This window comes from Rhodopirellula islandica (genome assembly GCF_001027925.1).
GTDB classification, from domain to species: Bacteria; Planctomycetota; Planctomycetia; order Pirellulales; family Pirellulaceae; genus Rhodopirellula; species Rhodopirellula islandica.
Window position 1 is genome coordinate 1 of sequence record NZ_LECT01000023.1, and the last position, 57671, is coordinate 57671.

The window sequence follows — 57671 nt, forward strand, 5'->3', positions numbered from 1 at the left end:
GGGGCGGAAGCCCCGAGAGACCGATGCCGGAAAACAAACGGTCGCCCCGGATGGGGCCGTCGTGGGAGTTGGGGGCGTCCCTCGCTCACGCGCCGGGTTGTGATTGGTGGTTGCTGCAGAAACCCGTCAAAACCCAGCACCAAAAAACTGCACGACCTCGAAGTTGGGAGGGGGCGGAAAGCGAACGTTCAGCGAGATTTCCGGGGGAGGGCCATACTCGCCGCTCCCCATGCTCGGCCCTGACCCTCGCGTACGCCTGAACGGCGTCGCTCGACCTAGTATATCGCTCTCCCCTAACTTCGTTTCGGGAGAGGTGCGACAGGTGGAAGTCCGTCGAACGGGGAGTTTCCCACAATCGCTATCGCTTGTTTTGCGGAAGCGGTTTCGCCATGACAACAAAGACAATCACGATCAATGCCGCGGCCAGGCAAGAGAGCCCCGTCACCAATCCAGGTGATAGTCCGAGTTGCAGCGATTGGATTCCGAACGCGGCCAACCCCGCGATTCCGACCGCCGTGAGCGCCTCGCCCGCGATGACTCCCGACGAAAACAAGACTCCGCGATGCAGCACTGTGTCGTGCTCTTGGACCGGCTTGTCTTTGGAGTAGAAGTGGGCGATCAAGCCGCCGATCAAAATCGGCGTCGCCAATCCGAAGGGCAAATACATGCCGACCGCGATGGGCATCAAGTGAGCTCGGAATTTTGCTCCACTGCGTTTCAAGGCTTCATCAATCAAAAGGATTGCGACTCCCAATCCGGCACCGATTCCGATCAGCTTCCACGGCAGTTCTCCTTCGCCAGCAAAGCCTTTGGCGAGACTTGCGAACAAGCCAGCTTGAGGTGCCGAGAGTTCCTTGCTTCCGATTCCGCCCCCGTGTTCGTGAAGCAAGGTCAACACGGGTGCCATGACGAATGCCGCCACGGTCACCCCGGCGATCTGCATCATCTGTTGTCGAAAAGGAGAGGCACCCACCAGTGAACCTGTTTTGAGGTCATTGCACACATCGCCGCTGGTGCAGGCGACACAACATACGATCGCCGCAATGCCAAGTGTCGCGACCATGCCATCCATGCCCGTGTAATTGGCTAAGTACAACAGTCCACCCGCGACGAGCACCGCCGTGATGGTCATTCCCGAAACAGGGCTGTTGGAATTGCCAACCAAACCAACGATGAAATTGGCAACCGCCGTGAAGAAGAACCCCATGACGAGCATCACAATCGTGGACAGCACCGTGATCGCCACGTTGTTGGTGAACCAATAATTCATCATTGCCAGCAACCCGACACATAGCATCCCCAGCGTCAAAATCGCCCAGGATGGAATGTCGCGTTCCGTGTCCGCTTGCGTCAGATCTCGTTCAGCAGTCATGCCGTTCCACAGGTGTGCAATGGCCGCCACCAATCCGTGCCGCACTGCGATCAGCGCACTGAAACCACCGACGACCATGGCCCCCACGCCCACATAACGCACCTGACCACTCCAGATGCCGTACGCTTGATCGACTGCTCCGTCGACGCCGTCGCCAATCAACCCACCGCCCAACAGCGGAATGCCGATCAGCCAAGCCATCGCGCCACCGATGAAAATCAAAATGGCGACGTTCAGTCGAACGATGAATCCAACGGCGATCAGCATGGGGGAAAGGTCGCCGCCGAAATAGAAGATTCTGGACCCCGCGATGCCTGCCGTTTCCAGACTGCCGTGAATGAGTCCCAGAAAACCTCCGAAGACCTTTACCAATCCACCCAGCACGCCACCGATGAGCAGCCTTTTTCCAGCCTCGTCTTCTTCGCCAGCTTCTCCAGCCCGGAGCACCGCGGCACAGGCCACCCCCTCGGGATACTTCAATTCCTCGTTGTCGACCACGAATACTTTCCGCATCGGAATCATAAACAGGATTCCCAACAGACCACCGGTGAAGGCCACCAGCGTCACGGTCCAGTAGTCAAATTCCGTCCAGTACCCAATCAGAATCATGGCCGGCATCGTAAAAATGATCCCAGCCGCCAATGACTCGCCAGCCGAAGCACAGGTTTGGACCTGGTTCGCTTCCAGGGTCGTCGAGTTCTTGAAGAACAATCGAAACAAGAGCATCGCCATGACTGCGGCGGGGATCGATGCCGAAACTGTCATCCCCGCTTTCAGACCCACATAAACATTGGCGGCGCCCATCACAACGGACAGGATCAAGCCCAACACCACGACGCGAACAGTGATCTCGGCCGTTGATTTCGATGGCGAGTCGGCGAACTTCTCAGAAAGATTGTCGGGCATACGTCAGCTCGAAGGCAGATGGATGGGAATGAAGCGGCAAGGCAGGACAGCGCGGTGGGAGGAGTTCCCGAATCGACGCCGAGGGTTTCCCACAAGCGATCCAAAGAACGGTCACGCGAGTATGACCGATGTCCTTCAAGGACAGCATCAATGGGGGCCAACGGAAAGGGGTTGGGTCGCCAGCACTTCACGAAGGTGAAGGAAACATCCAAGAGGAGGTTTCTGGGCAGGTTGTCGAAGAGAGATGGCTCGTGCCCGATCTGACGTTTTTAGTCAATAACCGGGCGACCATTCCGACAACGCGGATCGGCAAGCCGGCTTTTGAAACCGGATGCCGTTCATTGCAATTTGCATTTCATCCTGTCTTCAACACCGGACGTTGTTCACGTCCGCGAAAGAACAGGGTTCTGAGCCGAAAGCTCAGTTGTCGAGGACTTGAACGTTCTCTGCACAGGGGCCTTTTTCGCCGCGTGCTTCGTTGAACGTAACTTGTTGTCCTTCGCGGAGATCATCAAAGTTTCCGCCTTCAACACTCGACGAGTGAAAAAACAGGTCCTTCGAGCTTCCAACGTCAATAAATCCGAAGCCTTTGTCGGTGAGCCGTTTAATCGTACCTTCAGCCATTGTTCATTCAATTCAAAAGAGTTCTTGGCAGCCGATGCCGGAGACGAAGTTGTCTTAGCTTGTCCACTGCCGCCCGCAATGTATCAGAAGTTGCCTTGCTGTCGTGCATAAACTGGGCATGGTTTCGTCAATTCATTGGAATTTCTCACAAAGCGTTGCCGAGAAGGCACTCTAGCGAGGATGAATGAACTGCTCGTTTTGCAGTGAGACCAACGTCTGGGGCCTAATCTGGCTGCTCGCAGTCACGAAGCGGACGCATCGACAGACGTGCAAGAAAAAACGTTGACTTCTGGCGAAAGAACACATGGCATCGAACCTGACGGCCTGGTTCTGGTGCCATCCAGCCAATGCCGGAGATTCAAACGGGGCTGCGAGCGTCCTGCCGTTCATTTCGGTGGACTGAATCGCAGGAAGACGACTTCATGGCTGGCTCGCACGATTCCCAGCAGAGTGCCGCGTTGATCGTGATCCCAGGCAATTCCCTGCCCAGCGATCGGCGCTGAAACGGTGGAGACATGCTGGAGCTCATCGCTGTCGGCAGGCACTTCGAGGACATACAGTTCCGCGAGGTCATGTCCTGTCACATACAACTGACCGTTTGGACCAAACGCACCACCAGAATTGCTGTTGGGTAAAAACCGCTGAATCACCGATTCAGGGAACGTCCACTCGCCGGTCTCATTCCAATCGTCATCGTAACGAACGAGTTTTGTGTTCCGAACCTCCGCTTCACCATAGAACGCAAACCCGATCCACCACGCTCCTTGATGGCGATCAATCCAGTTGATGGCTCCCTCTGCTTCGGAGAATGGTTTCGATTCCAAGTGCTCTAAGTTGCTGGCCTGAAAAATTTCAATGGTGTTCTTGAGCGGCTTCGCGGGCCAATTGGAGTTCGCACAATGCAAACGCCCCTCAATGACGACTCCACTGTTGAGATGTTGGATGCCCGAGTTGGGAGGTGCTTTCCAAACCGCGAGTCGCTTGGCGGTTTGCTTGTCATATTGGGCGATCGTTCGATTCGAGATCGCGAAAAAAGAGGATGCATCCACCGCAACGGCTTGGTGTGCCTCCGGTGCCCCAACACGCCGCAGGGTTTGAACCGCGTCGTCCGACGCAGCGAGGTCGACAAACGTGATGCTGGATGGGTTGCCGACCGGCGTGTAGTGCCCGGTGAATTCAAGCAAACCTGATTCACGGTCGACGTGAAACGCGGTGACATTGTCTGCCCGTTGATTGCAAACGTACAGAAAGCGTCCACTCGGATCGAAGTTGAAGCTGCGTGGATAATTCCCGCGAGTCCATTCGTTGCCCACCTGACGCAGAGTGCCGTCAGCTTCAATCGCAAAGATGCCCACGCTGTCGTGCAATCGATTGCCGGCGTAAACGAACCTGCCGTCCTGGGAAACCAAGATCTCCGAACAGAAGTTGCTGCCGGCAAAGCCATCCGGGAGAGACGAAACGGTTTGACGCGAATTCAACTGCCCCGTCTCCGAATCGTACTCAAACAACACGACGGTCGAGCCTTCCTCTTGGATCGAATACAGCCAACGTCCATTGGGATGGAAATTAAAGTGTCGCGGCCCATCTCCCGGAGGCAGTGAGACGCTGGCCGGTTCACAGGGCGTCAGTTTTCCAGAGGAAGTGTCGAACTTCCAACTGAAAATCTTGTCCTGCCCCAAGTTCACATGCAACACAAAACGCCCCGAAGGATCGGACTGGATCATGTGCGCGTGAGAACCGTCGTGGCCACTGATTGCAAAGCTGCCCGGCGGCGCGTGAGTCGCCTTCGTCGGGCCAATTTCCCCAGTGTCCTGTTGAATATCCGTGGCGTTGCCCAGACGTCCGTCCGGCAGAATCGGAAGCACGGCAATTGAACCGCTGAAGTAGTTGGCAACCAACAGAAACTTCCCCGAAGGATGAATGCTGACATACGTGGGGCCGTCCCCTTCGGACGAGACGGTGTTCAGCAACCTCAGTTGCCCGTCGACCGGATCGATTGCGAAGGCACTGACCGAGCCTTGTTGCGACTCGCCAAATCGATCCGTCTCGTTGCTTGAGTACAGACGGTCTCGAGCATCATTGATCACCAAGCAATCGGGGCTCGATCCAAGATCGAACGTGCCGGCCGCTTCCAACGCACCGCTTGCTCGATCGACCTCAAAGAGATGGATCCCACGTCCATTGCCCTCTGGCAAATCAACTTGGGTCGGCGGAACATCGCCCAACGGAGAACTGAAGGTGCCCACGTATGCCATCAACGGGCGAGTCTCACGCGGTTCGGCCGGCGGGCTTTGTGCCTGCAGCGTTCCGCTGAGGAAAACGGCCACCCCCAAACACGCAGGGACCAGTCGGAACTTCAGTTGGCGGAATCGTTCCGCTGCTTCGATCAGGTGAATCATGGAGTTTCAGCAGAGTGAGGCGGCTATTTCAGGAAGCGTGTCAGGTTGGGCACCGCAGTTTGCAGTTCGGTGATGACAAGATCAGCCATGACGGCGCCACCCTGTTCGTTGAAATGGGTCAGGTCGCCTGCTTTGAAGTTGAACTCCATGCTGGCAACAGGACCGATTCGGTCATGCAGTTCTATGCTCCGCCGATGCAGATCAATGAACGGCACCTTCAGTTCCGCGGCAACTTGTTGGGTCGCGTCCGCCCACGGGGTCAGGGTCGTACGAATCTTGCCGTCCTGGTCGAACCGGCGTCTCGTCACTGAACTGACCAGGATGGGTTGAGCCCCCGCCGATTTCACTTCGGCAGCGTAACGCTTCAGATTCTCGCTGTAGGTCGTCTCGGGATCGGTTTCTCGCTCCGGACCTTTGCCGGGCTGATCGTTGTGCCCGAACTGAATCAGCACGTAGTCGGGCTTGGCCTCCAAAACAGCCGGCATTCGCTTGCCATTGCGCCAGCTCTTCGAACTGGCCCCGCCTTTCGCGAAGTTCAGAACCTGGACGTTGTCCGTGAACCGTTTACGAAAAGGCACACCCCACCCCGAGTAATCTTCGACGGTCGAGTCGCCAATCAAGGCGATCGTGACCGATTCGCTGGAGGACACTTGTTCGTCTTGCGCACAGGCAACATTGGCGAGTAGCAACGCGAGAACGGCGAAGCAGCCTGGCATCGCAAATCGGCTTGGCATTTTGGATTGCAATCCGCTAGGGACAGTTGAGATGACGGGGTTCCCTTTCAGTCAGTGGCGTGTGGGAATGAAAATCGAGATGGGCGCAAGCAGGCGGCGAGCCGGTCTGCTCGCGCCCTCTTCATCGATTCCGTGCCGGGATTCACTCTCGCTCGATCAGCTTCTGCATCTTGGCTGTGATTGGCATGACTTCAAAGTCTTTGAAGAACATTTCACAGTCCGTGCCGCCGTGCATTTGCAATCCGAGCTTGCCAGTCTTTTCACACTCTTCATCGATGATGTCCGACGTGCAAAATCCGTTGAGCGTTTGGACCAGTCGGTCTCCGTAGGCTGCCGTGCAGGTGGTGTTCCACTGGCCGTCCTTGTTGCGAACCTTCTCGATGAATTCATCGTTGTTGACGATCCATCCACGCCCGGGGATGTTCTTTCCATCGATGATGCCAGCGGTATGCCAGAGTGCCGAGTCCTTGCCGTTGTTCGCGATTTCGTTTTGGAATCCACGCAACACCCACGGGGCGCTGGTTTCCTCAGCACGGAAGTACAACGCACTGTTGCCGCCTTGCATCCGATACGTGACGCGAGCGATGAAGTTGTCGTAATTGTCATTGGAAATGACCAGACCGTCTTTTCCCTGGTTTTTGGAGTGCACACCGTGCAGAACGCCCTCTTCCGTGAACGACCATTCTTCCGGGAGCACAAACTTGGCGTCTTCGAGTTGATAGCCGTCGTCGCCTTTAACGAAGAAGGATTTCCACTTGCTTTCGCCCAAATCCTGGATGCGAATGTTCTTCCAAGCCACGGAACCGGATTTGCCAGCGTGAATCTGCAGGCCCAAAAAACCCTTCATGGAAAAACTGTCGAATAGATCAACGACCAAATTGCCGTTCAACCAAGTCTTGATGGACGGGCCGACGCATTGGATTTCCAAGTCATTCCATTCCCCTTCGCGGCAACTGGCCTGGGCCGCGTCAAGTCGTTCCTGCGGGGTGTAGGCATCCAACCAAATGATGCCGTGTTTGTGCCCGCGACGGCCTTCGTCGTAGATCCGGCCGGTCATGTCGCCGCCCGGTCGCATCTCGGATTGATAGCCAAAGACTCGTTCACGATCGCCTTCCTGCCGAGCAGCCGAACGAAACTGAACGCCCGAGTTGCCCGCTTCCAGGAACTTGTACTGCAGCTTCAAAACAAAGTCACCAAATTCCTGCTCCGAACACATGAACGTGTTGCCTGGGGTGTTGGGCACGCACTCGCCAACGATCGCTCCGTCTTCGACGTGGTATTTCGCGGAACCGCCGCGTTTCACCCAGCCACTCAGGTCTTTGCCGTTGAACAGGGAAACAAAACCCTCCTCAACGTCTGCCGCTGAGGCTGTCAGGGCGATCGATGTCCAAAGTCCAGCCAGGATGGCGACGGCAACGTGCTTTCTCATGGTTGTCATTCTTGAGTTTCTCTTGTTTGTCGGAAGGTGATTCGACGTGGCGGGACCGCAAAAGTCGCGGCGGCAGGCATTCTACACAAGGATCGCTTCGCAAACTGCCATCCACGGAAACCTGTTTCAAAGTTGCCACCAGTCGGTGCAAGCGAGCAGAAGTCATCGGGTGAAACGCCAGCCCCCGACTGCAAAAGCGCAACTTCAAAACTCACGCGTCGGGTCTCCATGATCACGCAAGTCCACAACTTCGCGTCGATCCCCAACTCAACACGTCATCACGCCTCGCAAATCCCCCAGCTTCTGTGCGTTAGCGATTTCGCATGTGGGACGTGCTGGATGGTTGGTGCAAGCGAGCGAAAAGCGACTCTTCTTCATCGAATGTTCGCCTGAGACGCTCCCTCAATTTCACATTGCTTTGCCACACTCCCGCCGCAAGAGACAAGGAAGTTGTTTTTTGTTCACGGTGTGTCCCGAACGGGAACGTGCGAATGAAATTGATCATGCCTTGTTTCTCGCGAATCCAAATCGGACCGCTTGGTTTGGAATGACTCTTTCTTTCGCAGTTCTGAAAAATGGCTCGGCGGATGCCTGCCAAAATACCCTCCCAAGATGGAAATGAGACGATGAAACAGCCAACACGAATGGCGTTTACCCTGGTTGAGTTGCTGGTGGTGATCGCCATCATCGGCGTTCTGGTCGGATTGCTGCTGCCTGCCGTGCAATCGGCACGCGAAGCCGCCCGACGCATGCAGTGCCAAAACAACCTGAAACAAATCGGGTTGGCTTTGCACAACTACGAATCCACCTTCAAAATGCTGCCCCCAGCCGGCCTCACCTATGTGGATGATTCAGGCTACGGCGGCACGAAGGACGACGACGGCTACGGATTCCTTTGCTTCCTGCTTCCATACATCGAGCAGAGTGCGTTGTACGAGCAAGTCGATCCCTCGGGATACTGGGAAATGGACGACGGAATCACTGGACGTCCACTGGAAAGCCTGATTCGAGAAATCGACGGCGGATCGCCAACAGAACGAATTCAACGTCGTTGGGCAGCAGCCACGACACCGGTCGGCACCTACCTTTGCCCTTCCTCCGCGATGCCAAAGAACGCACCTCTGAAGTGGAGCATCTACGGATCAGGAGACTTTGGCGTCGGTGCACTCGACGTGAATTCCATGTTCAATGCCAATCAGACGACCGGATTGGCGACGACCAGCTACAAAGGATGTGCGGGCAATCACTTGGGAGACAACGGCATGTTTGTCAAACGTGCCGAAGGCGAACCGCGTCTGTTCCGGGACGTGATCGATGGACTGTCGAATACCATCGCAGTGGGCGAGTCGACCTATGTGCGAGCGTCCGGTATCAGCAAGCCAGCCGTGGTTGGCGAAAGCCCCAGTTCGCTGGAGGACTGGCCGGTTTGGATTGGGATGCCGCGAACGGATGAATCAACACGCTTCACCGCTCGCACCTCTTCTCCAATCAATGCATTCGCCTCAGTCGGGAAGATGTACAACGCGATCGACGACGATTGTGCCTTCAGCTTTCACCAGGGCGGTGCCCAGTTCAACTTCGCGGATGGTTCGGTGCGTTTCATCACGGAGAGCATCTCGATGGAAACCTACCAAGCTCTGGCTGGCATGAACGACGGTGCAATCGTCGGAGAGTTCTAAGCAGATACGCAGGTGTCATCGGGTATGTGAGCCGTTGGCGTTAGCCACGGTTTTCACTCGCAACCGGGGCTAACGCCCAAACGGCTCACATGGTTGTGCCCGATCATTCCAGCCGACCTGCTTAGAGCTCTGATGCGGCTCCTTTCCGCTTCATGAAATCTCGGTAGCTCTCTCCCCGACACGCGTGCGGGGAGGGAGTTCCATCATTGGTCGTCGAACGACCAATCCACACGAATTTTTCGACCGAACTTTTTATCCAACCGTCCAGATATTCCAATGAACCTTTCCGACTATTCAAAAATGAATTCACCAAGAACGTTGTTTGTCGTTCTCTGCTTTGCGACTGCACTCGTGACCGGTTGCAGTGACGATGAATTCGCTGTTGCTCCCGTGAATGGAGTCGTGAAATGCAATGGCGAGATTGTGGGTGGAGGTGTTGTCTACTTCCAACCCAAACAAGTCGGAGACTCAGCTGTTGTCGGCAAGATTGGGCTCGGGGTGATTGACTCGCAAGGTCAATTCACGGTCTCAACGTATGGCACGGGTGACGGTGCAGTCGTTGGAACCCACATCGTCAAAGTTGGCAAGGGCAGCGGTCCAGGTTGTGACTGTGCCATGAACGCTGACCGGATGGTCATGGAGGTGGAAGTCACCAGTGGTCCCGAAAACACAATTGAGATTGAACTGCCAAAGAAGACCCGACAAGACGCTCGAGCGGAACAACTCGAAGCGGATGAAGACGACGACGATGATGACGAATAGTCATTGAAATGATGTCGCCTTTGGAACCCCCGCATTCATCGCTTGAGGTGAATGGCAGTGACTTTCGGCTGGCATCAACCGGTATTCCGCATGGGCTGCGTTCCGTTGTGAAAGCAGCGGGCGTGCCCATCGAAGTCTTTCTCAGAAATATCAACTGATCCCTCATGACACAAGAAACAGGTTCGGCATTCAACCGAATCAGCAACCGTCTGTTGCAAACTGTCCCCATCGACTTCCTGGTCGTTTTTCGCATCGCTTTTGGCGTTGTGATGTGCTGGTGGGCAATCAGCGGCGTTCGCAACGGCATCCCTTACAACAACTACACGCTGCCTGCCTACCACTTCACCTACTACGGTTTTGATTGGGTGAAACCGATCGACCTCAGCGTTGCGATCGGCGGGGTGGCTGTCGACGGGATGTCGCTTCTGTACATCGCGTTTGCGGGACTCGCAATCTGCATTGCCATGGGACTGTGGTATCGCTTGGTCTCAACCCTTTTCGCTGTGGGGATGTTGTACTGGTTCTTGATCGACAAAGCGTACTACCTGAACCACTACTACCTCTGCACTCTTCTTAGTTGGATGATGCCGTTCTTTCCGGCGGGAAGAGCGTTCTCCGTCGATGCGTGGCGAAATCCAAGTCAACGCCGTGACACCGCACCGGCGTGGTGCCTGTGGTTGTTGCGTTTTCAAATCGGAGTCCCCTACTTTTTCGGCGGGATCGCGAAGCTCAATGCGGATTGGTTGCGAGGTCAACCAATGCGAACCACGCTTTCTTACATGACCGATCACCCGTGGATTTCCAGGTTCCCGTTTGATCAAGAGGTTCTGGTGCAGCTTGTCTGTTGGGGCGGCCTTCTGTTTGACCTCGCGATTGTTCCGCTCTTGCTGTTCCGCAAGACACGGTTGTTTGGATTCTTTTTGACCTGTGCGTTTCACATCTGCAATCACAACTTGTGGAACATTGGCATTTTCCCTTGGTTGATGATCGCGGCGACGACGGTTTACTTCGATCCGGGTTGGCCCCGGCAGTTCCTCCATCGTTTCGGATGGGGCAATCGTCCGGAGGTTGCCGAGACACCTTCCGCGGCACGTTTCTCTCTTCCGCAGCGTTTGGTTGTCTCATGTGTGCTGCTTTGGATTGGCGTGCAAACGATCGTTCCGTTGCGAGTGTTCGTGCTTCCCGGTAACCCAAGCTGGTCCGAGTATTCGCACCACTTCTCCTGGCACATGCTGCTTCGCGCGAAAGTGAGTGGCGTTCGCGTGTACGCGACGGATCCAGAGTCTGGTCGGTCGGGAGTCATTGACTTGCGTCCCTATTTGACCCAACGACAACTCGCGGTGGTTGGACGCGACCCGCGAATGATTCACCAGCTGTGCTTGTTCATCGCGGATGACTTGGCAACGAAAGGGCATCCCAACGTCGAGCTTCGCGCCCTGGCCTTGGTTTCTCTCAATGGACGAAAGCCACAGCCGATCATCGATCCGGCTGTTGATTTGACAAAGCAGCCTCGTGACTTGCGCTATCCAGATTGGATCGTTGACCTTCACGAACCCTATCGCCATTTGGCCTGGAAGGTCCCGCTGGAGCAGTGGGAAAGCCAACTGAGTTTGGATCTGCCACCCCAGATGATGGCATTGAGAATCCCACAACGACCTGTTCCGGAGGCAGGGGCAAGTTCCACTGATCGTTCGGCTGCGATTGCAGTCTCTCAGCGTGCTGATTCCGTCGCTGGAAATTGAAATTCGTTCTTTGACCCCCCCCCCTTTTGCTCTCGAGCAAACGAATGATCGCCCCACCTCCCATTCCCCGTGACGTTTTCGAAGGAAAAAGAATGACCTATTGGAAGAAATGCGGCATCGCGTTCCTTGCTTTCACCTTGAACGCTGCTTGCACCCTGGTTGGTCCGTCCACCTGGGCACACGATGACGAGGATCACACTCATGAGACTCCTGTGAAGGTGCCTGCTGGGATCACGTACGCTCCCACGGCCGTTCCTGACCGGATTGTTCTGACGTGGGCGGAAGATCCCACGACGACGCAGTCGGTTACTTGGCGAACCGACACATCTGTTGAAACGGCGATCGTGGAATTCGCAACAGCCGAAGACGGTCCGCTGTTTGTGAATCACACGCAAGAAAAGGCTGCGAAGTCCGAAACTCTGGAAACGGACTTGGGCCTCGCGAAATATCACAGTGTCACGCTGAGTGGTTTGGTCCCCAACACGAAGTACGTGTACCGCGTTGGCGATGGTGTCAACTGGAGCGAATGGGCTCACTTCATCACCGCCAGTGACCAAGCCGATCCGTTCAGCTTCGTCTATGTCGGCGACGCACAAAACGATCTGAAAGCGCACTGGTCACGACTGGTTCGTCAGGCCTACTCGGATGCACCGCGTGCTGCTTTTCTTTTGCATGCAGGTGACTTGGTCAACCGAGCTGACAGCGACGCTGAATGGGGCGAATGGTTCTACGCTCAGGGGTTCATCCCCCGCAGCACACCGTGTGTGGCTGTTCCTGGCAACCACGAGCAGTCCAAGATCGCCAATGAAGAAACAGGCGAGGTGACTCGACGTCTGACCAACCACTGGGAGCGAGTGTTTGAGTTCCCGAGCAACGGTCCGGAAAGCTCTCGCGAATCCGTGTACTGGATGGACTACCAAGGGGTGCGTTTCATCGGCCTGGATTCCAACAATGATGTCGAAAGCCAAGCGGTCTGGTTGGAGAAGGTGTTGCAAGACAACCCGCAGAACTGGACCGTAATCACGTTCCATCACCCAATCTATTCCTCCAAACGAGGCCGTGACAACAGTGAACTGCGGGACCTATGGCAGCCACTCTTTGACAAGTACAAAGTTGACTTGGTTCTCAATGGCCACGACCACACCTACGCTCGAACGGGTTTGATGGCTCACGGCAGCGAGAAGAACGTGCCGTCCGGCATTCGTGCTCAAAGCGAGATTGCAGGAACCGTGTATGTGGTTTCCGTCAGCGGTCCGAAAATGTATGAACTCGGACGCGAACCTTACATGCAGCGAGTCGCGGAAGACACGCAGCTCTATCAAATCATCACCGTGGATGGCGATGAGCTTCGCTACGTTGCTCGCACCGCCGTTGGTCGTCCTTACGATGGTTTCACGTTGACGAAACGCGGAGGCAAGCCAAACCAGTTGGTCGAAAACGTTCCTGACACACCCGAACGAGTGCGTCCAGAAGCCGATGTTGCGGAAGCGGAACCAGTCAAACGCAACGCGGATCAAGTCCCGGTCGTTACCTCGAGTCTTCGCTTGACCAACCCAGAAGCGAAGGATCAGGACGACTTGTGTGTTTGGAGAGACAAGCAATCTCCGGAACGCAGCGTGATCATCGCCTCGGACAAATCGGCCAACCGTTTGTTTGTCTACGACTTGGACGGCAAACTGACTCAGTCGATCGAAGTTTCGAAACCAGGAAACGTCGATTTGCGCTACGACGTCCCTTTCCAAGGCGAGCAAATTGACTTGGTGGCCGTCAATCAACGCGAAGACGGTTTTAAACTTCGTCTCTTCCGCGTCGACCATGAAACGCGAGAGTTGGTGGCAATCGACCAAGGCGGGATCGCAACGGGACCCAACTACGGTGGTTGCCTCTACCGTTCAGCGGTCGATGATGGTCTGTACTTTTTCACAACGTCCAAAGAAGACGGTTGTGAACAGATCGAACTCAGCGAAACCGTGAACGGGTTTTACACTGGGAAAAAGGTCCGTCACCTGGATGTCGGAATGTCGGAAGGCGCCGTCGCCGATGACCAACTCGGCTTGGTTTACGTCGCAACCGAAACCGAAGGCGTCTGGCGATTTGAGGCGGAACCCACGGGACAGCCTGAGGGCACGTTGATTTTGCAGATCGGCGACAACGGAATTCAAGGTGATTTGGAAGGCGTGGCATTGAGCTACGACGACAATCAAATCCGGTACCTGACCGTCTCGGATCAAGGCTCCAACACCTTCCACGTTCTTCCGATGGTTGGCGGCAGCAGCACGTATCGTTTCTCGATTGAGAATGCTGAAGAAACCGATGGGATCGAGGTGGTCACCGATTCATTTGGCCCCAAATTCCCCAAGGGATTCTTTGCCTGTCACTCGAACCATGACGAGAGTTGCCCGATTCTGATCACCCCATTGCCAAGCATTTTGAACGCCTTGGGGACCAACTGAGCGAGTTGGCTAATTCAGACTGAAAACAACGCGTGGACGCCGACAAGGTCATTCCGCGTTTGTTGGATCAATGGACGGGGAATGCGTCTCAGAGAACCATTGCACGAAGCCCTCCGTCGGCCGTTCCAGCGAGAGGGAATTGAGACTCATGCTTAGACCGCTTCGATACGGTGAACCAGGGCTTGCGTCCAGGATTGTTCAGGAGGCAGCTTCTTGCATGTCCGCTTCCACCACGTTTTCGGCAAAGCTTTGGTAGGCTTCACCGATTTGCTGTGCCATTGGATCGGGCCAAGCGTGGAAGCGTCCTTCGGAAAGGGCATCAAAAATGGCGGTCGCGACCAGCGTTGGCGAAGCGGCGTTCTCGAAGCCAGCTCCGTGGCTCATCTCCGTTTCGATTGGCCCTGGATGGACACTGACCACCTGTGTTCCCTGGTCGCGAAGGGAATCACGCAGGGCCTGGGTGATTGTGTAGCTTGCGGATTTCGACGCGCAGTATGTTGCGAGATCGGCAAACGTCTTCACCGACGCGACGCTGTTGAGCTGAACCAGTGCGCCGCCCCCGTTGGCTTTCAAAACCGGTGCGAATGCTTGAGCCACTCGCATCAGACCATAGACGTTCACGTTCATCTCGAACTGCAATGCCTCGATGCTGTTTTCAGAGAGTGCGTTCTCGACCTTCAGCACGCCCGCATTGTTAACGACGACCTGCACGTCCTGGGCGGTTTCAGCGGCTGAGTTGATGGAGGCTGGATCTTCCAGGTCCAAGTGAACGGGGACCACGCGGTCACCATGTTGCTTGACCAGCGGTGCGGCTGAGTCGAGGTTCCGAACCGCTGCGTAGACCTTGGATGCGCCACGCTGCAGAGCTTCCTCTAAAATGGCTTTTCCAATCCCACGATTGGCGCCGGTGATCAACACGACCTTGTCGCTGACTTCGAATTTCATCTGTCTGTCCTTGAATGGGAGACGGCGTCACGCGTCCTCTCCAAAAACGTCGTTTGGAGGGAGGTGCACCGTGCGGAAACCGCAAAAAAACTCAAAAAGCGGCACGCCCACGTCCTGGTTGGAGGTTCACCTCCCCAGTGAACACACGCAGGCCTTCGAGTTCGGGATCCGCGATGAATGCTCCGTCCTGGAGAGTGCCCGCCTTGCTGTTGGCGTCTTCAATGAATGGCCATTCTTCATGCCAAACCGCCATCCGGAAGGATGTCGTGCAGCTTTGGAGCGGCAGCAGGCCTTTCGGTGATCCACCTGGCGGTCGAACAATCCAACGTCGGACTTGGTGGGGAACTTTTCAAAACCGCCGAATGGGATTGTTCGGAGATTGCAACGGATCCGAACTAGAATTTTCCTTCGTTTGAGTCGTTTCAACCGTACGATGCGGGGCGAGACACGCACGCCATCCACTTCGCCAAGAATTTCCATGACCACCATCCACGTCGGATGCCAACTGAATTACGTCGTGCATTCGCCTTCGATTTTCCTGCTGAACTGCGCCGTTTCACAAAACTCGCATCAACGGGTCCGAGCCGAATCGTTGGAAATCCTGCCTTTTCAGCCGGTGGAAGAATGTGAAGTGGGGCCGCTGGGCAACCGCGTCGTTCGCCTGAACGCACCACCCGGGGAGTTGCAAATTCGGTATTCGGCCAGCGTGGATCTCAATTCTGAGACGGTTGACTCGAACGATGTGCTTGAATCGAGCTACGAGCACCTGCCTGGCGACATCCTCTCGTATCTCAATCCGAGTCGCTATTGTGAGTCCGACAAACTTTATCGATTTGCCAATGGCGAGTTCGGGCATTTGGTCCCGGGGTATTCACGTGTCACCGCGGTCTGCAACTGGACCTTCGAGCATCTGGCCTATGTGCCCGGCAGCACAAATTCGTCCACCACGGCTTGCGATGTCCTGCTCCAGCGAGCAGGCGTGTGCCGTGACTACGCCCATGTCGCGATCAGTCTCTGCCGAGCGTTGGGAATCCCGGCCCGCTATGTGTCAGGATACGCCGTCAATCTGTACCCGCCAGACTTTCACGGGTTCATGGAAGCCTACCTCGACGGGCGATGGTTCCTGTTTGACGCCACTCGTTTGGCGCCGGTTGGTGGCTTGGTGCGAATCGGAACCGGACGTGATGCGGCCGACGTCGCCTTCGCGACGATTCGAGGCGAGGTGGGGTGCAAAGAGGTGGGAGTCTGGGCAAACGACACAAATCCCATGGACCAGCGGCTCAGTCCCGACAATGTGCAGACCGGTGTGAGTTCTGCTTGAACGCAGGCTTTCGTCCACGTGCCAACCGTTCGTGTTTGCGTTCAACGCAGTCCGTGGTAGCTTGCGCCATTGGTCCGCGTGATTCCGCTTTCCTGAAAACTCGCCATCGGCGTGGTTTTTGACAGTGCTTATCTCAATCCGCGTATTGACCTCGCCGGTCATCTTCCGTCGCGGCAAAACGCATCGGGCCTGATGCTCGCCCAAGGAGGCGAAAACGATGGACAGTTTCTCCAAGACCCCTCGGTTTGTATTGAAGGCGGATGGTCTTCCAATTGGGCCAGACACCGTCCCATCCAATCGGGAAACCGAGACGCAGGTCGTCTTTGGGTTTTCCAGCAAGGAGCACTACGACGCATTTCAAAAAGTGTGTTCTGACCCTGTCACTCCCTATCCGTTGGTGAAGGGATACTTGCAGAATCAAGTGGAAGAAAGCGGAGGACGCCTCCAACTGGTCATGCTCGATGCTGATTCCCCGACCCAAGAAGTGTGCCCGGCAGCCACCTTTCAAGCGACCCTGACTTCCATCGAAGGCAGCAGCGACACGGTGCCAGTCTCACATCAGTTGAACTTCGACGGCGAATCGCTTCGCTACGACGTCCGCAGGGTGGAACCCCGTGCATCCGCCCCGGCGAGTGGATGAACCGAATGGATCGGCAAGAAGTCTCTTGATACCAGTGGTTCGGTTCAGATTGACGACTGGAGATGAATCCTGATTGGCTTTGAATGCAAAGCGATCGGATGTGCAACAAAAAACGTCAGTGCAGGTTGCACTGACGTTTCGATAAGAGTCACCAGGAGTCATCTTCATCCGAACTAGAATTCGGTGTCGATGATTTCCTTCGCCGCTCGTGTTCCAAGAGCTCCCCAAATTCCAAATGGACTCTGTGCTCCGGCCATCGGCGCGGTGGTGTCATTGTCCGCGTTGTACGGGGTGGGTGAGTTTTGATTTCCTGCATCGATGGAATCGGTGATGAATTTCACGGCTCCATCGCCCATCAGAATGTGACCACCACCTTGGTGACGACTCGACACCGAAGATTGTCCGCTGCTCGAGTCGCCGCTGCCCAAGCAGGTTGGCGTGTTTGGTGGACGAATGGACGAGAAACTGGTGTAGATCATTGCACCATCTGCCCAGCGTGCACCACGAGTTTGATTGCCACTCATCACGCCCGGTGCGGTATCGCCCCAGAATTGAGGACGGTCCGGATTCAGATGTTCATCGCAACCATGGACTGGACTGGCGTTGTGAATGGTTGCCCAACCATACCCACCGCCTGAACCCATGGGAGCAGTTCTGGCGTCGCGATCGCCCAAGTCCGTCGTGATTTCGCCGCCCATCATGGTGTTGGAAAGCCCATCCAAGACGTCGCGGAATCCAAACTGGCCGCGGTTTGCAAACATCCCGCGGTTCGCCATCGCAACACTTCCTTGCGAGTACCAACGGTTGTTTCCACCATCAAAGTTGGCGTATCCCGTGTCAACTCGGTGAGTGCCATCGCCAATGCAGACGGCATAGTTCGTTCGTCCCATCGCGGGAGCACCGAAACCAGGGTCACTTGGGCAACGGAATGACTTCAATTCAGTCATCCATGGTGTGTAGGCAGTCGTCCAAGGCGCGGGCCCCATGGCTGGCCAGGAAGGTGTTGCGCCATCGGCAAGCGGGTTCGAAATCTGCTCCCACATCGCTTGCTGTTCAATGAATGGGAGAAGCCCAATCAAGAACGAAGCCCGGTATCGGTTGTTGCCGTCGGTTCGGCTGGTCCCACCGCTGTTGGTGCCGCTGCCGTTGGGGCCGTTGAGCTTTCCAAAGTAGGTGCCACCACTCTGCATCGGCAGTTTGTTGTAGGCCGAGTGGTAGTTGTGAAATGCCAAGCCAAGTTGCTTCACATTGTTCCCACAACTCATTCGGCGGGCTGCTTCGCGAGCGGCTTGAACCGCCGGCAAAAGCAATCCAACCAGAACGCCAATGATTGCAATCACAACCAGCAACTCAACCAAGGTGAAACCGCTTCGCACCTTCAAGTGCCCGCGGCGTTCAAAAGACGTCTTCATAAAAAGTCGACCTGAAAAAGAGAAAAAGGAGAAAAGAGAGTAGAAGTGTCGAGCTGTCTGCCAGCGTTCGACGTTCTTTTGCAAACGATCAATGATCAATTCTGCGATTCATAATCTTTGGATTCGCTGGAAATTTGATTGTCGTAGTCCGCGTAGGCTTGTTCCTGCTCGGCTTCGGTGAGCGTCTCTTCGACCACGACACTGTCCGGGTTGGAACAACCGACCGACGAGACGATTGCGAAAGCGAATGCCAAAAGAAGTGCAGTATTAAGGTTTTTTGCCATGTAAATTTCGGGGAATTGACGGTTCAAGAGAAGTTGAGATGGCCGAGGATAGCGAAGCTCAAGAGACGCGAGCGCTTCATTCCTCGCACGTACATAGTGATTTTACGTACAAGTGTAAGAGGGCGTCAATTCCCCAATACAGCTGTTTAACGTAATTTTCACGCACCCACGAGGTCATCCAGAGCGAAGATTGGAAACGGGGTTCGATGCGTTCCCCAGTTGATCTTTCCAAAACCGAATGGAGTACCAACGCTGGTGGTCGGCACTCCCCCTGAGATTGTGCGGCATATTGTAATGCCGTTCATTTCCGGAACAGCCAACACGCAACTGCTGGCACTCTCGTCAGAGCAACCGCCCAAATGAGCAGGCCTCCCCAATTCGGAATTCAGATCGTTCCCAGAATGATGGGCGCGGAGGGAGGTTGAACGACTACCGCCCGTTTGAAACGCCAACCGCGGGCGCCGCTGCGGCATCATGAGTGCGATCGGAACGATTCAGAGGAATCGAAATCACCAAGCCCGCAGCTCGATCGTCGTTGTTGGACCTTCTCGATGCATGGCAACTCAGACAGGTCGCCGACAGCCGAATCTTGCCAGCAAACCGGTACACGCCGTCAGCGGCAGCTTCGTGCGTATTCTTCCCCGAACGCAGCACACCAACGGCTTCCTGCTCAAACTTTGATTCTGGTTCGTTGTCAATGTTCATCGCTTTCAAGTCCACGGCCATCCAGCGGAGCTCAATCCCGTAGGTTCGCTCCAATTCCGCGAACACATCTTCCAGCGACCTCGATGGGATGCTCAAACCCTCATCTTCGCGAAAGAAGTCACGGTGCATGACCTGCAACGAGCCATGCAACGTTTCATGAAGAATCATGGCTCGCGCCCGCGCCTCGTCAACGGTCAGGGCAGGGACTGCGTCGATGCTGCGACCCGTTCGCCCCTGCCCTTGTGTCACCTCAGCGACAGTGATGTCCGGCGCTGCCAGGGTTGCCGAAGTGACGGACTGAGCAAGTGCGTGCGTGGAAAGGCAGGCGACCAAAAGGAAGGTGACCCCGGACAGTCGCAATGGCATTCGTTTCATCCAATTCGTTTGGCAGGAAACCCATCCAGGCACACTTGCCGAGGCGGGAGTCTTCTCGAACACAGAAACATGCACCGGATGTGCATGTTTAGCGCAATTGCAATTCATTTGGATGGTTGTGTCAAGCAGATTCGTTGCCAGCCTTCGTCGTTCAAAGGGAGAATCTGAAGGAGGCGATGGACGGCAACACCCCCAGAAGCGTCCTCCCTGGGCGACACCAGGAACCCTGCGTTGACGTGCAGGGGATCTTCCTGAAACACCTCAGCAGCTGACTTCCCCAGCAAAACGGCAGTATTGATCGCTTTTCAAGGCTGCGTCATGGCCGCTGGCACTTTGCTTGCATTCTTGTCTCTCAAACCAAGGATGATGCAATGACTTCTCTTCTAATGGGAACTTGGACCATGTTGATGAAAAACCCCCACCTCGAAACGGTCTTGGCACAAGAGCAGGAATCGCAAGAGGATCTTCGATTCACGAGCACGGCATTCTTCGGCCAAACCGTTCTGCTTCTGCTGTTCCTTGTCGCAATCCTACTGCGTTCCCTGAGTTCGTAACTGCCCATCGGCTGCTTCTCGTTTGAGGCATCTGCTCGTCAGATGCCTCGAACCACCGGACGCTTTCGGGATCGAGGCCCAACTGGATCCAGGCTTCGGAGGAGGTTGACTTCTGCGAAGCGGAACGCCTTCTCAAGACCGAGAAGCGTCAGGGCGTCGGGTTGGACTTTGGCAACGTCCAAAGCAGCAAACCGATCCCGACGAGCGCACTGACCGCGGAGCCCAGCAGGACGCCGGTTTTCGCGGTGTCCAGCCCATCCGCTCCGAACGCCAAGCCGTCGATGAACAGCGCCATGGTGAATCCGATCCCTGCGAGAAAACTGCCGGAGATAAGCACGGGCCAGTTCAGCCCATGGGGCAACCGAGCCATTCCAGCGCGGATCACCAACCAACTGAACAAGACAATGCCGACCGGTTTGCCAACCACCAAGCCGATCACGACAGCGATCGCAACGGAATCGGTTACATTGGCAGGCTCAATCAGCACACCCGCATTTGCGAGCGCGAACACCGGCATGATGAGATAGGCCGACCAAGGGTGCAGCGTCATTTCCAGGTATTCCAGCGGTGAAACCGTTTCTCGGGTCAATTGCTGAACCTCTCGCACCACCTCCACTCGATGGGAGCGTTGGGCCCAATGCTGTGGTTGAAACTCGTTTTCCTTTTCGTGCAAATATTCGCGAAAACGTTCGGGAACGAGTGTTGGCGTAGCCGGAGTCATCAATCCCAGAATCACGCCAATCAAAGTCGCATGCACCCCGGATTCATGCAGTGCGATCCAGGCGAGGATTCCCACTGCGACATAAGGTGGAAAACGACGCACGCCCACTCTCGCGAGGAAGTGAACGAGAGCAATGGCGCAGGCGGCCAGCATCAAATAACGCCCGTCAAGCGATTCGGTGTATCCAATCGCAATCACCAAGATCGCGCCAATGTCATCGACGATCGCCAATGAAAGCAGCAAGACACGAAGACTGTGCGGAACACGTGAACCAAGAATCGCGAGGCAACCAACGACGAACGCGATATCGGTCGCCATCGGAATTCCCCAACCCTGCATTCCAGGTTGTCCGTATTGCATCGACAGATACAAACCGGCGGGCACAATCATGCCACCGATGGCGGCGGCAATCGGCAACGTGGCTTGCCTGAAATCTGAAAGCGTGCCGTGTGCCAATTCACGCTTGACCTCCAAGCCAATCACGAAGAAGAAGATCGCCATCAATCCATCATTGATCACATGATGAAGCGAGTGACTGAACACCACGCCTCCCACGGCAAGCGTCAGCTCCGTTTGCCAGATCGCAAGGTAGGCGTCCGCCCACCGCGAATTGGCGGCCGCCAGCGCGACCGCGGTGCAGAGAACCAGCACAACGCCGCTGGTCGCTTCAATGTGGAGGAAACGAGCAAACGGGCGAAGCCATCTGTCGATGGGTTGAATCGGCAGCGGGAGGCGGGGTTCAAGATGGTTCATAAAGGCTGTGGTCGTTGTCTCTCGTTGGAGTCATGAAAAAGATCAGGGTAGCAGCGATTGCACCATCGGGGAGGTCGTGAATGCACCGGGGGAAACGATCATGTAAACCATCGCGACGAGGGCTGGAACGAGTAGCACGAGCAGCATGACGCACACCAATCCAATCACGTATCTCCTCTCATCTGCTTCCGTCACTTTCCGAGGATTCACCCTACGGGACAGAGACTCCGAACTCAACTCCTCTCGCTCGGATTCACGCGTGGTTGCCTCCCGACAGGATGAGTGGTCCATCTGTTTCGAACTGGAAGGGGTGATGAGTGCAATCAACATCGTTTCGTCCTCCAAAGTGGGAACTCGAACCATGAACGCAAACGTAGTGCAGGTGCGGTGCCGATCACGATTCTGTTCCTCAGAGTGTCGAACCCTTTCGTCGCGAGTCGCGTCCCTGTTGTGATTGGTTTGCTTGCGACAGTCACCATTTTCACCTCTTCCGTTTGGGCAAAGATTGCAAAGATGAAGAGGACGCATGTTTTCAAATTCAGCCAAGCGTCAGCGCCGGTTGCAGGGGCGACAACGCCAGTTGACGGGCACGCTGTTCGCATACTTTGAAGCAGGCGTGTTCGGGTTGGGAGCCGCCAAGACAACTCTTTCCAGTAAGATGGCAGGATGACGTTTCAACGAAATCAGCCAGCCGATGCCCTTCCAAGTCTGGGCCAACCAATCCCACCGGAGTTCTTTCGTGCGATCGCCGAGAGCACCGTCGATTGGGAGAGTTGGCTGTCATCCACCGGCCAGATTCGATGGGTCAATCGAGCGGTGCAACGATACACCGGCTACACGCCGGAAGAATGCTTGAAGATGAGCGATTACCCCCTGCCGTTGATCGTGCCGGAAGACCGGGAACGGATGTCTCACCAATGGAAGGAGGCTGCGAAAGGCACGACCGGGAACAACATTGAATTTCAGGTTTTGCACAAGGATGGGGCGACGCTCTGGATGGCGGTTTCCTGGCAGCCCATGATCAACCGAGACGGTGCATCGCTCGGGTTTCGCGCCAGCGTTCGTGACGTCACTGAACGCCGCCGAATGAGAGAGCAACTTCGTTTGCAGAACGAGCGATTGGAACAAATCGTTGAAGCCCGCACTGCCAAAATCGCTCAGCTCGAACAACATCGTCTGAACATGGAAAAGCTGGCGGCATTGGGCGAGTTGGCCGCTGGCGTCGCTCACGAAATCAACAACCCTTTGGCCGGGATTCGCAACGCGTTTGCGCTGCTGAAACGTCACCTTCCTCGTCGAGTCAAGCACTACGACAAACTCGATTTGATTGACAAAGAGATCGAGCGGATCCGAGGCATCACGCATCAGATGTTTCAGTTGTATTGTCCCACCCAGCAAAAAGCCGTCGTCTTCAACATCCATCGATGCCTCGACGACTTGATGTCGCTTTCGCTGCCGATGTCTCGGAAGTGGAACGTCGCGGTGGTGCTTGACTGCAAACGTTTGGAGGCGACCGACACTCTCGACACCGATCTCGTCCATCTCCGTGAAGGTGAGCTGAAGCAGATCTTGCTGAACCTGATCCACAACGCGATCCAAGCGTCTGCTCCTGGGCAGACAGTCCGCGTGGAGGTGTTTCAGCAGGAGGAACATCTCGTTGTCAAAGTCATTGACAAGGGCTGCGGCATGGACGTTGATATCATCAACTCGATCTTTGATCCGTTCTTCAGCACCAAGACAACCACGGTGGGACAAGGCATGGGGCTGGGTCTGTCCGTGACCCGTGGACTGGTCGAAGCGATGCAAGGCACAATCGAAGTGACCAGTCATCCGGGAGAGGGCACCCAGTTTTGCGTCATGTTGCCACGATGCCTGCACACGGAAAGTGAAGAAAATTGAACGTCGAACCCACTCAACGCATTTTGATCGCGGACGATGAACCGCTTTACCGAGAAACAACCGCCGAATTCTTGCGAGAAGAAGGGTACGTATGCGTCTGTGTGGAAGACGCAAGCGATGCGATCTCCGTCTTGAACGAACACGACTTCGATCTCATCCTCTCGGACTTGAATATGCCCGGGAATCTCAAGCTGGAACTCTTGAAGGAAGGCCGTACCAAACACAAACATGTTCCGATGATTGTGGTCACTGGCGCACCGTCGTTGCCATCCGCCATCGAAAGCGTGCGACTTGGCGTCACCGACTACTTGCTCAAACCCGTCAAGCTGGAAGAACTGCTCACCGCAGTCCAGCGTTCCCTGTCGCGTGCTGGACAGAGCAAAGCGATTGCGCCCTCTGTTTCGGCTCCAACCGTGAAACGGGCGGCCAATCCCAAACCTGCATCCACCACGACGCCAACCCATGGCATTATCGGTGGCAGTCCCCAAATGCGAGAGGTGCTGGAGATTGTTGAGCGGGTGGCTCCCAGCGACACGAACGTTTTGATCACCGGTGAAAGTGGGACTGGCAAAGAAGTGATCGCCAACGCGATCCACAATCAAAGCCACCGCCGTGAGAAGGCGATGCAGGTCATCGATTGCACCTCGATTCCTGAGTCGTTGTTCGAGTCCGCTCTTTTCGGCCACATCAAGGGATCGTTCACTGGGGCAGTGCAAGACCAAGCCGGCCTGCTGCGAGCCTGTGACGGTGGGACCGCCTTCATTGATGAACTGGGTGAATTGCCGCTGTCCTCCCAAGCAAAACTGCTGCGAGTGATCCAGGAGCAGACCTTCACGCCGGTTGGTGACAGCCAATCGATCCAGGTCGACACGCGTTTTGTTTGCGCGACCAACCGCGATCTACAAGAGGAAGTCAAAGCCGAACGCTTCCGTCATGATCTGTACTATCGTTTGGCAGTGGTTCACATCGAGCTTCCGCCTCTTCGCGAGCGAGGTGAAGACGTGATCTTGCTCGCAGAAGCCTTTTTGAAAAAGCATTGGCCCACCGGTCAGTTCGAACACTCATTCGCCAAAGAGACACTGGATTGTTTCCGTCGTTATCAATGGCCTGGCAACATTCGAGAACTCAGGAACGTCTTGGAACGATCGGTCGCTCTGGCAACCGGCCCAGTGATCGAACCCAGCGACCTTCCACTCCCGGTCCGCGAAGCAATCAACGATCCGCTGCCGGGAATTCAGGATCTCACGGAAGTCTCCCGCGACGAGGCTCTGGACACCGCCGATCGGACCTACCTGATCAAAATCCTGGACAAACACCATGGCGTCATCGCGAGTGCCGCTCGCCAAGCAGGATTGTCTCGCCAGGGCATGAACAAATTGCTGAAACGCCACCACATCGACGCCAACGATTACCGGCGATGAACCGCAACAAGACGACCTCTGCGGGGCAGTCTTCCTTGGGCGATCAATCTGGGACTCGATGGCGACTGACCTCGGTCTGCTCGGTCAGTTCCAGCGAGCGGTCCTCCTTCTCTCGCAGGGAAACCTTGTGCTGCATGATTTCCTCCGGGGTCCGTCCCCCTTGGTTTGCAACCCCAAGCTCACGGACCAAATGAATCAAGTCGTCCTCACTGACATCCACAAAGGAATCCAGTGAACGGATGGCATTCAAAACGTCGTCGTGGGACGGCCGACTCGAAAGACTCTCGGTCTGCTCCGCCTCGGTCGGAACAGAAAACAAACCGGCGGGATAGCGTCGCCATGGGAAAGGCGCATTAAGGAGGACGGCGAGTGTTAGCATCAAGCCGACATTGATCAGAATCGGACACAGAACATACAGGTATCCAAGTTCATGGATTGCCTCCCCGCCCATGACAGCGGTGAATGCCGTCGCTCCGCCCGGCGGATGAATGCAGCCGAACTGATACATCACCCCGATGGAAATCCCAACGGCGAGCGCAGTTGCAACCGCCGGATTGCTGATCCACTGGCAGCACGTCACACCGATGCAAGCTGAGATGGAATGCCCGGCGATCAAGGGCCAGGGTTGCGACAACGGGCCGTGTGGAACGGCGTACAGCAACACCGCGCTGGCTCCCATCGAAGCGATCACGCCGACCGCCGCCATCGATGGGAGGAACTGATTGGTCAGGTAAAACACACAGTAGATGGCGCAGCCAGAACCAAGTGCCGAAATCAGCTTCTCTTGCCTGCTGACCTGCACCAGTTCGACGCCCAACCATTTGCTTCCGAGCATGTCGAATTCACGTTGGATCGCGTAGCAATCAGATGCAGCGTCTGGCCATGTCCGCTCATGGTGGATCGCTGTTCTGATCGGGCAAACAGATTAGGCGAAATGCAATGGGCGTCAAGCCGAGCGTTCCCGGAGGCAGCTTTCGCAGCGGAACGGAGAATCGCCACAACCCCAGCGACGCTGCTGGTAGAATCTTTTCAGCTCGAATACTCGCTAAGCAGTTCGGCAGGAGTCTTTCGGCATTTGGACTGCTTCGGGAAGTGTTGTTGCTTCCACGTACAACCGGGGCGTTGGCCACGGTTGTGCTTGGGAACTCCTGCATACTTGTTTCGCAACAAAGTACTTCTTTGCGAATCCGATGTGACTGCACCAATGAACGCATCCCTCCCCGCCACCGAACCCCGACAAGTCGATGATGGACGATTAGGGATTTTCCAATTGATGGTGATCACCGCCGGGATCGCAATTGCCTTTGCGATCGGTCGTGGACTCGGGACGCTTCGTCGTGTTCCGGATTGGCCGTGGCGTTCAGAAACCGCGGAAACAATCCAAACCATGGATCTGCTGGTTGCCAGTGTCTACGGTCTGAGTCTCGCCGTGTTTTTCTTGGCAGTTCGATCCCAGCACTTCTGGACCAGCCTAGGCAAAACGCTTGCCTTGCTGTTCGCCAACATGTGTGTCTTGGATTAGACACTCGACTTCTTCGCCTCCACCACCGTTGCCCTGCGTTTTTGGGTCGACCCGCAAGCCGGTATCTCTTCCACTGCAGGCTATGTCCTCGGCATCTGGTACGAACACTTCTCAGCTCGGCTGGGATACTTCCTCGGGTTGCCTGTTCTCATTCTAGCGATCGTGCGGACAAAACCGCAGCATTTCACCTGGCGATTGGCCTGGGTCGGATTCCTGATCTTCGATCTGGCGATCCTTTCAGTCCTGCATGTGGACGTGTTTGCGACCCTTCCACTAGGCCTGTTGAATTGGTACTTCCCAATCGCACTGGGGATTCCCGTTGTGTTGCTTGCGATTGCATTCATTCGCGATCTCACGCGGCGAGAACTCGATTGGTGGACCGTCCTGACATGTCTGCCCATCATTTCCATTTGGCTGATCAGTGTTGTGATGCAGGCAGTATGACCTTGGGTTGAAAACCCAAGGCTTTCGGCTGCCGTCGCTCCGCGACTGATTGAGTGTGTTGCGGGATCGAACAACCGCGGAGCGGTGACAGTTGTCAGCCTCGGGTTTTCAACCCGAGGTCTTGTTCGTGCCCCTGTTGCTCGACAAGCCGCGGAGCGGCGACAGGTGGCAAGCGATGAGACGCGACCATTGCGGGCTTGCTTGCTTGCGCGGCGGGAACTGGGGAGTGCCTCATTGACGCGTCGGGTTTCCATGGGCGCATGGATCGCGTGGCGGGGCGATTCGATGTTCGATCATCGTCGGTGCTCACGACTACTGCGTAAGCACCAAGCGCTCGGTGGTCGTCAATTCAGGACCGCCGCCTCGATTGCCGCTTCCTGACGCGGTGAATAGCGAATCGCCGATCCGAACCAGGCCTGTTCCATGTCGGCCTTGGACCAGCGATGGCCACGACGCCCACTCCTTGGTTGCAGGGTCAAAGACTTCGATCTGGTCGTGAGCCGGCTTCTGATCTGCACTCTCACCGCCGCCAACGACCAATTTGCCTTCGATTGCGACGACGCTGTTGCCTGCCCGCTTGGTTGGCAAATCAGGGCACTGCTCTGCCGGCAACCATTCGCCAATCTCAAAGTCGTACACATCCAATTTGCTGATCGTTTGTGAGAACACGGCGTTGTCGCGTTTGGACGTCACTCGTCCGCCTGCCGCGTACAGCCGATTGCCAATCACGGCCGCTTGAAAGTGATCTCGCATGTGGGGCGCATCGGGCATGATCTCCCACACGCCTGTCTTGGGATCGTAGCGATCAAACCATGGTCGACAACCATCGACATGCCCGTTCGTGATGCCGCCAATCAAGTAGATCCAACCATCGTGGTAGACGGCACCGGCCCCGCCGCGACGACGTGACTCGGGGATCGAATGAACGAAGTCAAAACGATCTTCCGCGGGATGATAGACCACGACCTTTTCAAGGGGCGTTTCCCGCGGGTACGGTCCAGTCATCGCTCCCATCAAGTAGATCGCATCCTCCACCACGACACCTTGAAAGTGATGCAACTCCATTGGCGTTTCGGAATTTGCTGTCCAAACATTGGTCTTGGGGTCGTAGACGTCGACCGGATTGATGCGGCGGCCACCAAGCAAATACAGCTTGTTTTGAAAACCTACCAAAGCCGCTTCATGGCGCGCCGTCGGGTGACCTTCCGTCGCAATCGTTTTCCAGACCTCCAGCCCGGGATCAGGCGATTCGGCTTGAACCAGTGACAACGAGGTTCCAAGAAGCAAAGCACAAAGGTGGAAACGCATCGTTGGGGGACCGATAGGCAGGAGGTGAGTCAAGGGAATCGCGACCTAGGACGCCCCTGTTGGATCGTCGTTCGATTCTTGGGGTGCGACGACGGAGAACACGTCGCCGCCCGTCAGTCGAGTTCGCAATATTTGGCCTGGCTGAACGTCGCTCGGAGACCGGACGACTTGTCCCGATTCCGTTTGCGTGACGCTGTAACCACGCGAAAGCACGGCCAGGGGTGACAGAGCCGTCTGGGCCGCCGCAACCGTCGCGAGTTTGGAACGAGCCTGTTCCAAGCGACGCCAGATCGCTGACCGTCCACGCTCGTCCCAGTCGTCCAAGTCGCGACTGCGGTCGTGGACCAGCTCGAACGGGTTTTGAAACACCGGGCGAGATTCCCAGTTCTCTAAGCGTTGCCGTTCTGACTGGACTCGGCGGAACAGATTGCGGGTCATCATTTCGCCCAGTGCATCCAACGCCGCAATCATGGACTCACGATCAGGAAGCACTCGAGACGCCGCGTCGGTCGGCGTCAACGCACGCACGTCCGCCACCAAATCCGCCAGTGTCACATCGATCTCGTGTCCCACCGCGGACACCGTCGGAATCCTCGACGCTGCAATCGCTCGTACCAGTTTCTCGTCGTTGAAGGACCAAAGATCTTCCAACGAGCCACCGCCTCGCGAAACGATCAACACATCGGGTTGAGGCCGCATCCGGTGGGCCGCTCGCATCCCATCGATCAGCGATTCGACACTGCCCGGACCTTGGACGCTGGCCGGAATCAAGACGATCTCGATCCCGGCGTGACGCTGCGCTGCGGCCTGCAAAAAATCTTGGATCGCAGCCCCCGTGGGGCTGGTCACAATCGCGACCCGCCGAGGAACACGCGGCAACAGTCGCTTTCGTTCCGGTTCGAACAACCCTTCTGCCTGCAGCTTGGCTTGCAGTTGCGCAAAGGCGAGCTGCAGTGCCCCCATGCCTTGCGGTTGGCACTTGCGAACCACCAACTGATAGGAACCCCGAGCGGCGTAGACCTCCACGTCGCCCATGCAAAGAACGCTTTGCCCGTCGTCCAGCTCAAACGGCAAACGCTCGGCAACGCTTCGCCACATCACGCCGCGAATTTGCGAGCGATCGTCTTTGAGCGTGAAGTACAGGTGCCCGCTTCGTGGCCGAGCGATGTCGGTGATTTCACCCGCGACCCAAACCGAGGGAAACCCCGACTCAACTGTCGATTTGATTTGACGAGTCAGCTCGCTGATCGAGATCGCATCTTCGCTGATCGAGATCGCATCTTCGCTGGTCGAGCTTTGCCGCCTCTTCTTGGCGACTTTGCGTTTCGGGGGCGTCGCCTTGGTCGGTTTGTCATCGCTGGAATCAAACAGCGAGAACTGTGTGGGGTCGCTCATGTCTCAGATCGACTCTCGCGTGAACGACGACGTCGCCCGGTTTTCGCGAAACGGTCTCGCACATCCGAAACGGCTTGCAAGAACACGTCGACTTCATCGATCGTGTTGTAGAAATAGCAACTCGCTCGCGAGGTCGCGGAGACCCCAATCGCATTGTGCAGAGGCATCGTGCAATGGTGCCCTGCGCGAACCGCCACGCCCTGACCATCGAGAAACTGGGACACGTCGTGTGCGTGAACCCCTTCGACCACAAAGCTATTGATCCCGCCTTTGTGCTTGGGCGTCGGCCCGATCACACGGACGCCAGCGATCTCACGAAGCCCCGCGTCGGCACGCGAACCAAGCTGACGTTCATGGGCATGAATGTTGTCCATGCCGATCTGGAGCAGGTACTTCACTGCCGCTTCCAGACCAATCGCTTCGACAATCGGCGGCGTGCCAGCTTCGAATTTCTCGGGCAAGGAATGGGACGTGAACCCATCCGTCGTGACCGTGTCGATCATCCCGCCACCACCCAAAAACGGAGGCATGGAATCCAACAAACTTTCGCGTCCCCAGAGCACGCCGATTCCGGTCGGTCCACAAACCTTGTGGCCGCTGAAGACGACAAAGTCCGCCCCCCAGTCCTGCACATCCAGCTGCCAGTGCGGGGCGGCTTGCGCTGCGTCAATCAACACGGTCGCACCCACATCATGAGCCAGCTGGGTCCAGCGTTTGACCGGGTACTCGGTGCCGAGCGTGTTGCTGGCGGCACCAAACGCGAACAACTTGGGTTGGTGCGTCTGAATCGCGGAAGCAACCGCCTCATCATCGATCAAAAAGTCGTCGTTGATCGCGATGAACTCCACCCGGCAACCGACACGTTCGGCCAACTGATGCCAAGGAACGATGTTCGCGTGGTGTTCGCTGATCAGCAACAGAATCACGTCGCCTGACGAAAGATTCTGGTCGCCCCAGGATCTCGCCACCGTGTTGATCGCGGCGGTGGTTCCCGCGGCAAAGACGACCTCGCTGGTCGTCGACGCGTTCATGAACGAAGCCACAGTCGCGCGTGCGTTTTCGTAGGCTCCTGTCGACGCTTCGCTCAACGTGTGAATCCCACGATGAACGTTGCTGTAGTATTCCCGATAGCATCGACTCATCGCATCGATGACGGCATTGGGACGCTGCGTGGTGGCCGCGTTGTCGAAATACACCAGCGGTCGACCACTGGCCGATTGAGTGTTCAAAATGGGGAAGTCGTCACGGATTTTCGCGACGTCCAACGGCGAGGTGGATGTGGTCACACTCACTGCTCTTCCCCAAGCGATGGGCCGCCCGGTGCGGAGGAATCACCGTCTTCGTTGACTGGGGAATGCAACGCCGATTGCAGAATCTTCCACGACAATAAGCAGCATTTTTGGCGATTGGGGGTCAGCTTGGGACCGAACAACTCCAGCATTTCTTCCGCCGTGAAAGCCTTCACTTCGTCAACCGTTTTGCCTTCCATCAGCTCAATCAGCATCGACGCGGAGGCCTGGCTGATCACACAGCCCTCGCCTTCAAACCAAGCCTCTGACACCTTCCCGGAATCATCCAGCCGCAATGTGATCACAATTCGATCACCGCACAACGGGTTCTTTCCCTCGTCCATGTGGCTGGCGGAATCCAGCGTCCCGTGGTGGTAAGGATCTTCGTAGTGATCTAGCACGTGCTCTTCGTAAATGTCCTGCTCGTTCGGCATGTTCGAATGGTATGGCGTGTGTGTTCGATCGGTGGAGTCGCGTCAGGGATTGGCTACGGTGCAACCTCCGTGCAGCGAGTCTGATTTCACCCGTCTCCTATTTAACTCTATGCGAGTTGTCAAAAAAGGGAAGCGGGGCTTTCGGCGGAGCACACCTCTCCATTGCTCGCCGTGACGGCCCAGCCGGACTCAACCGCCTGTGAAAGCATGGCGAACACCTTTTCAAGGTTCTTCCACTGTTCGTTTTCCTCGATTTCCCAGCTGTGCCCCCACAGATGGAACACGCCCCCTGTTTGAGCTGCCCGCGCCAGCATCACCTCGGCCAATCCCATCCAATCCGTCTTCCCCGCGATCGTCCATGCGTAGTGAAGGGGCGTCCAGGAGGCTCGTTTGATCGCGTTTCGAACGTAGACCGAACGCGGGTGCGGGTGAGCCTGCACGGAAGTCGGCATTGATGACAACTCCCAGCCCTTGTCGCCGCGAACGTAGTCGCCGCGAACACGGCGTTTGGGCGGATCGACTCGCAGCAACTCCACCGTTCGATAGCCGATGAAACCATGGCGAGCGATCGCGTTGACGTGTTCCCGTTGGTACTTTCCCAGCGGCGGGCAAAACATCGCACACGATTGCCCGGTCACATCCGCAACCCAAGCCCCGCTGTCATGAATCTGCCGTTCGGCCTCCACGTCCGGCAACGTCGTCAATGCCAAGTGCTCCATCGTGTGAGCGCCGATCTCAAACCGCTGGCTCAACTCACGGATCTTCTCTTCGGGCAATGTCTCCAGCTGTGAATTGCGAGGGATGTAGAACGTGGCCGCCAAGCCGTAACGATCCAGCAACTCAGCCAAGCGTTGATCCTGAGGATGTCCGTCGTCCCAGCTTGTCGTGATCACGCATCGGTTCGTCATGAGCCTGTTCAGGGTGCGAGATGTTTTCGGAGGAATCGGTTTCGTTTTGCGAGGGCGACGCCTCCGAAACACGAGGCACGTTCGCTGCATTGGCCGGGTGCTGCGAATCAATTCGCAAATCCGGAGCGCCGTTGCGGCTCACTTGGTTTCGTCCGCGTGCGGTCAAAGCGTCTTGATAGATCGCCATCAGTTGATCGTGGTTGATCGCCGCGGTGTACTTGGACTCATACTCCCGGCGAGCCATTTCACGCATCGCGATGGTTTGCTCCGCGTTCTCAACAAAACGATCCACCACCGAGGCCAGTTCCTCCGCGTCACCGCTGCGAAACAAAGCCCCCACGGATGGGTGTACTAGCTCAGCTTGACCGCCTTGGTTCGCGCACACAACCGGTGTTCCGCAGGCATACGCTTCGACCACCACCCGGCCGAACGATTCCGCACAGTGAGACGGCAAAATCAACATCGCCGCGTCAGCCATCGTCCGATAGACCGCCGCCTGGTCCAAACGGCCCAAGTACTCCACGTTTTCCCGCGGTCGATCCACCAAGTGCTTGAGCGGACCGTCCCCGATCACCTTCAGCGGGATGGGCTGGGTCAGCCGGTCCCAAGCATCCAGCAGAACTTTCAATCCTTTTTCTTCACTCAAACGGCCCACAAACAGGGCGTAACCACCGTCCCCTTCCCCGAGCGGAAGGTCCGATTCAACGAAGTGAGGCTTGACAGCGATCGGAGGCATTGGATGCCCCGATTCCTCGTAACGGGTTTTGACAAACTGGGTCGGTGCGATCGCGACATCGAGATAACGCTGATACGTCTTTCGTGTCCGATGCAACCAATTTTTCACGGCGACAACGCCCGACGCCAATCGGCTCTCGTGAAAACAGGCATGGCGAATTGCGGGAGCCGCAAACCGTGCGGCGACACACTCCGTGCAAGGTCGCCCGTCCCGAAAACACACCGCCTTGGGACACAAAATCCGCGAATTATGCAGTGTCAAAACGGTCGCAGCCCCGGCCTGATGAGCCGCCTTGATCGCAGCCGGCGAGATCGCTGGGAACGTGTTGTGGAAATGCACCACGTCGATCTGCTTCTGCTTCACGATCGCCTGGATTTCGCGGGCGATGGCCGAATTCCAAACCGTCATCCGAGCATTTGTGATCGCTCCCGCACCAGACATCGAATCGTTCAGACGCGTGAACCGTGTGACCTCATGGCCAAACGATTCCAACAATTGCGTTTCAGCATCGAATACAACATCCTCTCCGCCACGAAGGCGGTAATAGCTGTGAACGGCAAGGATTCGCATGGCGATGATGGGCGCCGTGGGTCAGCGAGGAAATGGAGGCAAACGAGTGAGGATTTCGCGATTCAATGGAAACATTCGTTTAGCGGGGTACCGTCGTCAACCCGCCATTTTCTTCGGTTTCGGCCGCAGGTTCCGATTCAGGAGGTTTGTTGAACCCGCGAACGCTGTCGGTTCCGCGGTAGCGCCCGTGTCCCGCATCGCTTCGGCGGCGAGTGGGCGGTTGCCGATTGGTGTCCATTTCGGCTGAATGAGGCGTCGCCAGCAACCCGCGAATCAGGGCTTGGACAATTCCAAATCCCACCGCCAGCATTGCCGCCAACACCAACAGAATCGAACGTTTCGGTTTGACCTTCTTGAGGCCCAACGAGGGTTCTTGGACGACAGCGATTTCACTGACGGCACCCGACGACAGTTGATCGATCAACCGAGCGTTGTCGCGATTCTCAGCCGTCCGCATGTACTCGGCTTCCGCCAACGCGGTTTCCCAGCCCAGCTCGGCCAATTGCACCTCGTCCCGGTTCAATTGCGTCAGTTCTTCCTTCAGAAACTCCGCTTGCGACTTCAGGTTCTCATGCTTGGATTCCAAACCAGACAGCCGAGTTTCGGTCTGCTGCAGCGACATCACCAGTGCCTGCCGAACCGGATTGGTCGACTCGGTCGTCTGAGGCCGCTCGCCTTGCTCCGATTGTGAGATCTCGGTTGCCGCTTCCAGTTGTTCTCGCAACACTTTGAGCTTGGGATGGTCGTCACTCAACTTCAGTGATTGTTCCTTGTAGCGAACTTCCAACTCATACAACGCCTGACGCATCGAGTCGCCGGTCGCTTTGGGAATCCCACGAATCGTTTGCGTTTGCAACGTTTCCGGCTGCTCGCCGACCTGTTCGATCAATCGAGCTCGCTCCGACACCGCGGATGCCAGTTCATACTCGACGTCCACCAAATTGCTTTCGACCTGGCTGATCAGGGAACGCAACGCCGACTGAGCCGAGCCGATGTCGATGATACCGCGTTCGGTTTTGGCAACTCGAAGCTTTTCTTTTGCCTCCACCGCTCGCTTGTAAGACAACTTGGATTGCTCTTCGAAGAACTCCGACGACCCGAGTGAACTGTGGGCCATCGCGTGGTGCTGGCGATAGATCTGAACCAACGCCCTGAGCAAATCACGCGACAAGAAGGGGTCCTCCGACCGGACCTCCAAATCGATCGTGTAGGCATCCTTGGCCATGTACAAATTCATCGATTCCTGAAACGCATTGATCGCCATCTCTTCGGCGAGCTGAGCTTCCACTTCTTCCGCCGACAAATCGCCCATGGGTTTTGCGGCCCCGCTGGGCACCATCGAACTGATCTTCTGCATCGTCTTGGACAGCAAGCTGCGTGGTTCCAAGATCCTTTCAACGCCAACCTTTTTGACCACTTTTTGAGCGATCGCTCGCGACTGCAACATCTCTCGAACACTGTTGACCTGCGACGCCCGACTGTCTTGCAGCGAAACGGTTGGCGAAAGCGTCGCCGTGGGATCCATCGAGACGGCGCCGCGTCCCAATCGAATCAACAATTGACTATAGGAATCAAACTGGGCCGGGATCAAGAAGACCCCCAGCGCCAACACGGGCAGCAACACGATCGTCCACAACACCGCTGACAATCGGTGGCGAGCAACCGCCCGCCAGAGGTCATTCAGACGCAATGGGCGGAAATGATCGGCTTCGGCAAAGGAACGTTCATTCATGTTGCGAGATGCAGCAAGAGACGGAAACGATGACAATGAGTGGAGCGACTTTGACCAGACTCAGCAGCGCCGCCGTCCAGAACAAACGGATTCCAACCCCAGAATCCGCCCGACTCAGTCTAATCCGATGTCAGCCGAACGAGAGGGGCAAGCTTGTCGGACACGCGTTTTTGCGACATCAAAACGCCTCCAGGCATCATTCGCCGCCCCTCCGCCATGGTCAATCGCCCCGCCAAGCCGAGAATCGATCCCAAACGACCTCTCAAAGCTCGGAAATTCGATCGGCGCATAAAAAAACCGACAGGCTGGATCCATCGATCCGACCTGCCGGTCCAATTCAGTAACAGCCACTCGGCGGCAAGAGTGAAGCCGCTGGGAGAAACGCGTGGATCTCGACGTGCTACTGCACAAGTCTTTGTTGATCCAGGCGTGCCCGAAAAATGAACCCTCTGCCGGTGTTATGTGACTGCACCTAACAGACCTCAAAAGATCTGCTGCTTGCATTTTAGGCGTCGTAGCCGATGCAGCAAGGTTGATCGGCCAATTACTTGCCGGATCTGATCCAATTCTGCCAATTTGTGCGATTCACGCCAAACTGTCCCACCCGATTTCTGTCCGGTTTCGTCGCGAGAAAACCACGTGTCAGCTCAACGGATCAGCCAATCGCGGAAGCCTTCGACAAATTGGTCGCCGCGTCCCATCACGCTTCGAACCAGCAGGACCAGCATTGCGATCGCCACCAACAACGCTCCCCAGCCACGCCTCGGGGATGGCGGTGCGATTCCGCGAACCTGAACTCGCAACTGTCCAAGCAAATGATTCCAAAACGACAGCGGCAACATTGGCTCAAATGCCAACACGCTGACGCAGTCCAGCCCTTGGTGACCTTCAATTCTCAGGTGGGCACCAAATTGTGGCAAATGAACCTGCGCCTTCCGTTCATCTCCCGTCGCCGCCGAATCGATCGCTTGAGCCGCTCGCATCAATGCGGGATACAGTTCCTCCGCCGTTCGTCCATAAACCACCAATCGAGGTTCCCGAGTCAGGACGATCAGCCCGCACACCAGCACGTACAGCAACAACAACGGCAACCACACGTACGGGCCCAGAAAAATGGCGGACGCCCCGGGGAAGAACAACTGCATCGGGCCAATGGCGATCATTCCTGCGACAGCAAACAGAACAGCGGCCATGTCTCGCCCGCCCGTCGTCACCAACACCCGGCCGCTCACGCGAATCAACGACAAGAGCAACAGGTACCCGATCAAAGGCAAGAAGGCGACGGTCAGGACAAACGGGTCGATCACGACGTGGGCTCCTCGTTGCCGGCTTCCTTGGCACGCTCGCGACTGGTGTCCGCATCCGCGGCGCCGTCGTTGCTCGCGTCGCTCCGCTTCTTCGACGCCTTGACCGCGTGCTTCTCAGGTACCGGTGTGCTGCTGACCAACGCCAAGATCGTTTGCCCCGCCACCGGAACAAGCGGCGCATCGACGGTGTTGATGTTCAATCCGCCTTCCGCCGTGATCGCACACAACACGGTTGTCACTTCACCATACGTCTCTTGAAAATCGGCAAAGGAGTACGACTCCGTCAGCTTTGTGGTCTTCAATGACGCTCCCGCCGCGTGCATTTCCGACAACCGTGTGAAGGTCAGCCCTTCGCCAAACAATTCCCGTCCCATCAAGTTCTTGGTCAACCCGCGACGTCCCGCCGCATTCTTCGTCTTGAATGTCAATTGATACAACCGCGACGACTCAAACATCGCGCGACATTCCCGCAGCGCCAATGAGTTGACTTCGTCATTGGGCGTCATCGCCAACAACCGACCGATCCCCGAGAGATCCAAATCTTCGCGGGCGTGCTCGTTCAGAATGTTGGCGCACTCGCCGCGAAGCCCGGCGATTCGAGCCTGACTGATTTTGTTGTAGTTCGTGTCGACAAGCAGCACCGGAATCCCTGCGGCGTTCAATTCGGTCGCGAAGTCTCGCACCCAAGCGTCCGCCCCCGCAATCAAAACACCACGGCTGGTTTCCTCTGCCAACTTCAACAACCGAGCCAGCGGGGACGCCGCAATTCCGTAAACCGCAACCGTTCCAATAATCACCAAGAACGTCACCGTCGCCAATTGTTCCGAACCCGGGATGTTCAAATCCGTGCGGCTTTCCATCGACAACGCAAACACACTGCTCACCGCCGCCGCAACAATCCCGCGAGGTGCCAACCCGGCGATGAACGTCTGCTCGCGATAGTTCAGCGGGCTTCGCAACAGAGACAAGTAAACGGACAGCGGACGCACGATGAAGATCAACGCGAGAATCAAACCAATCCCCGGCATCCCAATCGTGGCCAAGTCGGTCAAGTTGACACGCGACCCCAGCACGATGAACAGACAGCCAATCAGCAGTGTTCGCAGGTTCTCTTTCAACTCGATGATGTGTTCAACATCAAAGTGCTTTTGGTTGGTCAACCAAATTCCCAACACCGTCACCGCGATCAAACCGGATTCGTGTGCCATCATGTTGCTCAGCGCGAACAACAACAACGCCAGCGACAATGCGGCGACACCGTGCAAATGATCCGGCACCCAGTAACGACGCAGCGCCTGAGTCAGCAACGCTCCGCCGGCAACTCCCAGGCCCACACCGATCGCGGAGGTCAGCACCAGCGATTGCAACGCCCCAGACCAATGAGGCGCAGATTGCGCCAGCACCACCTCTTCGAACACCAGCACAGCCAACACAGCGCCGATGGGATCGATGACAATCCCTTCCCACTTCAAAGTCGATGCCACCCTGCGGCTCGGTTTGACTTGCCTCAGCAACGGACCGATCACCGTCGGCCCTGTCACCACCAGGATCGCCCCCAGCAAAAAGCTCAGGTGCCAGTCAAATCCTAGGATCCAGTGGATCGCCAACGTGTTGCCGATGAAGGCCAAGGCAGCCCCCACCGTGCACAGCCTCAACGAAGATGAACCTGACTCTCGAAGCTCACTCAGCTTCAGCGTCAGCCCGCCTTCGAACATGATGACGGCGACCGACAACGACACCAGCGGGAACAAAAGATTGGGCCCGGCTGTCTCATCGCCGCCCGTCAGATTGGCCAGCAACGCGTCAGGCTGGACAACAAAGTGCCCCAAACAAATTCCAAACAGAAGCAACAACAGAATGCTGGGCAGCTTCGTGCGCCACGCCAACCATTGAGCCGTCACCCCGAGCGTGGGCACGAGGGCCAGGTAGAGCAAAAAATCCATGTGGCGGATGCGTCGGCAGAGTAGAAAGAGATCAGAAACCGCTCACAGGATATCTGCCGACACGACCGCCGCACAGCACCAACGACCTCTGAGCAGCACTTCGAGATCAAACTTTCCGCAATCTCAGTAGGTCGGAACCGTCACAATTGGCTGGTCCTGGAACAATTTAATCGAAGGCAAGGTGATCCCACGTTTCTTGGCTTCGTACATCAACGCTCGCTCAAAGAACGGGAACGGATAATGCGAATCACGCCGAATGGCGTAGCGTTCAATTGCCACCACCAAACGCAGATCCAACTTCCGCTCATTCACCCGCTTGGTGATCTCCAGCAAGTAATCCTGTTGTGGCTGGGTTGTGGCGTGCAGCCGGTTGACCAGACGCTCGTACAACTTGGCGGTGGAATCCCCCTGCGTCCCCATTTGACTGCGGGTGGTGATCTGAGCTTGCGCCGAAGGCGCGTCCGCCAACCCCAATCCCAGGCAAACGAACAACGAAGCGATGAACAGACGGTGATGTCGAGCCAACATGATGCGACCAAATTTCGCGGGAACACGTGCGAGAATCCTCGACCTGCATCGCTAGCAAAAACGCGTTGCGGGAATCAAGCCTGATCTTTTTCATCTTGAAAACGCGCTCGTTCTCGCGCCAATGCAGTTTTCGACGCCGATCCCATCCACGTTTTCAGGGTCGGACGTCCCCACAGATGGAACCAAAGCGTGCCACACACCAGAAACACCAGCACATGAACCCCAAACACAAGCGGCTTGTTGGTCGGGACGGCTTCGAAGAACAGCATTGAAGCGAAACAGACAACCGCCGTCGCGGTGGACATCGAACTTGCTTGCCACGAGTTCTTTAACCCCAGTCGTCTCCCACATGTTTCACACTTGCACCCGGGAAACCCCAGACGCAATCGACTGATCGCTTGACCACACACCGGGCAAACCGCAGCGGCCGACTTTGTCGGTTCCGCTGGTTCCGTTGCCGGTGAACGATACGGATTGATAGCAGGCTTCAAGAAATCACCACCTTCGGCACACGACGCCCCTCACCGATTTGATAAGCGAGCGTTTCACGCCAATCGACACCGTCTCTGTCCGGAGTCACTCCACCAATTCCGGATCGTTGGGCTTCCATGTCTTGTCGTAGAAAGACTCAAGCGGCCCGTACAATCGAAAGATCGTGTTCCAACTCTTTCCTGGAACCGTCTGAATCCAATTGCCTTCTTTCCCTTCCGGTGGCTGGGGCGAGAAATAGACGTCGTAGGATCCGTCCGCGTTGGCCTTCAACCCCTCCGAATTGTTGTCGATCCCTGCGAATTGCTGGTCCGTTTGGAGCTCCGAACGCGTCTGGCAGTCGTAAACGGTGAACGACCAGAAATCTTTCGCCGGCACATTGGGCGGCAGGTGAATTTTGTAGGTCTTGTTCCCATCAAGCGCCTCGCCCTCTTTGTCGAGGTACCCAATCAAATACTGCGAACCCACGCCGACATTCTTGATCGCCATCGCCGGCGTGATCCCAGTCGCATAGAAATGCATGTAGGCACGCGAATCCAACAACGTCATCCCGTTCATCAGAAAGTCGTAATGCCCGTCAATGAAGGGATTCGTCCAGACTCTTTCCCCGGGATAGACATAAAAGCGTTCCTCCTCGGGGCGTGCTGCCAATGCACGTGCGGTCACGGCCCCAACCATCGCGGCCTCGGTCAGAATCTTCTTCATCCGATCGTCCGGCGCGAACTCCTTGCCCTTCTCAATGCCGATCGCAGCCAGCATGCCGCGAATTTCCGGTGACAAACCACCCACGTCCAGCGGCTCGTCCTGGATGGTTGTATTCAACTCCTCCCAGTACCCGTAGTCCATCCGGTGGATGGTGCAGTTCTCTTTGCCAGACAGATTCACGAACTGGATCGCTGGCGGGTTGTCTTTCTGAGACAACGGGTACACCTTGAGAAACTTCTTGGTTGCTGCAATCGCGGGCTCCGTCGAACCATCCACTTGAAACCCTCGCCAAACCATCCAGTTCCCATAGGTCTTGGTGTGGTAGACGTAGTATCCCTCCTCGGGCAAATCGCCTTTGTATCCCGGAGGAACCAGCAGGAACTTGCCGCCTTTGCCGCGATCGGGACCGGCGTTGCCAAAGTCAGCCACGTAACGGAACCAAGCGTCATCGATGATGCCGAGCACCTTGGGAGGAGTTTCCAGGACCATTGGCTCATCACCAAGTTCCAACCACATCGTCTGGTAGATCGAAACAGTGTTCGGAGTCAACCAAAGTGCCTTCGAATCCAACAGTTGTTCAAACAACAACGCTGTCGTGTTGGGGGGCCCAAACTCACGAATCCCCTTTTCCATCGCTCCCATCGACGAGACCTGAATGGTCGAAAGGAAGGCCTGCGTGGCACGCTGAAAAGCAAGTTGATCGTAAACCAATGCCGTTGTCTTTTTGTCCGGCACACCATCAAACGATGTCAACGTGCCAATCCGAGTCTCCAGCTTGTCTGGAGTGGCGATCCCAGGTGGAATGGGCGTGGTCATTTTCATCTTCGGCGGATCAGCCGAAGCGAGCCCGGCAACGACGACGGCGGCGAACACCGGGAACACAAGACGCAATGACATGGGACGTCACACTGATTGGAAGGAGGAGATGGAGGCTGCATTGTATCGCTGCCAACTCGCTCTGCCATCAACCGCATCGTGTTTCTTCTCGAAAACTTGATGATGCAACGCCAGCGTTGTGTATGTAGTTTTGCCAAGCACGAACCACGAGTATCAAAGCACCCAAAAGCAGAAGCAGGCCAACGGACAATGTTGCTGCGATGAATGTCTCGTTGGAAACCGCGCCCCCATTGATCTCGATATCGTAAATCCCTGTCGTGGTCGAAAAGAGGCTGAGCTCATGGACCAGCATGACCAGTCCAAGAGCGATCGGAGGGAAAGCGAAGAAGGCGAGCAACACCGAGCAAACAATGCTACCAAGAACCGATCGCAACTTCGTCGCATCGGCCACTGAGGTGTCGTTCGTTTGATAGGGGTTGGGCATGAAAGTGTCAAAGGACTGAGCGGAGGTCAAGTCGCATAGGCTTCCAGTTTGCGATTGCGAGGAACACAAGCCGAAAGCCTGCGAAGCAGGTGCCAGGAACGATCGGGCGAACCATTTGGCCGTTGAGGTGCTAGCCCCGGTTGTACGTCGAAACAACAACGCTTGCCAATCCATCTCCATCGCCGAGAGACTCCTGCCAACCTGCTTTGCAGCCTGTTGATTGAGTCAGCCAGAACGCGATCGTCGAGGGCCGGAATGCGAGCGTTCAGTAAAAATTCGCGGGAGGGACGTGCGCGGCGGTTTCTGTGCTCGGCCCCCTTGCTCGCGTAAGCTTGAACGACGTCGCTCGACCTCCGCCTGAAACTTCGTTTTAGGGGAGGTGATGAGCGAAGTCAGAGTAGAACAGTTGTCCCCAACTGTTCCGTCGGGCAGCCCTCAATCGCGAAGCCTTGTTGCAACCCAGCCCATTCAATCAGCTCACGACGGATTCTGACAAGAAATTCCGTTGCCATGATCACTCCGCTCGCTTTCCAAGCAGGTAGGCAAGTGTCATCGGGTATGTGAGCCATTCGGCGTTAGCCACGGTTCCTCACGACGGATTCTGACAAGAAATTCCGTTGCCGTGATCACTCCGCTCGCTTTCTAAGCAGGTAGGCAGGTGTCATCGGGTATGTGAGCCGTTTGGCGTTAGCCACGGTTTTCACGCACAACCGGGGCCAACGCTGGACTGCTGAATATTTGGCGTTGTGACGCACTGTGGTTGCGCAAGTTTTCATCCCGGTAGGGATTTCAGATGGTCGCCGTCGGTAAGCGATCGAACCACCGACGGACAGGTAAAGCCCACGTCGCCACTCTCCATCCCGCCGTGGCCATGGGCCACGGCGGGATGGAGAGTGTTTTGAGGGACGCTCGTTTTCCGGGGGTACGCTGCTACGCAGCAACCCCCGGCTACCATCTGACATCCCTACCGGGATCAAGAAAGACAGCAAGCCGGAAGAAAAGCTGCATCCACTATCAGAGCTTCAACACCAAACATTTGGCCAGCAAACATTTGATCCACCGCCGTGTTTGGCCCGAAGGGTCCCGTCGTTCACAAGCTCATCCTTCTCACCAGGCATGAGCCTTAGCTTTGGCGATCGAACATGAATGAAGGGATTGGTCGACATACGGGAACTCGGAGGATCACTCTTCGAAAGCGGCTGCAACAGGGGCTCCCTCGTCACTCCGAGAGAACGCTGACGCACCTCACCGTTGGGCTGTCTCTGGCAAATCATCGCCAATCACAGTGCAATCAGAACCAAAAGGCATCCCAACACGATGAACGGAATGCCGAAGACGATTCTCGCGGCGCTCGGTTCGCTTCGATAAGCAAAACGGGCAGCCACGAAGAACGATATGCCAAAGGCGAAACACAACGTTGGCAAAACAACGGCTGAGAACAGTGCGGACGATCCCCGTTGAAGACCCGCTATCAAAGGCAAGAACGCGAACAAACCAATTCCGGATGCGGTGACTCCAAGCACCAACGCAGTGTCACCAAGCAGATTTTTCCCAATGCCACTGACAGCACGAGTTTGTTCTTCGCAAACAAAGGTGGTTTGATACGGGTTCGGAGGTTCACGCATGGGGCTCAATCCAAGTGGCATCCACTGACCGGCGGTTGTCCCTTGTCGTCGTTCACTGGCGTGACGATTCTAACACGGAATCAATCGCAGCTTGGAATTCCCTGGGGTTCCCGCCGACGTAGGTGAAATCGTCCCAAGTGAAAACAAGCGTGTCGTCGTTGATGATTCGAACGAACACCCTGGTGGGGTTCATTCCCGCTTGGTAATGAAGTTCGTACGAGTCCCCGAGAACGGGTTTGTTGCTGTTGCGCCGGATCGGTCGAAGTGCGGCGATGAGACGCGACATCACTTCTCCACTCACCTCAATAGACTCCGGATCCAAATCGTCGGGCAAGTGCACAGTTGCGAAGTGCATTGCGGATCCAGAACGCAGATCAAGCATCTCGTTCGTCATTGGCTTTGGCGGTCCGCTTGGTCCGCACCCGCCTAAAAGAACCAAGCAGGCAAACGTCATAACGGTCCCTTGAATCGGAATCAACGAAACGAACCAACGGCGGGACATCCCAACCAGGCAACCGTTTTCAACCGTGCTGTGCATCATCGACCTCTGCGTGGAATTTTTTAACCGGGAAAACCGTTCTCCTAAATGGGCCAGCCACATTCCGTGCATCGCTCGTCTTCGTCCACTTGGACCTCTTTTGCACACAGAGCGCAATATCGCATGACGAATCCAAACGACAACGCGCCCCCGGCTAACCACTTGAGCGCAGGCCTGACCTCCATCCTCAGGCTCTTTTTCACCGCGACGATGAATCCATAGGCGATGCCAACGTACAACACAATTGCAACGACGTAGAAAAGCACAAGGGACGCCGGAACGAAGAATGCAAATCGCATCACACGGAGAATCGTCGCCAAGACCAACAACGCTGCGAGCAGAAATCCCCCGGCGGATGCCACCGCCAGTGCATAACACACCACGCGATTCAAGATGGGGACGGAAGACGCATCGTCCACATCAAGAGTGCTGGGGCTGTAGGGATTCTCTTCCATGCTCATGCTTAGCGTTCTCGAAACGACGATTCAGCTTCCCTCGGATGAACTCCAATCCTACCTCACTTCACACGACCGCACATCACAAGACGCCAAACCTATCAGATGAGCAGGATGATCGGACGCAACCCTTTCAGCCGTTTGGGCGTTATCCCGGACTGCGAAAACTGGAGGGTTAACACGGACATTGCGGCGTCAATTTTGGTTCGGTCTCACGCCCCAACGGGCAACGCTATAGTAGCCCCAGGCATCGCCTGGGGTTTCGTGACGGAGGCTCCATCGCGATCCCCAACGGGGCGGCCCAAACAGAGAGTCCCAAAAAACGCGAGGGCTGCCCCGTTGGGGCAAAGTCGTGGAACAGAACTTGCGCAAACCAAAACGCTCCACAACACCAAACAGTTCGCGGCTCAGCACTAAGCAGGTCGGCAGGAATGATCGGGTAGAACCATGTGAGCCGTTTGGGCGTTCGCCCCGGTTGGACGTGGAAGCAACCACGCTTGCCAAGACATTTCAGATGCCGAAAGACTCCTGCCGACCTGCTTAGCCCCAGTTGTAAGTGTGAGCAACAAGTGGTTTTGACACGATGCAATGCGTCTGAGAAAGGATTGGAATGGACTGGTGAATTCAAATGTCTTTGCAACTCGGATTCGAAAACGATGTGTCCAATCCTAACCAGACTTCGCTGACAAACGGTTCAGAATGTTTCGAGTGGCCTGTTCAATCACAGGGGAATTCCCTCTCAAACCGTGTGCCCAATCGGTCGAACCTGCCGTGAAGACCGTTCCCCCCTGTTCATAGACGCCCATCACGGACGCACCGATTCGATCGGCCGGAAAACGATCGTACCAGTAGGAATCACCCGGGTGCCAACGCGCTGGACAGATGCCCAGTATCGTGAAGGAATCGGGAGTCCCATCGCGTCCGGTAGGAAACGGCAAACCGTCTCGCCATTCCATCTCACACCCGTCGCACTCATAACCAACGACCGTGTCGGCGCCACCGATCTGGTCGCCTTGCTTCACATCCGTCCCCTCGAACACCCAGTGTTCCGGGCGATGCACGTCGTAAGCTCCCGAACCATCCATGAATTGGCCGTGGCTGAGATGGTAACCACCCCACATGAACCCAACGCCCGTCAATTGGTTCTCAGGACGATTGACGAGATGATGTCCCCAAGCCGTGCTCAGTCGCTGATGGTCCGTTGTGCGAAATTCCGGATCCATGTTGTAGAATTGCTTGTAGCAAGTCAGCGCTCGTCCATGATCTTCGCTGCGAACTTGCCAACAACAGGTGTTCCCGCTGAAGAACGCGACGTTTCCACCTTCGGCGATAAACGCTTCCAAGTGGTCTCGCATCGGAGCCGACCAATACTCGTCATGGCCAACGCTCAACACCAACCGATACTTGGCCAACATCTCCGGATGAAATTCCAAGTCACTGTTGACCGCGTATTCTAGTTCATACCCTGAGTTCTCTGCCCACTGAATGAACGGCAATTCCCATTTCGCGAATTGCGATTGGATCGGCCGATCAAAGGAAACGCGGTTGCCTTGGACGCCATCCCGATCGTGGTAGCCATACAAGCTGTGTCCGCCCCAGTTCGTGTACGCGTTGTACGTGTTGGTCGCCAACTGAATCAGAATCGGCGACGTCGCCCCCGGTGTTTTGGATCGAACGACAAAGAAAAGCCTGCCAACCGCCGTCCGCTGGTTGCGACCGACAAACGCACCGCCTTGATCGCGAGTCGTCAGCGTCGCTTCGTAGTAACCTGACTTCCATTCATCGGGGACCGTCAACCGAAACGCCGCTGGCCACTGGCACCCATGAGACGACGCCCGATCAGGAATCCGCTGTGCCGACACTGCAATCCCATCTTGTTGATGAACACGCTGGCGTTCCGCCCCCAACCGGTCTATTTGCATCGACACGGCGCCGGTGCCAGACAGATGAAACACAATCTCCTCACCCGCGACGTAGCTGAGCTGATCGGTGTAGCCTTCGATGAACAATCCTTCGGGCAGCTTTTGGTCCGCCATCAACTGATTGGTATTGGACGAAGCAAGGACGCTGAGACCAATCACGAAGAACCAAGTCGCAAACCATGGAAAGGAGCGCGTCGCAAAAGGAATCGTGACGCGGTGCTTGGCGATGATTTTGGGTTGCATTGCAGAGCTGTGAATCGAGAGAGCGTTCAGTTGGACGAAGACTGGCCCTGAATATACAACAGCAAGTCAGCCATCTGTTGCGTACCGATCTCTTTCTCAAGGCCAACTGGCATCATCGAAACCGAACTTCCCTGCAGGAGTTCAATTTCATTTCGCAACAACGAATGCGTTTTGCCATCCGCGGTGATCAGTTTCAAGCTGGTCGCGGTTTCTTCAGCCAGCAACCCAGCGTAGGCACGGCCATCGTCCAGCAAGACTTGGTACTGTTGGTACTTCGCTTCGACGGCCAAACTCGGATCGATGATCGCGGTCAGCAGCGCATCAGCCGAACGATTGGTCAGCGTTGTCAAATCAGGACCGATTACCGCCCCTTTCCCCTCCAACACGTGGCAGGCCGCACAATTCGCCGTGAACACCACACGCCCACGATCCGCATCCGCCTTCCCTTGCGTCAGCCATTCCATCGCGGGTCGATAGGCTTCGATCACTTGGGCACGATCCGGATCGATCGCTCCCAACAATTCAACCGCTCGATCTCGAATCTTCGTGTATCGATGCTCTGTCAGTTGGCGACGCAACGCCCCACTGAATGAATTCGCTGAGATCGTCCCCCGTTCGATCATGTCGAGCAGTTCCATCGTCCAGGCCGGGCGAGTGATCAAATTGGAAAGGATCTGCTGACGCAGCGCCGGTCCATGAGAACGCCATCCCGCGGCCAAGATCTCAGGCACACCGTCCGCGTTCGTTTCAGCCAACCTCGTTGCGGCGGCCTGTTGAATTTGAATCGGCGAATGCGGTGACAGAAAACTCGCCAACAACTGGATCTCATCCGCTCGTTGTGCCTCACGCTTGCCGAGCAACTTCATCCCAATCAAGCGTTCGGCTGTCGAAGCCCCAGAACCCTGCACCGATTCACGAACCGATCGATGCAAACGATCCAGCCTTTCGAGTGACACCGGATCAAGGGACCGGTCCAGATCACTCGCTGTGTTGCCCAGGGATTCGTACCAAGCCACCAGGACTCGCCAATCCAGAGCGAAATCAGCCGATTCGCTCCCCGATTCCAACTCGAGAAGCATCCTCGAAGCGGCACTCGGAACATCCAACTTGATCGCGAGCCCAGCCAGAGTCCCCCACCACGTGGGATCTCGTTGTCCGCTTTCCATCCATGTCGCGAGCACTCGCTCGACGTTGCCAGCATGAATGCTGCTCAGGATCGCGGCTCGGATGTACACGTCCGCCCCGGATTTCAACGCAACGGCCGCCAAACAATCCGCCGCCCAGTCCTCATCGAAAGATCCCAGGGTGTAGGCGAGTTGCAACTGAATCATCGGATCATCGTCCGACACCAATCGCTCAATCGGCTCCTGCCAATCGGACGCATCCCAACTGATCACCGAATCGCGTGCTTCCGACTCGATCTCTTGAGCCACCAATTGCTCGCCAAGAATTCGAATCGCATGCCTTCGTATACCGGGGTGCGAGTCCCGCAACGCGATTATCAAATCCGCTTGCGACACTTCCTGCACCCCGGCCAAGCTCGCTAGTGCATGCAATCGAGCCAGCGTGTTCTCACTTCCCGAGAGCAGTTTCCGAAGCTGACTTTTCGCTGCCGCCTGCTCGTCCGCTGGAATCTCCTGCCACTGCCAAAGCAACATTCGCTGAACCAAGTCCCGCTGCCAACCGCTCGGCGAATCCAACAAACCAACGAGTTCCGTCACCGACCGTTGATCGAATCGTTGGAACGCACGTCGTGGGCTCTGCCGAGGTGACACTCGGTAGATCCGCCCCAATTCCGCCCCCGCCCGCAGATCCAGTTGGGCCTCCAAGTCATCCGCAATCCATTCTGGATGTTCGATCACTTCGCGGACCATATCAGCCACATACAGGGCGCCGTCCGGTCCCGTATGCAAGCCAGCCGGCCGGGACCAGGGGTCCGCGGATCGCAGAAATTCATGACCCTCGCCATGCATCTTGATGCTATCGAAGGTGACTCCGTTGGGCACCAATTTTCTCGCATGGACGATGTTGTAGACCGGTTCGCTCGTGAACGTCGCTCCCTCGTATTCCGGACCAAACAGCGTGTCGCGATAAACGATGGTTCCGCACGCCGCCGTGAAGATGGGCGTCGCACCAATCGGTCGGTGAATCGGATCGCAGTGACTGATGATCGGACCGATCGGAAACACCTCGTTGTCGCCGACCCGGATGTCACGCCGAACGGATGGAGGCACGACATGAGGATTGCGACTCAGATAGCCTTCCTGCAGAACGTAGTGAAAGATCGGATTGGGATTGTTGCAGCCAAACCAGTTCCCCCAGTCATCGCGGTTCCGGCCGAACTGCGTTTGCCCCGACTGCGTTTCAATCTCGCCTGTATCCGGACGAATTCGCACATCGCGTCCGCTGATGTTGACTGACTTGCCGGTCCGATGGGACACGACCGTGCCGCCACTGTCACCGTTGGCAAGATAGACCCAATTGTCCAGTCCCCAACGAAGTCCGTTGACACGATGTTGCTGGTTCCCCTCGATGAAACCGGAATACAGTTTCTCAATGTGATCGGCGCCCCCATCGCCCGTCGTGTCCTTCAAGTACAGAACGTCGGGGCACGCGGTCACCAAGACTCCTTCTCGCCAAACCAACACGCCGCTGGGGGTACTGAGGTTGTCCGCGAACAAGGTCGAATGGTCATACGTTCCGTCCCCGTCTCGATCCTCCAGCACTCGGACTCGTCCGCCCGGTTCACCGCGACCATCAACGCCAGTCGGGTAGTCCGCCATCTCAACGACCCACAACCGGCCATCCGCTCCCCAATCGAAGTCAACCGGATCCATCACCAGAGGTTCAGCCGCGACCAATTCAATCGCAAACGGATCGGCCACCTCAACCTTTGAGAATGATTCCTCCCTTGTCAGAGTCTGCCCAGGCGTCGGGGCCAATACATGATGCATCTCCTGGCCGGTCGCCGAATGCAAACCAATGCCACCGAAAACGACCACCAGAAATGACACGAAACGAAAACGCATGAGATCTCTCAATAGCGGCCCGAACTCAGGACTCGTCTCCATCGGAAGGCTAAATGAATGGAGCGAACTGGGTTTGAAACGCGTTGAAGAAGGAGTCGAAGTTGGACATTGTGCTTCCAGGGACCGCATATTCAGCTTCAAAGGCCTCTCTTGTCGGCAACTCTGGTTTCACCCAAGTGTTGTACCACCCGTCGCGACCGTGTGGACTGTCGGGGAGCGGATCCTTCGCGAACAATTCGCGCGTTCGCAGTTGCGCATCGTATTCGAGTATCACACGCTGCCCGACGAATTTTCTTCCAAACCGTCCACCACCCACGCGCAAATGGGATGTTCCCGGCCGATGACGTTCTTCATGTCCGGTCGATCAGCCAGCATCTGCTTGACCTGCCGCTTCCCAAATCCGCTGTCCTGCGATAACCCAGAAACGGGCATCACGGCAAGCGTCATGATGAACACCCATCGCCATTTCATCATGTCGAATCCCTGTCTTGGATTATGCAGTTGGTGGATGCATTCTGCTAACGCATGAGGGCTTTGACGTGAAAGCGAGGGAACGATCGGTCGGTCAACAGCAGTCCAAATCGTCCACAAAGCTTTGCTCTGGATGGATGTGTTCGTACGGCACGCCAAGTTGCTCAGAAATGATTCGGCGGACCTTCAACGCGCGTTCCGGATTCGTGGCGGGCGCACACTTGGCAAGGAATGTCTGAGGGTAGCCCGTGGTCGCCGCAACGCCGCTCACCAAAGGAAAATGCTTGCTACAGCCCAATGTTCTTGGCGGGGTACTTTTTGAATGTCGCACCGTGTGCTTTCAGTTTCCCAAGCACAGTCACCATCCAAGGGTCCAGGCGATGTCCAACGGTCATTTCTTCCTTCGGATCCAGGTAGAGATTGAAGAACCAAGGCGCTAGCCCAACGTCCTGAACGGTCGCGAGGTCGATGTGCATGTGCGGGGCCTGGGCCAACACGACCTTCACGTGGGCTTTGTACTCCTTCATGCGACACGCCATCAGTTCCTTGCCCCACCAAAAGTAGACCGCTTCACGCTTCGATTGCCCCTCATCGGTGAGCAGAAACGAGGTCTGGTCTACAAAATCATAGAACCTTCCCTCCGGCAACGTGTCGGTGCCGACACCGGCGAGGTTCAGACTGACTCCAAATAAATCCATCAGGTCGAACAGCCCATCGCTCGTTCGCCCAGGTGCAATCATGCCCTTCCAATAAGCGATGCCTGGCACGCGGACGCCGCCCTCCCACGTCGTCCCCTTCGCACCACGGAACGGCGTGTACCCTGCATCAGGCCAGCCGTCCATTTGCGGGCCATTGTCCGAGGTTAAAAACACCAGCGTTCTTTCCAAGACGCCTGCGTCACCGAGTGCCTTCATGATTTCACCGATCTGGGCGTCCACCTCGTGAACGCTGTCCTTGTACGGGTACTTCGCTTCACTCTTGCCGGCATAGTCTGGGTGAGGGAAGTTGTCACAATGGACCTTCATGAAGCAATGCTCGATAAAGAACGGCTGTTCTCCGGCCGCGAGTTCCTCGATCCGCTTCACAGTGAAGTCGGTGAGCACCTGATCCGCCTTGCTCATGTCCTCCGTCGACAAAACCTGCTGCAGTTCCTCCGTGCGTCCGCCCTTGAAACCGTGAGTGAGGAAATCCGTGGGTCCCACTGCCTCGAATGCGGCAAGACGTTCTGGATTGAGTACAAGGCCCGGGAATCGCCGGGCGTCGACACGCTGAGAGATCTCTTTTTGAGCCGGGTAGTAGCCGTAGAATTCATCAAAGCCGACGTCGTGCGGACGCATGCGTTCCGACTCGCCGATATGCCACTTGCCTGAAAGCAGGGTGACGTAGCCGGCGTCACGGAGCAGCTTCGGCAGACTGATTTCGTCTTCCCAAGGGTTGGCCGTGATTTTATCGCCAGCCAGAATGGGTCGTGTCAGTCCCGTGCGTACAGGCAATCGTCCGGTCAGAATCGCCGAACGGGTTGGTGTGCAGGTTTGCTGAGCGTAGCACGAAGTAAGCTTGAGACCTTCTGCGGCCAATCTGTCAATGTTCGGTGTCGAGGCACCGGCCAGGCCTCCACCGCCATAGCAACCGGGATCGCCAAAGCCCATGTCATCGACCACGAGCCAAAGGATGTTCGGCCTTTGACCCGTCTTCGCTTTAAGTGCGGCGAGTCTTTCCTCCGCGGCCTTGTCCTGCTCGGGACGCGGGATAACAGCTTCAAAGTTTCCGGCAAACGGCACTGACCGATCAAATTTGGGTGGTTCCTGCCCAAAGCACGCTGTCGCACAGCCAAATGCAAACACAAGAACGCAAAACTGGTTCATCTCTTTGGCTTCTTTCTCAAAGGTCAGTGAATAGCGAAAAGGAATGAACGACATGCAAGCAGACCGAAAACCGGCCCCGCCTTCCGCCAGCGAATCCGATGGCCGCCCAACAACTGCCAAGATCGACGTGGGCAGTCTGCCGGTCATCATCCCATGCCATCATATCGTCGCGAAAACGCCCGCGCAAGCAATCTCCGTCTTCTTCCCCCAGTCGATGGTGCGGAACCAACAGCGATATTCATGCGAGCCGCTTGGGCGGCTGACTGATTGGCAGTGTGGTGGCGATTCGCTTGAGTGAGCTTTCCTCTGAACTGTCGTGACTGTCAACGCCCCGGCTCGAGGTTGCGCAGCCGACAACTTCCATTCGCGAGTTTTAAATTCCCCTCCTGGATGCAGTGGGGCGTGCAGTTCTTGTGTGCTGTGTTCGTGACGTCTTGCGGCCCCGCCCGCGCAGTGAGGTCGTGCAGTTTTTGGATGCTGTTCCAGCAGCGTCTTGAGAACTCCGCCCGACAAAGTTGGGAGGGGTCGGAATGCGAGCGTTCAGCGAGCTTTCCGGGGGAGGGCAGTGCGCGCCGCATTCCCTGCCCGCTCCCTCCAACGCGTCCGCCTGAACGGCGTCGCTCGGCCTCCACCGGAAGCTATGCTTTGAAAGGAATTGGATGAGAGAAGTCAGAGTAGAACCGTTGTCCTCAACTGTTCCATCTCGCAACCCTCGATCGCGACGCCTCGTCTCAACCGAGCCCAATGCCAACCGTTCCTTTGACCGCGTGTTGTTCATCCACCGCCAACTCGCCTGTGATTTCGCCAATCGCGCGAAGTACAAACGCATGGTCCAATGTCGATCGAGCCGCCGCGTCGTACTCCAAGTCCCCATGTCGCGTCCCTTCCTTGAGCGGCGACAATCGCAAGCGATAAGTTGAAATGGGGCGATTCGAAACGCGAAACGCGAAACACGAACCGAAATTGCCCCGCTCGTGATCGATACGAACCACGTGTTTCTCCGCGATTGTCAGGAGGCTCGAACAGAACAGAACATGCCGTGGTAACCCACGGATTCGATTCATCGACGCGTCCTGTCGCCAGAACGTCGCGTTCCAGAACATCGATCTGTCGTCCCTGCACCAGCACACGGACGATTCGCTCATGGGGAGACGTGAACGCGTTGGCGGAAATGCGAACGACAGTTCCGTAGTGCCCGAGGGTTCCTCCCGATTCCGGGTCGTCTTCAAATACGACGACAATGTCACGAGGTTGAAGCATTCGATGGAACCGACTTCCTTTCAGCAACGAGGAACAACTTCGGCTATGGAGCAACATGGAATCACGCGACTTCCGAGTGCAACTCCGAAACGCCGTGTCTATTCTTCCAGATCGTTTGGCTTGGCTTGGTCAAAACTTCTGGATGCCAAGTAGGCGGAAATGCCTGGTTGAATCACCACACAATAGAAAACACCTTGAATCGCGACAAACCCAACACCGATAAACAGAAATCTCAATGCGGATTCGATGATCCCGGGGTTGGGTTGGTACGTGTCTCGCCAGGCGATTAGAAAACTGACAAGCAACGCACCTTGCGTCACGCCAAGTCCAATGCCAACCGCCACTTCATCCAATCGTTGTGGCGGAACGTCCGGAAACATTGCGTGGTAGTACCCAGGATTGAATGTGCCCAACAAATACCCCGTCGCAAAACCAGCGAAGCAGCCCAGGAGCGTCAGGATCACGACAAACGCGAGCGGCGTCTTGAGTTCTGTGGAGTCAAGCATGCATTCATTTTCACGAGTTGGTTTCGTCTGAAGCAGGTCGGCAGGAATGATCGGGCATCATCATATGAGCCGTTTGGGCGTTAGCCCCGGTTGGACGTGGGAGCAGTGGCGTTTGCGATGATAGTTCAAATGCCAACAGACTCCTTCCGAACTGCTTACCTGAGTTTTCCGGCACCAATCAAAGAATTCTGGACCACGAGAAGGATGCGGGCACGCCTCTTCGCCTGTCACTCGCACAACAGAGACCTGGGTGAAAGAAGAGGACCCACGAATCGTTTAGCCGGTAGACAAAGGCGTCGCTCGCGCCGGACGTCCCCCACCGCGCCGCTCGCGGTTTCGCGATGAGCGGCAAGGGCCCGAGCCAGTTTGACAGAACGGGGCGTCTTTCCATGACGTCGGGCGTCCAGCGGGCTTTGTCGATCGAGTACCTGACCTCCGAGGGCTTGTTGAATCTAGAAGAGCGTTGGCACTCGTTTGCATCCTTGCGACGAATCGCCTAGTGCGGTCCCGCATGCTAGGTGGTGTGGGAGGGGTCCCGGGCAACCGGGCCCCTATCCCGATACCCATGGTTATCCGAGATCAGCTTCCGCGATCCTAGCCTCGTGCTCCTCAACAATCTCTGGGGTTCGGGCACGGAAAACATACTCGTGCGGTTGCACAGGTTCACAACTAAAAAATGAAAGGGAAAGCCGGTAGGTTATTTGATGCTCGAAGATATGCATCAGCGGACCATCGGGACGTTCGCCGTCGATGAGAAAATCCGAGTCGCCGTTAAATTCCGCGTGTGGTGAAGAGAGCGTTGCCTTGTGTGCCTGCCAAAGGTCCGAAACGTAATCTCGCTTCTCTGTTGGAGCAAAATATACTGCTCGTGTCGTGTGGAAGAATTGAAGTGCATTGATCCCTGAAACATCACTTCGCTGGTGAATGTCGTACTGTAGCTGATCACCGAAGGGAGTCGTATAGATCGCATCATCGTAAAGGACGAGACAAGTTACCGGATCAATGGGATAGAATATCTGTAGCCCTGGACATTGAAGCCCCAGCACTCCTCGATCCGTAATCCGTTTTGCCCATGTGTTGTAGAACACAACGGGAGCATCGCCGAACACAAATGGATAGTCGGTACGGTTGCGAAGAATCAGCAGACGAAGATCACTTATAAGTGGCGCATTCTCCAGCGCAATGCTCACAGTACGTGCTATTGTCGCTTGTGGTGGCTCGGATACGGAAAAGTTCCCCATGTCAATCTGCGCAGCCATCGCTTCACCATCTTCAATATTCGGATCGTGAAGCAGATGTTGCTTGAACATCTCAAGCAACATCTCAGATTGGGCCGGAGCGTATTTTTCGATTTCCATCGCCGTCCGACCACGCTGAAAGACAACGGCTTGGAGCAACGCCATGAACTCATGCGGACTGAAGAACTCACTGCGCTGATTCCACCCGATTTCAATTGCGGCACGCGTCGCGGACGCGTGGGTCGCCTCCATCTGCGAAAACGCTGACTCTAGTTCCTTGGAACCGTAGAAATTGTTCCGCGCGCACTGCCCCTTGATTGCAGCCCGCGGAACGACCACGCCGTCTGCGGTTGACAGCATCCCGATATTCCGGCCGTTCTCAGAGAAATTACGGAAGTAGTACTGCGGAACGTAGTGTTGGTTTTTGCGGTCGGCCATGGCAATCAAAGGTTCGTTGTCTCAAGCTAATGACCATGCGTCAGAGATAAGGTTCGCCAAATGCGTCGGATAACGAATTGCGATCTATCCGCTGGTCAGGCGTTAAAAAAGCTCAATGTTGATGGTTGAGCTGATCGCCTGACCTGCGAATAGATCGTGCGTTGAACTTTGTCGCTGCACTGGGTTGTTCGGGGAAGCGTATCAGAACGTCTGGTTCGCTAGAATGAGTCTACCAGATACGTTCTTGGCATGCCCGGGAAGCGGCAAGGCCGGGTAGCGACAGCTGAAACGCAGGTGGGCGATCTTGCTCGCGTTCCTTTGCACCTTCTACCTGAGTTTGCAGGTACCAATCGTAAAAATCCTTGCCATGGGACTCCGTCCAGAACTTCCGATGCGATTCGCGTTGCCGGTCGGCATACCACCACGGGCAACTGTCGCTCTCTCGCCACATCAGCTCCTTCCAAGATGGCTTCTCCGTCTGAGCGACCAGTTCCAACCGGTCACTGCCGCAGTGCTCACACAGCAAGTCGGGTTGATCGACTTCACCTCCTTCTTCGTCGGCGGGTGACACATCGCGACCGAGTGAACCATCGTGACAGGCCAAGGGATCTGGATGGTGTGCTTGTACAGAAACCGTAGCGAGCCGCTATTCCCAGTGGTCTGTCAGGACTTGTTTTTAGGGTAGTGGACGAGGCCACGAGTCCTGAACTGGCGTCAAATCCAAGGACTCGTGGCCTCGTCCACTACGAACAACCCTAACTTTTAGCTTTGACAGACCACTAGCTTCTGGCTTCTGGCTTCTGGCTTCTGGCTTCTGACTTCTGGCTTCTGGCTTCTGACTCGGACTCGGACTCGGACTCGGACTCGGACTCGGACTCGGACTCGGACTCGGACTCGGACTCGGACTCTGACTCTGACTCGGACTCTGACTCTGACTCGGACTCGGACTCGGACTCGGACTCGCCGGTGTTATCCGCAGCCATTTCGTCTCTCGGCACCTGTCGCCGCTCCGCGGCTTTTGGGGTGTGTGGGTTGCGTCTGAGACCTCGGGTTGAAACCCGAGGCTGTCGGATGTCACCGCTCCGCGGTTAAGTGTGCCGGCTGCGATTGCGGCAACAGTCGCGGAGCGACGGCATGAGAAAGCCTTGGGTTTCAACCCAAGGTTGGGAGAATTGCCACGCGTCGGCGAGTCGCAGAGCGACGACAGTTGTCAACGAGTTCATCACCCCCTGCCGCCGCTCCGCGGCTTCCCGGGCGTGGGGAACCGTCCGAGACCTCGGGTTGAAACCCGAGGCTGGCACCTGCCACCGCTCCGCGGTTGAGTGGGGCGAGCCCGTTCGTGGCCACAGTCGCGGAGCGACGACATCCGAGCAGCCTTTGGGTTTCAACCCAAGGTCCACGAAAGCCAAGCACACCGGCGAGTCGCGGAGCGACGACAGTTGTGCGTGCACCTGTCGCTGTTCCGAGTGCTCTCGGATAGTGCCAGCCACCATCTCGCCACCGTCCGAGACCTCGGGTTGAAACCCGAGGCTGGCACCTGCCACCGCTCCGCGGTTGGGTAAGGCGAGCCCGTTCGTGGCCACAGTCGCCGAGCGACGGCATCCGAGCAGCCTTTGGGTTTCAACCCAAGGTCCACGCATGCCCAGCACACGTGTGAGTCGCAGAGCGACGACAGTTGTCAACGAGTTCGTCACCCCCTGCCGCCGCTTCGCGGCTTCCCGGGCATGGGGAATCGTCCGAGACCTCGGGTTGAAACCCGAGGCTGGCAGCTGTCACCGCTCCGCGGTTGGGTGGGGCGAGCCCGTTCGTGGCCACAGTCGCGGCGCGACGGCATCCGAGCAGCCTTGGGGTTTCAACCCAAGGTCCACGCATGCCCAGCACACGTGTGAGTCGCAGAGCGACGACAGTTGGCAGTGAGTTCGCAACCCCCTGAGCCCCTGTTTTGCTCGTCGGGCTCAGAATTACGCAACCTGCCCCGGATCCTCGTGATATCCTAAGATCACGTCGCCGGGCGTCCTTTTTGCGAGCACTCGGCTGCCAAAGCTTTTCTGTCGACGAAGGAATTCACCATGAGCCGGACGATGCAAGATTTCACCGATTTGCTGCTCCAACAGGGCGTCATCAGTCTCGATCAGCTGTCCGAAGCCGAAGAAGTCGCGAAGAACACCAGTGCGGACATTGGTGACGTGCTGATCAAAATGGAATACGCCAGCCCCGAAGAAGTCGGGATGGCCTTGGCGAAGTTCCACAAAATTCCCTTTGTGGACCTCCGCAGCGAGCGGATCAGCGAATCCGTCATCGAATTGGTCCCCGAATCGGT

General features: G+C 56.4%; 47 protein-coding genes (1 of these 47 running past the window's edge). 13 read left to right on the top strand and 34 right to left on the bottom strand.

Features of this window, described 5'->3' with window-relative positions; genetic code table 11:
* Positions 1-358 precede the first annotated feature (358 nt).
* The 5 genes from RISK_RS11275 to RISK_RS11300 form a co-directional block, all read right to left on the bottom strand.
* The gene (locus tag RISK_RS11275) at positions 359-2278 is read right to left on the bottom strand and encodes an OPT family oligopeptide transporter (protein ID WP_047814413.1); all 1920 of its coding nucleotides are present in this window, start codon (positions 2276-2278) and stop codon (positions 359-361) included.
* 420 nt (positions 2279-2698) lie between these two features.
* Positions 2699-2902 (bottom strand): cold-shock protein, encoded by a 204-nt coding sequence (locus RISK_RS11280; protein ID WP_047814414.1) that lies wholly within the window; start codon positions 2900-2902, stop codon positions 2699-2701.
* Positions 2903-3288: 386 nt separating this feature from the next.
* Positions 3289-5301 (bottom strand): lactonase family protein, encoded by a 2013-nt coding sequence (locus tag RISK_RS11290; RefSeq protein WP_047814416.1) that lies wholly within the window; start codon positions 5299-5301, stop codon positions 3289-3291.
* A gap of 23 nt (positions 5302-5324) precedes the next feature.
* Complete coding sequence (locus RISK_RS11295; RefSeq protein WP_236696219.1) at positions 5325-6035, bottom strand: rhamnogalacturonan acetylesterase; 711 nt, start codon at positions 6033-6035, stop codon at positions 5325-5327.
* Positions 6036-6177: 142 nt separating this feature from the next.
* Complete coding sequence (locus tag RISK_RS11300; protein WP_047814516.1) at positions 6178-7464, bottom strand: 3-keto-disaccharide hydrolase; 1287 nt, start codon at positions 7462-7464, stop codon at positions 6178-6180.
* 626 nt (positions 7465-8090) lie between these two features.
* Here RISK_RS11300 and RISK_RS11315 point away from each other — a divergent pair.
* From RISK_RS11315 to RISK_RS28085, 4 genes are all read left to right on the top strand, one after another.
* The gene (locus RISK_RS11315) at positions 8091-9143 is read left to right on the top strand and encodes a DUF1559 domain-containing protein (protein ID WP_047814517.1); all 1053 of its coding nucleotides are present in this window, start codon (positions 8091-8093) and stop codon (positions 9141-9143) included.
* Between the two features lie 300 nt (positions 9144-9443).
* On the top strand, positions 9444-9905 hold the full coding sequence (locus RISK_RS28080; RefSeq protein ID WP_150122558.1) for a hypothetical protein: 462 nt from the start codon (positions 9444-9446) through the stop codon (positions 9903-9905).
* Between the two features lie 164 nt (positions 9906-10069).
* A complete protein-coding gene (locus RISK_RS11325; RefSeq protein ID WP_053061154.1) occupies positions 10070-11647 on the top strand; it encodes an HTTM domain-containing protein in 1578 nt (525 codons plus the stop codon).
* A gap of 92 nt (positions 11648-11739) precedes the next feature.
* The gene (locus RISK_RS28085; protein ID WP_160311433.1) at positions 11740-14100 is read left to right on the top strand and encodes a phytase; all 2361 of its coding nucleotides are present in this window, start codon (positions 11740-11742) and stop codon (positions 14098-14100) included.
* A gap of 198 nt (positions 14101-14298) precedes the next feature.
* Here the strand turns inward: RISK_RS28085 and RISK_RS11335 are convergent, their stop codons facing one another.
* Positions 14299-15045: an SDR family oxidoreductase gene (locus tag RISK_RS11335; protein ID WP_047814420.1), complete on the bottom strand. Its 747-nt coding sequence runs from the start codon at positions 15043-15045 to the stop codon at positions 14299-14301.
* A gap of 478 nt (positions 15046-15523) precedes the next feature.
* Here RISK_RS11335 and RISK_RS11340 point away from each other — a divergent pair, with 478 nt between their 5' ends.
* The gene (locus RISK_RS11340) at positions 15524-16366 is read left to right on the top strand and encodes a transglutaminase-like domain-containing protein (protein WP_047814421.1); all 843 of its coding nucleotides are present in this window, start codon (positions 15524-15526) and stop codon (positions 16364-16366) included.
* 217 nt (positions 16367-16583) lie between these two features.
* Complete coding sequence (locus tag RISK_RS11345; protein ID WP_047814422.1) at positions 16584-17006, top strand: hypothetical protein; 423 nt, start codon at positions 16584-16586, stop codon at positions 17004-17006.
* A 173-nt stretch (positions 17007-17179) separates the two neighbouring features.
* Here RISK_RS11345 and RISK_RS11350 read toward each other — a convergent pair whose 3' ends face one another.
* The 3 genes from RISK_RS11350 to RISK_RS11355 all read right to left on the bottom strand — a co-directional run bounded on the left by RISK_RS11350 (position 17180) and on the right by RISK_RS11355 (position 19782).
* On the bottom strand, positions 17180-18418 hold the full coding sequence (locus tag RISK_RS11350) for a DUF1559 family PulG-like putative transporter (RefSeq protein ID WP_047814423.1): 1239 nt from the start codon (positions 18416-18418) through the stop codon (positions 17180-17182).
* Between the two features lie 95 nt (positions 18419-18513).
* Positions 18514-18702: a hypothetical protein gene (locus RISK_RS31510; protein ID WP_150122559.1), complete on the bottom strand. Its 189-nt coding sequence runs from the start codon at positions 18700-18702 to the stop codon at positions 18514-18516.
* 429 nt (positions 18703-19131) lie between these two features.
* Complete coding sequence (locus RISK_RS11355) at positions 19132-19782, bottom strand: c-type heme family protein (RefSeq protein WP_236696220.1); 651 nt, start codon at positions 19780-19782, stop codon at positions 19132-19134.
* Between the two features lie 371 nt (positions 19783-20153).
* Between RISK_RS11355 and RISK_RS11360 the strand changes: the two genes are divergently transcribed.
* Positions 20154-20336: a hypothetical protein gene (locus RISK_RS11360; RefSeq protein ID WP_047814424.1), complete on the top strand. Its 183-nt coding sequence runs from the start codon at positions 20154-20156 to the stop codon at positions 20334-20336.
* Positions 20337-20484: 148 nt separating this feature from the next.
* On the opposite strand, the gene nhaA is transcribed toward RISK_RS11360, so the two are convergent.
* On the bottom strand, positions 20485-21810 hold the full coding sequence (nhaA, locus tag RISK_RS11365; protein WP_083434924.1) for a Na+/H+ antiporter NhaA: 1326 nt from the start codon (positions 21808-21810) through the stop codon (positions 20485-20487).
* A gap of 526 nt (positions 21811-22336) precedes the next feature.
* On the opposite strand from nhaA, the gene RISK_RS32200 reads away from it, so the two are divergent.
* Genes RISK_RS32200 through RISK_RS11380 form a run of 3 tightly spaced genes read left to right on the top strand, consistent with a single transcriptional unit; the run spans position 22337 to position 25130 of the window.
* A complete protein-coding gene (locus RISK_RS32200) occupies positions 22337-22480 on the top strand; it encodes a hypothetical protein (RefSeq protein ID WP_160311434.1) in 144 nt (47 codons plus the stop codon).
* Complete coding sequence (locus RISK_RS11375; protein ID WP_047814426.1) at positions 22477-23709, top strand: two-component system sensor histidine kinase NtrB; 1233 nt, start codon at positions 22477-22479, stop codon at positions 23707-23709. Before RISK_RS32200 ends, RISK_RS11375 begins: the two co-directional genes overlap by 4 nt.
* Positions 23706-25130: a sigma-54-dependent transcriptional regulator gene (locus tag RISK_RS11380; RefSeq protein ID WP_047814427.1), complete on the top strand. Its 1425-nt coding sequence runs from the start codon at positions 23706-23708 to the stop codon at positions 25128-25130. Before RISK_RS11375 ends, RISK_RS11380 begins: the two co-directional genes overlap by 4 nt.
* 43 nt (positions 25131-25173) lie before the next feature.
* On the opposite strand, the gene RISK_RS11385 is transcribed toward RISK_RS11380, so the two are convergent.
* Positions 25174-25965, bottom strand: coding sequence for an HPP family protein (locus RISK_RS11385; RefSeq protein ID WP_047814428.1), 792 nt, complete (start codon positions 25963-25965; stop codon positions 25174-25176).
* A 369-nt stretch (positions 25966-26334) separates the two neighbouring features.
* On the opposite strand from RISK_RS11385, the gene RISK_RS29480 reads away from it, so the two are divergent.
* Entirely contained in the window at positions 26335-26652 is a 318-nt protein-coding gene (locus RISK_RS29480) for a hypothetical protein (protein WP_053061156.1), read from the top strand.
* 138 nt (positions 26653-26790) lie between these two features.
* Complete coding sequence (locus RISK_RS29485) at positions 26791-27096, top strand: hypothetical protein (RefSeq protein ID WP_150122560.1); 306 nt, start codon at positions 26791-26793, stop codon at positions 27094-27096.
* A gap of 312 nt (positions 27097-27408) precedes the next feature.
* Here the strand turns inward: RISK_RS29485 and RISK_RS11400 are convergent, their stop codons facing one another.
* From RISK_RS11400 to RISK_RS33020, 23 genes are all read right to left on the bottom strand, one after another.
* Complete coding sequence (locus RISK_RS11400; protein ID WP_236696221.1) at positions 27409-28365, bottom strand: Kelch repeat-containing protein; 957 nt, start codon at positions 28363-28365, stop codon at positions 27409-27411.
* Between the two features lie 84 nt (positions 28366-28449).
* Positions 28450-29799: an exodeoxyribonuclease VII large subunit gene (xseA, locus tag RISK_RS11405; RefSeq protein WP_047814431.1), complete on the bottom strand. Its 1350-nt coding sequence runs from the start codon at positions 29797-29799 to the stop codon at positions 28450-28452.
* A complete protein-coding gene (locus RISK_RS11410) occupies positions 29796-31091 on the bottom strand; it encodes an aminotransferase class V-fold PLP-dependent enzyme (RefSeq protein ID WP_047814432.1) in 1296 nt (431 codons plus the stop codon). Before RISK_RS11410 ends, xseA begins: the two co-directional genes overlap by 4 nt.
* Positions 31088-31522 (bottom strand): Fe-S cluster assembly sulfur transfer protein SufU, encoded by a 435-nt coding sequence (sufU, locus tag RISK_RS11415; protein WP_047814433.1) that lies wholly within the window; start codon positions 31520-31522, stop codon positions 31088-31090. The genes RISK_RS11410 and sufU overlap by 4 nt, the downstream gene beginning before the upstream one ends.
* A gap of 119 nt (positions 31523-31641) precedes the next feature.
* On the bottom strand, positions 31642-32370 hold the full coding sequence (locus tag RISK_RS11420) for a polysaccharide deacetylase family protein (RefSeq protein WP_047814523.1): 729 nt from the start codon (positions 32368-32370) through the stop codon (positions 31642-31644).
* Positions 32363-33661, bottom strand: a complete 1299-nt coding sequence (locus RISK_RS11425; protein WP_047814524.1) for a glycosyltransferase — start codon at positions 33659-33661, stop codon at positions 32363-32365. Before RISK_RS11425 ends, RISK_RS11420 begins: the two co-directional genes overlap by 8 nt.
* 154 nt (positions 33662-33815) lie before the next feature.
* Positions 33816-35468, bottom strand: coding sequence for a GumC family protein (locus RISK_RS11430; RefSeq protein ID WP_047814434.1), 1653 nt, complete (start codon positions 35466-35468; stop codon positions 33816-33818).
* A gap of 647 nt (positions 35469-36115) precedes the next feature.
* Positions 36116-36775: a hypothetical protein gene (locus tag RISK_RS11435; protein WP_047814435.1), complete on the bottom strand. Its 660-nt coding sequence runs from the start codon at positions 36773-36775 to the stop codon at positions 36116-36118.
* Complete coding sequence (locus RISK_RS11440) at positions 36772-38718, bottom strand: cation:proton antiporter (protein ID WP_047814436.1); 1947 nt, start codon at positions 38716-38718, stop codon at positions 36772-36774. The genes RISK_RS11435 and RISK_RS11440 overlap by 4 nt, the downstream gene beginning before the upstream one ends.
* A gap of 123 nt (positions 38719-38841) precedes the next feature.
* Positions 38842-39246 (bottom strand): hypothetical protein, encoded by a 405-nt coding sequence (locus RISK_RS11445; RefSeq protein ID WP_047814437.1) that lies wholly within the window; start codon positions 39244-39246, stop codon positions 38842-38844.
* A gap of 576 nt (positions 39247-39822) precedes the next feature.
* Positions 39823-41337, bottom strand: a complete 1515-nt coding sequence (locus RISK_RS11455) for a DUF1254 domain-containing protein (protein WP_047814439.1) — start codon at positions 41335-41337, stop codon at positions 39823-39825.
* A gap of 67 nt (positions 41338-41404) precedes the next feature.
* On the bottom strand, positions 41405-41728 hold the full coding sequence (locus RISK_RS31515; protein WP_150122561.1) for a hypothetical protein: 324 nt from the start codon (positions 41726-41728) through the stop codon (positions 41405-41407).
* A gap of 1313 nt (positions 41729-43041) precedes the next feature.
* Positions 43042-43386 (bottom strand): hypothetical protein, encoded by a 345-nt coding sequence (locus RISK_RS11465; RefSeq protein WP_047814440.1) that lies wholly within the window; start codon positions 43384-43386, stop codon positions 43042-43044.
* 52 nt (positions 43387-43438) lie between these two features.
* Positions 43439-43672 (bottom strand): hypothetical protein, encoded by a 234-nt coding sequence (locus RISK_RS31525; RefSeq protein WP_150122563.1) that lies wholly within the window; start codon positions 43670-43672, stop codon positions 43439-43441.
* A 296-nt stretch (positions 43673-43968) separates the two neighbouring features.
* Positions 43969-44385, bottom strand: coding sequence for a hypothetical protein (locus RISK_RS11475; protein ID WP_150122564.1), 417 nt, complete (start codon positions 44383-44385; stop codon positions 43969-43971).
* A gap of 662 nt (positions 44386-45047) precedes the next feature.
* Complete coding sequence (locus RISK_RS11480) at positions 45048-46544, bottom strand: N,N-dimethylformamidase beta subunit family domain-containing protein (RefSeq protein WP_201778946.1); 1497 nt, start codon at positions 46542-46544, stop codon at positions 45048-45050.
* Positions 46545-46570: 26 nt separating this feature from the next.
* Positions 46571-49573 (bottom strand): PVC-type heme-binding CxxCH protein, encoded by a 3003-nt coding sequence (locus tag RISK_RS11485; protein WP_160311435.1) that lies wholly within the window; start codon positions 49571-49573, stop codon positions 46571-46573.
* Between the two features lie 270 nt (positions 49574-49843).
* Complete coding sequence (locus RISK_RS11495; RefSeq protein WP_047814444.1) at positions 49844-50047, bottom strand: hypothetical protein; 204 nt, start codon at positions 50045-50047, stop codon at positions 49844-49846.
* Positions 50048-50331: 284 nt separating this feature from the next.
* Positions 50332-51909 (bottom strand): arylsulfatase, encoded by a 1578-nt coding sequence (locus RISK_RS11505; RefSeq protein ID WP_047814528.1) that lies wholly within the window; start codon positions 51907-51909, stop codon positions 50332-50334.
* 731 nt (positions 51910-52640) lie between these two features.
* Positions 52641-52973: a hypothetical protein gene (locus RISK_RS11515; RefSeq protein WP_150122565.1), complete on the bottom strand. Its 333-nt coding sequence runs from the start codon at positions 52971-52973 to the stop codon at positions 52641-52643.
* 294 nt (positions 52974-53267) lie between these two features.
* Positions 53268-53675, bottom strand: coding sequence for a hypothetical protein (locus tag RISK_RS11520; RefSeq protein WP_053061160.1), 408 nt, complete (start codon positions 53673-53675; stop codon positions 53268-53270).
* 569 nt (positions 53676-54244) lie between these two features.
* Entirely contained in the window at positions 54245-55351 is a 1107-nt protein-coding gene (locus RISK_RS28105; RefSeq protein WP_053061161.1) for a DUF4238 domain-containing protein, read from the bottom strand.
* 229 nt (positions 55352-55580) lie between these two features.
* The gene (locus RISK_RS33020; RefSeq protein ID WP_047814448.1) at positions 55581-55955 is read right to left on the bottom strand and encodes a hypothetical protein; all 375 of its coding nucleotides are present in this window, start codon (positions 55953-55955) and stop codon (positions 55581-55583) included.
* 1465 nt (positions 55956-57420) lie between these two features.
* Here RISK_RS33020 and RISK_RS11550 point away from each other — a divergent pair.
* Positions 57421-57671 carry the beginning of a GspE/PulE family protein gene (locus RISK_RS11550; RefSeq protein ID WP_047814451.1) on the top strand. It continues 1507 nt past the right edge of the window, so the window shows 251 of its 1758 coding nt (coding positions 1-251); the start codon lies at positions 57421-57423; its stop codon lies off the right edge, out of view.

What these genes read in the sequence shown, in the direction of transcription:
- RISK_RS11345 (WP_047814422.1), top strand. Translation starts at nt 16,584, where the DNA reads ATGGACAGTTTCTCCAAGACCCCTCGGTTTGTATTGAAGGCGGATGGT.
- RISK_RS11520 (WP_053061160.1), bottom strand. Translation starts at nt 53,675, where the DNA reads ATGCTTGACTCCACAGAACTCAAGACGCCGCTCGCGTTTGTCGTGATC.
- RISK_RS11485 (WP_160311435.1), bottom strand. Translation starts at nt 49,573, where the DNA reads ATGCGTTTTCGTTTCGTGTCATTTCTGGTGGTCGTTTTCGGTGGCATT.
- RISK_RS11430 (WP_047814434.1), bottom strand. Translation starts at nt 35,468, where the DNA reads ATGAATGAACGTTCCTTTGCCGAAGCCGATCATTTCCGCCCATTGCGT.
- RISK_RS11280 (WP_047814414.1), bottom strand. Translation starts at nt 2,902, where the DNA reads ATGGCTGAAGGTACGATTAAACGGCTCACCGACAAAGGCTTCGGATTT.
- RISK_RS11325 (WP_053061154.1), top strand. Translation starts at nt 10,070, where the DNA reads ATGACACAAGAAACAGGTTCGGCATTCAACCGAATCAGCAACCGTCTG.
- RISK_RS11335 (WP_047814420.1), bottom strand. Translation starts at nt 15,045, where the DNA reads ATGAAATTCGAAGTCAGCGACAAGGTCGTGTTGATCACCGGCGCCAAT.
- nhaA (WP_083434924.1), bottom strand. Translation starts at nt 21,810, where the DNA reads ATGAACCATCTTGAACCCCGCCTCCCGCTGCCGATTCAACCCATCGAC.
- RISK_RS28105 (WP_053061161.1), bottom strand. Translation starts at nt 55,351, where the DNA reads ATGGCCGACCGCAAAAACCAACACTACGTTCCGCAGTACTACTTCCGT.
- RISK_RS11340 (WP_047814421.1), top strand. Translation starts at nt 15,524, where the DNA reads ATGACCACCATCCACGTCGGATGCCAACTGAATTACGTCGTGCATTCG.
- RISK_RS11475 (WP_150122564.1), bottom strand. Translation starts at nt 44,385, where the DNA reads ATGAGCATGGAAGAGAATCCCTACAGCCCCAGCACTCTTGATGTGGAC.
- RISK_RS11505 (WP_047814528.1), bottom strand. Translation starts at nt 51,909, where the DNA reads ATGAACCAGTTTTGCGTTCTTGTGTTTGCATTTGGCTGTGCGACAGCG.
- RISK_RS11440 (WP_047814436.1), bottom strand. Translation starts at nt 38,718, where the DNA reads ATGGATTTTTTGCTCTACCTGGCCCTCGTGCCCACGCTCGGGGTGACG.
- RISK_RS11465 (WP_047814440.1), bottom strand. Translation starts at nt 43,386, where the DNA reads ATGCGTGAACCTCCGAACCCGTATCAAACCACCTTTGTTTGCGAAGAA.
- RISK_RS11360 (WP_047814424.1), top strand. Translation starts at nt 20,154, where the DNA reads ATGACTTCTCTTCTAATGGGAACTTGGACCATGTTGATGAAAAACCCC.
- RISK_RS28080 (WP_150122558.1), top strand. Translation starts at nt 9,444, where the DNA reads ATGAATTCACCAAGAACGTTGTTTGTCGTTCTCTGCTTTGCGACTGCA.
- RISK_RS31510 (WP_150122559.1), bottom strand. Translation starts at nt 18,702, where the DNA reads ATGGCAAAAAACCTTAATACTGCACTTCTTTTGGCATTCGCTTTCGCA.
- RISK_RS31525 (WP_150122563.1), bottom strand. Translation starts at nt 43,672, where the DNA reads ATGTCGCGTCTCATCGCCGCACTTCGACCGATCCGGCGCAACAGCAAC.
- RISK_RS11455 (WP_047814439.1), bottom strand. Translation starts at nt 41,337, where the DNA reads ATGTCATTGCGTCTTGTGTTCCCGGTGTTCGCCGCCGTCGTCGTTGCC.
- RISK_RS11315 (WP_047814517.1), top strand. Translation starts at nt 8,091, where the DNA reads ATGAAACAGCCAACACGAATGGCGTTTACCCTGGTTGAGTTGCTGGTG.
- sufU (WP_047814433.1), bottom strand. Translation starts at nt 31,522, where the DNA reads ATGCCGAACGAGCAGGACATTTACGAAGAGCACGTGCTAGATCACTAC.
- RISK_RS11275 (WP_047814413.1), bottom strand. Translation starts at nt 2,278, where the DNA reads ATGCCCGACAATCTTTCTGAGAAGTTCGCCGACTCGCCATCGAAATCA.
- RISK_RS32200 (WP_160311434.1), top strand. Translation starts at nt 22,337, where the DNA reads ATGTTTTCAAATTCAGCCAAGCGTCAGCGCCGGTTGCAGGGGCGACAA.
- RISK_RS29480 (WP_053061156.1), top strand. Translation starts at nt 26,335, where the DNA reads ATGAACGCATCCCTCCCCGCCACCGAACCCCGACAAGTCGATGATGGA.
- RISK_RS11375 (WP_047814426.1), top strand. Translation starts at nt 22,477, where the DNA reads ATGACGTTTCAACGAAATCAGCCAGCCGATGCCCTTCCAAGTCTGGGC.
- RISK_RS28085 (WP_160311433.1), top strand. Translation starts at nt 11,740, where the DNA reads ATGACCTATTGGAAGAAATGCGGCATCGCGTTCCTTGCTTTCACCTTG.
- RISK_RS11355 (WP_236696220.1), bottom strand. Translation starts at nt 19,782, where the DNA reads ATGAAACGAATGCCATTGCGACTGTCCGGGGTCACCTTCCTTTTGGTC.
- RISK_RS11385 (WP_047814428.1), bottom strand. Translation starts at nt 25,965, where the DNA reads ATGCTCGGAAGCAAATGGTTGGGCGTCGAACTGGTGCAGGTCAGCAGG.
- RISK_RS11445 (WP_047814437.1), bottom strand. Translation starts at nt 39,246, where the DNA reads ATGTTGGCTCGACATCACCGTCTGTTCATCGCTTCGTTGTTCGTTTGC.
- xseA (WP_047814431.1), bottom strand. Translation starts at nt 29,799, where the DNA reads ATGAGCGACCCCACACAGTTCTCGCTGTTTGATTCCAGCGATGACAAA.
- RISK_RS11495 (WP_047814444.1), bottom strand. Translation starts at nt 50,047, where the DNA reads ATGATGAAATGGCGATGGGTGTTCATCATGACGCTTGCCGTGATGCCC.
- RISK_RS11480 (WP_201778946.1), bottom strand. Translation starts at nt 46,544, where the DNA reads ATGCAACCCAAAATCATCGCCAAGCACCGCGTCACGATTCCTTTTGCG.
- RISK_RS11290 (WP_047814416.1), bottom strand. Translation starts at nt 5,301, where the DNA reads ATGATTCACCTGATCGAAGCAGCGGAACGATTCCGCCAACTGAAGTTC.
- RISK_RS11300 (WP_047814516.1), bottom strand. Translation starts at nt 7,464, where the DNA reads ATGAGAAAGCACGTTGCCGTCGCCATCCTGGCTGGACTTTGGACATCG.
- RISK_RS11350 (WP_047814423.1), bottom strand. Translation starts at nt 18,418, where the DNA reads ATGAAGACGTCTTTTGAACGCCGCGGGCACTTGAAGGTGCGAAGCGGT.
- RISK_RS11295 (WP_236696219.1), bottom strand. Translation starts at nt 6,035, where the DNA reads ATGCCAAGCCGATTTGCGATGCCAGGCTGCTTCGCCGTTCTCGCGTTG.
- RISK_RS11515 (WP_150122565.1), bottom strand. Translation starts at nt 52,973, where the DNA reads ATGAATCGAATCCGTGGGTTACCACGGCATGTTCTGTTCTGTTCGAGC.